Annotated in this window: 48 protein-coding genes and 1 tRNA gene (2 of these 49 only partly in view); 30 read left to right on the top strand and 19 right to left on the bottom strand. The window is 59.8% G+C overall.

Translation table 11 applies throughout. The annotated features are described in order from the left end of the window. A protein-coding gene (locus ACVDG9_RS08065; RefSeq protein ID WP_447237702.1) for a DUF930 domain-containing protein crosses the window boundary here: on the bottom strand, window positions 1-207 show its 5' portion. 573 nt of this gene lie to the left of the window's left edge; only the first 207 of its 780 coding nucleotides appear in the window; its start codon is at window positions 205-207; its stop codon lies beyond the left edge, outside the window. Window positions 208-369: 162 nt separating this feature from the next. Further along, window positions 370-1,164 carry a DUF1796 family putative cysteine peptidase gene (locus ACVDG9_RS08070; RefSeq protein WP_447237703.1) on the bottom strand — a complete coding sequence of 265 codons (795 nt, stop codon included), beginning with the start codon at window positions 1,162-1,164 and terminating at the stop codon, window positions 370-372. A 338-nt stretch (window positions 1,165-1,502) separates the two neighbouring features. Between ACVDG9_RS08070 and ACVDG9_RS08075 the strand changes: the two genes are divergently transcribed. From ACVDG9_RS08075 to ACVDG9_RS08110, 8 genes are all read left to right on the top strand, one after another. After that, window positions 1,503-1,592 (top strand) — tRNA-Ser (locus ACVDG9_RS08075). A 420-nt stretch (window positions 1,593-2,012) separates the two neighbouring features. Next, complete coding sequence (locus ACVDG9_RS08080) at window positions 2,013-4,295, top strand: multiheme c-type cytochrome (RefSeq protein ID WP_447237704.1); 2,283 nt, start codon at window positions 2,013-2,015, stop codon at window positions 4,293-4,295. A 116-nt stretch (window positions 4,296-4,411) separates the two neighbouring features. Continuing rightward, window positions 4,412-5,809: a hypothetical protein gene (locus tag ACVDG9_RS08085; protein ID WP_447237705.1), complete on the top strand. Its 1,398-nt coding sequence runs from the start codon at window positions 4,412-4,414 to the stop codon at window positions 5,807-5,809. A gap of 43 nt (window positions 5,810-5,852) precedes the next feature. Continuing rightward, window positions 5,853-7,127 (top strand): 2Fe-2S iron-sulfur cluster-binding protein, encoded by a 1,275-nt coding sequence (locus tag ACVDG9_RS08090; RefSeq protein ID WP_447237706.1) that lies wholly within the window; start codon window positions 5,853-5,855, stop codon window positions 7,125-7,127. Window positions 7,128-7,179: 52 nt separating this feature from the next. Further along, window positions 7,180-8,199 carry a cytochrome c family protein gene (locus tag ACVDG9_RS08095; RefSeq protein ID WP_447237707.1) on the top strand — a complete coding sequence of 340 codons (1,020 nt, stop codon included), beginning with the start codon at window positions 7,180-7,182 and terminating at the stop codon, window positions 8,197-8,199. 12 nt (window positions 8,200-8,211) lie between these two features. Then, window positions 8,212-9,921 (top strand): 4Fe-4S dicluster domain-containing protein, encoded by a 1,710-nt coding sequence (locus ACVDG9_RS08100; RefSeq protein WP_447237708.1) that lies wholly within the window; start codon window positions 8,212-8,214, stop codon window positions 9,919-9,921. Further along, on the top strand, window positions 9,918-10,745 hold the full coding sequence (locus tag ACVDG9_RS08105; RefSeq protein WP_447237709.1) for a hypothetical protein: 828 nt from the start codon (window positions 9,918-9,920) through the stop codon (window positions 10,743-10,745). Before ACVDG9_RS08100 ends, ACVDG9_RS08105 begins: the two co-directional genes overlap by 4 nt. Window positions 10,746-11,005: 260 nt before the next feature. Continuing rightward, window positions 11,006-13,390: a cytochrome c3 family protein gene (locus tag ACVDG9_RS08110; protein ID WP_447237710.1), complete on the top strand. Its 2,385-nt coding sequence runs from the start codon at window positions 11,006-11,008 to the stop codon at window positions 13,388-13,390. A gap of 44 nt (window positions 13,391-13,434) precedes the next feature. Here ACVDG9_RS08110 and ACVDG9_RS08115 read toward each other — a convergent pair whose 3' ends face one another. The 9 genes from ACVDG9_RS08115 to ACVDG9_RS08155 all read right to left on the bottom strand — a co-directional run bounded on the left by ACVDG9_RS08115 (window position 13,435) and on the right by ACVDG9_RS08155 (window position 23,132). Next, a complete protein-coding gene (locus ACVDG9_RS08115) occupies window positions 13,435-14,766 on the bottom strand; it encodes a tetratricopeptide repeat protein (RefSeq protein ID WP_447237711.1) in 1,332 nt (443 codons plus the stop codon). A gap of 115 nt (window positions 14,767-14,881) precedes the next feature. Then, window positions 14,882-15,544 carry a phosphoglycolate phosphatase gene (gph, locus tag ACVDG9_RS08120; RefSeq protein WP_447237712.1) on the bottom strand — a complete coding sequence of 221 codons (663 nt, stop codon included), beginning with the start codon at window positions 15,542-15,544 and terminating at the stop codon, window positions 14,882-14,884. Beyond that, window positions 15,541-16,095, bottom strand: coding sequence for a thioredoxin family protein (locus tag ACVDG9_RS08125; protein WP_075281999.1), 555 nt, complete (start codon window positions 16,093-16,095; stop codon window positions 15,541-15,543). Before ACVDG9_RS08125 ends, gph begins: the two co-directional genes overlap by 4 nt. Window positions 16,096-16,362: 267 nt before the next feature. Continuing rightward, window positions 16,363-17,166 carry an ATP-binding cassette domain-containing protein gene (locus ACVDG9_RS08130; protein WP_055659058.1) on the bottom strand — a complete coding sequence of 268 codons (804 nt, stop codon included), beginning with the start codon at window positions 17,164-17,166 and terminating at the stop codon, window positions 16,363-16,365. After that, a complete protein-coding gene (locus ACVDG9_RS08135; RefSeq protein ID WP_022997714.1) occupies window positions 17,163-18,041 on the bottom strand; it encodes an ABC transporter ATP-binding protein in 879 nt (292 codons plus the stop codon). The genes ACVDG9_RS08130 and ACVDG9_RS08135 overlap by 4 nt, the downstream gene beginning before the upstream one ends. Beyond that, window positions 18,038-18,889, bottom strand: coding sequence for an ABC transporter permease (locus ACVDG9_RS08140; RefSeq protein WP_447237713.1), 852 nt, complete (start codon window positions 18,887-18,889; stop codon window positions 18,038-18,040). The genes ACVDG9_RS08135 and ACVDG9_RS08140 overlap by 4 nt, the downstream gene beginning before the upstream one ends. Beyond that, window positions 18,882-19,892, bottom strand: coding sequence for an ABC transporter permease (locus tag ACVDG9_RS08145; protein ID WP_022997712.1), 1,011 nt, complete (start codon window positions 19,890-19,892; stop codon window positions 18,882-18,884). Before ACVDG9_RS08145 ends, ACVDG9_RS08140 begins: the two co-directional genes overlap by 8 nt. Window positions 19,893-19,992: 100 nt before the next feature. After that, window positions 19,993-21,522: an ABC transporter substrate-binding protein gene (locus ACVDG9_RS08150; protein ID WP_055659066.1), complete on the bottom strand. Its 1,530-nt coding sequence runs from the start codon at window positions 21,520-21,522 to the stop codon at window positions 19,993-19,995. Between the two features lie 50 nt (window positions 21,523-21,572). Continuing rightward, window positions 21,573-23,132, bottom strand: coding sequence for a phytoene desaturase family protein (locus tag ACVDG9_RS08155; RefSeq protein ID WP_447238296.1), 1,560 nt, complete (start codon window positions 23,130-23,132; stop codon window positions 21,573-21,575). Between the two features lie 120 nt (window positions 23,133-23,252). On the opposite strand from ACVDG9_RS08155, the gene ACVDG9_RS08160 reads away from it, so the two are divergent. From ACVDG9_RS08160 to ACVDG9_RS08180, 5 genes are read left to right on the top strand one after another with little or no spacing between them, the layout of a single operon-like run. Continuing rightward, window positions 23,253-24,044: a cyclase family protein gene (locus tag ACVDG9_RS08160; RefSeq protein WP_447237714.1), complete on the top strand. Its 792-nt coding sequence runs from the start codon at window positions 23,253-23,255 to the stop codon at window positions 24,042-24,044. A 10-nt stretch (window positions 24,045-24,054) separates the two neighbouring features. Continuing rightward, a complete protein-coding gene (locus tag ACVDG9_RS08165; RefSeq protein ID WP_055659068.1) occupies window positions 24,055-25,611 on the top strand; it encodes a phytoene desaturase family protein in 1,557 nt (518 codons plus the stop codon). Then, window positions 25,608-26,102, top strand: a complete 495-nt coding sequence (locus tag ACVDG9_RS08170) for a MarR family winged helix-turn-helix transcriptional regulator (RefSeq protein WP_022997707.1) — start codon at window positions 25,608-25,610, stop codon at window positions 26,100-26,102. Before ACVDG9_RS08165 ends, ACVDG9_RS08170 begins: the two co-directional genes overlap by 4 nt. 23 nt (window positions 26,103-26,125) lie before the next feature. Then, on the top strand, window positions 26,126-28,276 hold the full coding sequence (locus tag ACVDG9_RS08175; RefSeq protein ID WP_447237715.1) for a thiamine pyrophosphate-dependent enzyme: 2,151 nt from the start codon (window positions 26,126-26,128) through the stop codon (window positions 28,274-28,276). Beyond that, on the top strand, window positions 28,276-29,826 hold the full coding sequence (locus ACVDG9_RS08180; protein WP_447237716.1) for an indolepyruvate oxidoreductase subunit beta family protein: 1,551 nt from the start codon (window positions 28,276-28,278) through the stop codon (window positions 29,824-29,826). The genes ACVDG9_RS08175 and ACVDG9_RS08180 overlap by 1 nt, the downstream gene beginning before the upstream one ends. 303 nt (window positions 29,827-30,129) lie before the next feature. Here the strand turns inward: ACVDG9_RS08180 and ACVDG9_RS08185 are convergent, their stop codons facing one another. Next, window positions 30,130-31,263 (bottom strand): aminotransferase class V-fold PLP-dependent enzyme, encoded by a 1,134-nt coding sequence (locus ACVDG9_RS08185; RefSeq protein WP_447237717.1) that lies wholly within the window; start codon window positions 31,261-31,263, stop codon window positions 30,130-30,132. Between the two features lie 243 nt (window positions 31,264-31,506). Here ACVDG9_RS08185 and ACVDG9_RS08190 point away from each other — a divergent pair, with 243 nt between their 5' ends. From ACVDG9_RS08190 to ACVDG9_RS08220, 7 genes are all read left to right on the top strand, one after another. After that, window positions 31,507-32,214: a GntR family transcriptional regulator gene (locus ACVDG9_RS08190; RefSeq protein ID WP_035909717.1), complete on the top strand. Its 708-nt coding sequence runs from the start codon at window positions 31,507-31,509 to the stop codon at window positions 32,212-32,214. Between the two features lie 30 nt (window positions 32,215-32,244). Then, a complete protein-coding gene (locus ACVDG9_RS08195) occupies window positions 32,245-33,333 on the top strand; it encodes a cupin domain-containing protein (protein ID WP_022997702.1) in 1,089 nt (362 codons plus the stop codon). Window positions 33,334-33,407: 74 nt separating this feature from the next. Beyond that, the gene (locus ACVDG9_RS08200; protein WP_022997701.1) at window positions 33,408-34,610 is read left to right on the top strand and encodes an ABC transporter substrate-binding protein; all 1,203 of its coding nucleotides are present in this window, start codon (window positions 33,408-33,410) and stop codon (window positions 34,608-34,610) included. Window positions 34,611-34,627: 17 nt separating this feature from the next. Next, complete coding sequence (locus ACVDG9_RS08205) at window positions 34,628-35,401, top strand: ABC transporter ATP-binding protein (RefSeq protein ID WP_022997700.1); 774 nt, start codon at window positions 34,628-34,630, stop codon at window positions 35,399-35,401. After that, the gene (locus ACVDG9_RS08210) at window positions 35,398-36,117 is read left to right on the top strand and encodes an ABC transporter ATP-binding protein (RefSeq protein WP_447237718.1); all 720 of its coding nucleotides are present in this window, start codon (window positions 35,398-35,400) and stop codon (window positions 36,115-36,117) included. The genes ACVDG9_RS08205 and ACVDG9_RS08210 overlap by 4 nt, the downstream gene beginning before the upstream one ends. Continuing rightward, window positions 36,114-37,004, top strand: coding sequence for a branched-chain amino acid ABC transporter permease (locus tag ACVDG9_RS08215; protein ID WP_022997698.1), 891 nt, complete (start codon window positions 36,114-36,116; stop codon window positions 37,002-37,004). The genes ACVDG9_RS08210 and ACVDG9_RS08215 overlap by 4 nt, the downstream gene beginning before the upstream one ends. Next, a complete protein-coding gene (locus ACVDG9_RS08220) occupies window positions 37,004-37,954 on the top strand; it encodes a branched-chain amino acid ABC transporter permease (protein ID WP_022997697.1) in 951 nt (316 codons plus the stop codon). The genes ACVDG9_RS08215 and ACVDG9_RS08220 overlap by 1 nt, the downstream gene beginning before the upstream one ends. A 16-nt stretch (window positions 37,955-37,970) precedes the next feature. Here ACVDG9_RS08220 and ACVDG9_RS08225 read toward each other — a convergent pair whose 3' ends face one another. Then, on the bottom strand, window positions 37,971-38,429 hold the full coding sequence (locus tag ACVDG9_RS08225) for an Lrp/AsnC family transcriptional regulator (protein WP_447237719.1): 459 nt from the start codon (window positions 38,427-38,429) through the stop codon (window positions 37,971-37,973). A 113-nt stretch (window positions 38,430-38,542) separates the two neighbouring features. On the opposite strand from ACVDG9_RS08225, the gene ACVDG9_RS08230 reads away from it, so the two are divergent. Further along, the gene (locus ACVDG9_RS08230) at window positions 38,543-39,745 is read left to right on the top strand and encodes a methionine gamma-lyase (RefSeq protein WP_296599730.1); all 1,203 of its coding nucleotides are present in this window, start codon (window positions 38,543-38,545) and stop codon (window positions 39,743-39,745) included. A 206-nt stretch (window positions 39,746-39,951) separates the two neighbouring features. Here ACVDG9_RS08230 and ACVDG9_RS08235 read toward each other — a convergent pair whose 3' ends face one another. Then, window positions 39,952-40,434, bottom strand: coding sequence for an Lrp/AsnC family transcriptional regulator (locus ACVDG9_RS08235; RefSeq protein ID WP_022997694.1), 483 nt, complete (start codon window positions 40,432-40,434; stop codon window positions 39,952-39,954). A gap of 110 nt (window positions 40,435-40,544) precedes the next feature. Here ACVDG9_RS08235 and ACVDG9_RS08240 point away from each other — a divergent pair, with 110 nt between their 5' ends. Then, on the top strand, window positions 40,545-42,902 hold the full coding sequence (locus ACVDG9_RS08240; protein ID WP_447237720.1) for a thiamine pyrophosphate-binding protein: 2,358 nt from the start codon (window positions 40,545-40,547) through the stop codon (window positions 42,900-42,902). Between the two features lie 50 nt (window positions 42,903-42,952). On the opposite strand, the gene ACVDG9_RS08245 is transcribed toward ACVDG9_RS08240, so the two are convergent. The 3 genes from ACVDG9_RS08245 to ACVDG9_RS08255 form a co-directional block, all read right to left on the bottom strand. Then, entirely contained in the window at window positions 42,953-43,384 is a 432-nt protein-coding gene (locus ACVDG9_RS08245; RefSeq protein WP_447237721.1) for an RbsD/FucU family protein, read from the bottom strand. Continuing rightward, a complete protein-coding gene (locus tag ACVDG9_RS08250) occupies window positions 43,374-44,426 on the bottom strand; it encodes an aldo/keto reductase (protein WP_152507089.1) in 1,053 nt (350 codons plus the stop codon). Before ACVDG9_RS08250 ends, ACVDG9_RS08245 begins: the two co-directional genes overlap by 11 nt. Before the next feature lie 81 nt (window positions 44,427-44,507). Next, the gene (locus tag ACVDG9_RS08255; RefSeq protein WP_022997690.1) at window positions 44,508-45,221 is read right to left on the bottom strand and encodes a GntR family transcriptional regulator; all 714 of its coding nucleotides are present in this window, start codon (window positions 45,219-45,221) and stop codon (window positions 44,508-44,510) included. A 205-nt stretch (window positions 45,222-45,426) separates the two neighbouring features. Between ACVDG9_RS08255 and ACVDG9_RS08260 the strand changes: the two genes are divergently transcribed. From ACVDG9_RS08260 to ACVDG9_RS08285, 6 genes are all read left to right on the top strand, one after another. After that, a complete protein-coding gene (locus ACVDG9_RS08260) occupies window positions 45,427-46,953 on the top strand; it encodes a D-arabinonate dehydratase (RefSeq protein WP_055659559.1) in 1,527 nt (508 codons plus the stop codon). Between the two features lie 45 nt (window positions 46,954-46,998). Beyond that, window positions 46,999-47,754 (top strand): SDR family oxidoreductase, encoded by a 756-nt coding sequence (locus tag ACVDG9_RS08265; RefSeq protein WP_208984592.1) that lies wholly within the window; start codon window positions 46,999-47,001, stop codon window positions 47,752-47,754. A gap of 36 nt (window positions 47,755-47,790) precedes the next feature. After that, on the top strand, window positions 47,791-49,317 hold the full coding sequence (locus ACVDG9_RS08270; RefSeq protein ID WP_447237722.1) for a sugar ABC transporter ATP-binding protein: 1,527 nt from the start codon (window positions 47,791-47,793) through the stop codon (window positions 49,315-49,317). Beyond that, entirely contained in the window at window positions 49,314-50,318 is a 1,005-nt protein-coding gene (locus tag ACVDG9_RS08275; protein WP_152511352.1) for an ABC transporter permease, read from the top strand. The genes ACVDG9_RS08270 and ACVDG9_RS08275 overlap by 4 nt, the downstream gene beginning before the upstream one ends. A 75-nt stretch (window positions 50,319-50,393) precedes the next feature. Next, complete coding sequence (locus ACVDG9_RS08280; protein ID WP_022997686.1) at window positions 50,394-51,338, top strand: ABC transporter substrate-binding protein; 945 nt, start codon at window positions 50,394-50,396, stop codon at window positions 51,336-51,338. A 77-nt stretch (window positions 51,339-51,415) separates the two neighbouring features. Then, window positions 51,416-52,270, top strand: a complete 855-nt coding sequence (locus ACVDG9_RS08285) for a fumarylacetoacetate hydrolase family protein (protein WP_289806886.1) — start codon at window positions 51,416-51,418, stop codon at window positions 52,268-52,270. 279 nt (window positions 52,271-52,549) lie between these two features. Here ACVDG9_RS08285 and ACVDG9_RS08290 read toward each other — a convergent pair whose 3' ends face one another. Beyond that, window positions 52,550-53,299 carry an SDR family NAD(P)-dependent oxidoreductase gene (locus ACVDG9_RS08290; protein ID WP_055659098.1) on the bottom strand — a complete coding sequence of 250 codons (750 nt, stop codon included), beginning with the start codon at window positions 53,297-53,299 and terminating at the stop codon, window positions 52,550-52,552. 159 nt (window positions 53,300-53,458) lie between these two features. On the opposite strand from ACVDG9_RS08290, the gene aptA reads away from it, so the two are divergent. After that, the gene (aptA, locus tag ACVDG9_RS08295; RefSeq protein ID WP_447237723.1) at window positions 53,459-54,802 is read left to right on the top strand and encodes an omega-aminotransferase AptA; all 1,344 of its coding nucleotides are present in this window, start codon (window positions 53,459-53,461) and stop codon (window positions 54,800-54,802) included. A 40-nt stretch (window positions 54,803-54,842) separates the two neighbouring features. On the opposite strand, the gene pdxR is transcribed toward aptA, so the two are convergent. Next, entirely contained in the window at window positions 54,843-56,324 is a 1,482-nt protein-coding gene (pdxR, locus tag ACVDG9_RS08300) for a MocR-like pyridoxine biosynthesis transcription factor PdxR (RefSeq protein WP_447237724.1), read from the bottom strand. Window positions 56,325-56,585: 261 nt separating this feature from the next. On the opposite strand from pdxR, the gene ACVDG9_RS08305 reads away from it, so the two are divergent. After that, window positions 56,586-57,671: the 5' portion of an ABC transporter substrate-binding protein gene (locus ACVDG9_RS08305; protein WP_447237725.1), read on the top strand. It continues 54 nt past the right edge of the window; the window shows 1,086 of its 1,140 coding nt (coding positions 1-1,086); it begins with the start codon at window positions 56,586-56,588; the stop codon falls past the right edge of the window.

The raw sequence follows: 57,671 nt of genomic DNA on the forward strand, positions 1-57,671 counted from the left end.
CGGCAGGTATTCGGGAATGATCTCGACGGAGACAGGCTCGGGCGGTTCTGGCAGTATCGTCCGCCAAAGGGCGGCATCGCTCAATAACGCATAGAGCGCAAGGTGCAGCCAGAGCGCACAGATCCACGGAAACCTTTCCGCAACAAACCGTGTCAGATGCGTCGGAGGGGCGAGCTCGGCTATGGCATTTCTCCGATACCCGGCCAAGTTGAAGAATGTCCATCGCACCAGAGGACTGCGGCTGAATTATGAAGGGGAAGACGGGAACTGGATCTGTTCCTGCGGACGGCGGCAGGCCAGTCAATCATCATACGAGAAGGGTTTGAGACTTTCTGGTAGCGCGATGAACCACCTCAGGAAAAACGTTCCCTAACCCAACAGCCTGGCAGAAGCCCGAGGCAGAAGCCTGGTCAGTTTCTTGCGGGTGCGAATTTTCCGTTTCGACATCTTTCCGCGCATTATGTCCAGTGGCGAAACAGCCTTGGCTCGTCTGAGCGCAGCAGTCCACTCGTCTGTCCAGGCATTGAACTGTTCCGGGTAGCGATCGTCACGCATCGGGACAATTTCGAATGTCGTTCTTGCAGACCGGTTGCACGAGCAGGCGCGCCGCAAATTTTCCCTGAGGGCGTGATTGTCAAAATAGGTCGCGGGTATTGCAAGGAGACTGACCAGAGAAAATGTTTTGTCTGGATGCAGACGCGCCATCATCTCTTCAAAAAGGGTTGTTTCGCTTTTCAGATGCGAAACTTCTGCATGAAAGTCGTTTATCGAATTTTCTTCCGCCACTGCCGCGTTGCGATAGTAAATGAAGGTCGTTTTTTTGCCGGTGTCTTTGATGAGTTTCCTGAACCTGTCAATCCGAACCTTGTACTCGGCCAATACGTCACTGTTGTCGTGTGGATTGGAGTGCAGATGCGCGATTTTCGGGTAGTTCTTGAAAATGAGGAACTTCTCAACCGGATCTATTTGATGCGAGGCGTAAGTATAGTCGTGCTTGCTGGTAAGGCCCTTGAAGTCTGTCGCGATGATTTTCGAGACGTAGTCCAGGCCCGCATCAAGGTTCCAGAGCCAGTCGAAGGGGTATTGCTCATGCCTCAGGCCCAGCTTCTTGAGGTTTGTCGCAGCGTCACACCCGCCACCCAGCGAAACAAAAACGTTTTTCAAGTATCACCCAAAGCCAAATTCATTGATGAAAGAGGGTCGTTTTGCCGGTGGCGCGCCAAAAGTCAACTCCAAGATGTGACGGTGGCCGGGTGGTGAGGAAAAAAAGCGAAACCTGGCGAGCGAATTGCCAACCCGACTTGCGACGGGTGGAAAGAGGCGGTTCATTTTCAAACGAACCAAGCGTCTGGTTCCGCGATTTGTGAAGACGATGTCGGATTTCAGCGTTCGATGCCTGTCTTCACCTTCCAGAAGTTGCGAGGCCAAGCGCGGTGGAAAAAGTGACAAGGCGTAAAAAACGCCTTGAACTGTGAGGCTTTTATTCGTACACGGGCGTTACCGGAGAGGTGGCCGAGTGGTCGAAGGCGCTCCCCTGCTAAGGGAGTAGACGGGCAACCGTCTCGAGGGTTCGAATCCCTTCCTCTCCGCCACTTTCCTTCTTCCCACCTTCATAGTCCTATTTCGCTGCGCTGCAGGTAATCCAGTCTGTGTGCTGGTGTGACGCAAACATTGTTTTGCGAGAATGTGTTGTTGCGAGCGGAAACACAGCGGCAGCAACTTTGTGACCTTCCGGGCGAATGCTGCCGGCAACGCAATTGATTCACGCCATTGCCCGAAATTTGAAGGCACCGGTTAGCGACGCGACAGTGCGTTGCTCGGTTTGTTCCTGCGGTTAGCCGCGAGTTTACCAAGGCGAAAATGCGGCTAATTTGTGAACAGTTTTCTTTTGATGTTGTCCTGAGGTTTCCGTAGTGTGATTTTGAGTTGGGGGATCGGTGTAAGCGATGGCCTGAGAACATGTTTTGTGTGGATCTGGAATGTCGCGTTTATCGGAATTTTTTCGACCGTTTTTGAAGCCTCTTTTCGGAATACTCATCCTTTCCGGCGCCGGCAGTGTTGATCGCGCAGCCGCTTTTTCAGACGAATTTCGGCAGTATCACCAGCAACTTATCCAATCTGGCGATGTGCGGGCGCTGGTCGATTTCGTATCCCAACTCGAAAACGGCAGGAGCGCCGGCGATCGCCTGATCCTGGCGCAAGCCGATCAGAATGATGACTTGCTGACGCCCGCCGAAGACGCGGTTTCGGATGAGGCGATTCTGACGGACAGCAGTGACGACCTGCTGCCTTCCGATGACGGAAGCGATGATCTGCTGACCGCAGAGGAACCCGGTGCCGCCTCTGTTTCCGATGGTGACGATCTGCTGGCAGGTGATGATCCCAAGGCTGATGGAGATGATCTTCTGGCTGGCGATGACTTGCTTGCCGGGGACGATTTGCTTGAAGGTGATGATCTGCTTGCGGGCGACGGGGCCGATGTTTCCGGCGACGACCTTCTGGCCGGAGACGACGATCTTCTCTCCGATGATGACCTTCTGACAGTTGGCGATGATGACGACCTGCTGAGCGGCGGCGGAACCGGGCTGACTGAAACCGTTGAAGGCAAGAAAAAAGAAGAAACGATCCGGCGAACAGCCAATGCGGAGCATGAAAAGCTCTTCCTGGAAAGCAAGTATCCCTCTGCAAACACCTGTGCGACCTGCCACCCTGGCCAGTATGAGCAATGGTCCGTTTCTCAGCATGCTTATGCGCAGCTGAGCCCGATCTACATGGCGATGCAGACCACCATCAACATGAAGACCAGCGCGACCAACGGCGACTTTTGCATTCGCTGTCACAACCCGGTCGGCATGAACATTGGCGAGTCGCTCTATGTCTCAAACCTGAAGCGCAACCCGACCTCACGGGAGGGCATCACCTGCGTTGCCTGCCACCGCGTCAGCCGAAACTACGGCAAGATCAGTGGCCGGTTCGCGCTGGAAGAGGGGGATGTATTCTCGCCGGTCTATGGCCCGAAGGGCGGCGAGGAGCTGAAGCGCGTTCTGAACACGCCCGAGGAATACCGGGTTTCCCAAAGCAAGGATGATCCGGGACGCAGCATCCATACCGAGGCCAAGCCTTTCTTCGCGCTCACCAAACCAGGCTTTTGCGGCACCTGTCATGATGTGACGCTGTTCAACGGCTTCAAGCTGGAAGAGGCTTTTGCCGAATACAAGCGCTCGCCGGCCGCCAAGAGAGGCGAGACCTGCCAGGACTGCCATATGGGCAAGGTTCAGGGCGTTGCCTCCGGCTATGACTACGGCCCCGCCGCAATTGTGGGCGATGTCCCGACCCGGAACCGCAAACTGACCAACCACATGTTTGCAGGCCCTGATTACTCGATCATTCATCCGGGCATTTTCCCGCACAACGTCGAGGCGGCGGAGTTCAAGACGCTGGCTGAATGGCTGCAGTTCAATGTCGGCGCCGGTTGGGGAACGGACAAGTTCGAGGACAACGTCAAGGATGGCTACAAGTTTCCCGAAGCCTGGTCGTCCATCGATGATCGTTATGATGGCCGCGAGATCCTGGATACCCAGTTCGAGCGGCTGGAAAAGGCGCGTCAGGCACGGCTTCAGGTGCTGCGCAACGGCTTCAAGCTGAGCGACATCACCATTGTCGACAACACCAGCCGGGCTCTCAAGTTCTCCGTCGATGTCAGCAGCGGCACGGACGGTCACGGTGTGCCGACCGGGTTTGACGCCGAACGGCTGATATTCCTTCAGGTGACGGTCAAGGACAGCAAGGGCAACACGGTTTATGTGTCCGGTGACCGGGACCCCAATGGCGACGTTCGCGATGCCCACTCGCTTTACGTTCACAATGGCGAGCTGAAGCTCGACAAGGACCTGTTCAGCCTGCAATCCAAGTTCGTGGTCCGCCTGCTGCGTGGCGGTGAACGCGAACAGGTGCTGGCGGTGAACACTTCGACGGACGTTCTGCCGCTCGTTCGGCCGGAACGCCGGGCAACCACCATCTACGGCCGGCCGCGCGGGGCCAGAAAGCACAAGCAGAACCTGGAACCGGGAGCGAGCCGCACCGCGACCTATGCCGTTCCCGCCGAAAACCTGAAGCCGGGTGAACGCTATTCCATCTCGGTGAAGCTGATTTCCCAGATGGTGCCGGTCAACCTGATCGCGGCCATTCAGGGAGCGGGCTTCGACTACGGCATGAGCCCGGCCGGTATCGCGCGCAAGGTGGTGCAGGGCAGCTCCGTGCTGTGGACGCGCAAGGCGAGTGTCGTGCTCAAATGAGGTATCAGGCAAGCAGAACTCGGGGACGGCGGTTCAGTGCGTGGGCAATCACAACGGTGGCTTCGGCTGCGCTTCTTCTGCAGGCCGGCGGGCAGGTATGGGCAGCGGGCAGTGCCTTGAGCGACGACCCCATTCCCATGGTCACGGAAGCGGAAGTCCGCAAGCATCAGGAAGAAAACAGCGGTCCTGCCCCCCTGATTGCCGGTGACCACCATTCAAGCGAATTGAGCACCGATGCAGTTCCGATCATAGCGGAAGATGAGGAGCCCGAACCGACGCCACCGATCTTCCAGCGCGGCGAGAAATTCCTCGCCAGCGGAAATCTTGCGCCCGGTATCGAATTGCCGACCGGGGCAATCTGGCAACCGGCGCTTTGGGTGTTCGGCGACGCGCGCACCGCAATTGGCCACTATGCCAACGGCCTTGAAGATCCGCGCCAGTTCTGGGCGAGCCGGATCGACATCTTTGCCAATCTGAAACTGACACCCACCGAGCGGATCCTCATCGGGTTTTCGCCTTTGACGGAAAAACGCCGGAACACGGGCGTTCTCTATACGGATGAAGGCGGCGTTGAATATGTCAACGGGCTCAATCCCTATGTGACGACACTTTTCTTCGAAGGTGAGTTCGGCGAGATTTTCCCGAACCTCGATCCGGACGACAACCGCAATTTCGACTTCGGATTTTCCATCGGTCGTCAGCCCCTGTTCTTTCAGGAAGGCATGATGATCAACGACAGTGTCGACGCGCTCGGCATCACGCGCGACACGATCGTCATTCCCGGCCTGACGCCGGATCTGAGGGCAACCGGCGTTTTCGGCTGGAACAATATCCGCCGCGGCGACAATGAACTCGACGACAGTGCCTTCCTTCTCGGCCTGTTCACCGAGGCCGATTTCCGCAAGAGCACGGCCAATCTGGATCTTGCCTATGTCATCAGCGATGAGGACGAGGGGGGAGACGGCTTCTATTTCGGGGCGTCCGCCGTACAGCGGTTCGGGCTTTACAATACGGCGTTCCGGATCAACACCTCGACCGCGATCGAAAAGCGCGGCCCGGCTGTCGACAACGGCGTGCTGATGTTTTCGGAAGTTTCGCGCACCGTGACGGCGTCCGAAAACGTCGTCTATGCCAATGCCTTCTGGGCTATCGGCAACTACACCTCCGCTGCCCGCGACAGCCTCACGGGTGGTCCTCTGGGTCAGGTTGGCATCCTGTTTGCCGCTCCGGCTGTTGGTCTGGGCGGGTCTGCACTTTCCAACCGGGCAGACAGCGTCTTCGGTGGATCTATCGGCCATCAGATGTTCTTCAACGAGGACAAGACACAGCTTGTTATGGAACTCGGTGGTCGCAAGGATACCGACGGCAGCGACGCCGGTGTGGTCGCATTCGGCGGCCAACTCTTGCATGCCCTCAACAACAGGAGCAGCATTCAGGTCGACGGGTTTGTTTCCGCCGGACAGGACCGGAAGGCGGGAACGGGACTGCGAATGGAACTGAGAACGAGGTTCTGATGAGAAACATCGGCTCATTTCTGGTCGGAAAGGCGGCCTGCTCATGATCCTGGCACTGCAAATCGGCGGTGGTACGATTGTTGCGCTCGCCCTGTTTCAGCTCTGCCTCGGGGTTTATTCATCTGTGGCGGCCGTCTTTCGCGAAAGACGTCTGGACGCCAGGCACCTGCAGCATTTCAACGATCTGGCACAGGCTGCCCTGCGCAATGCGGAAGTCGACAGGCTCAAGTCCGGAACGACCTGGGCCGGCAAACGCAAGTTCCGGATTGTCGAAAAGCGTGTCGAAAACAAATGCGGCGATATCTGCTCGTTCTATCTTCAGCCGCATGACGGAGGCGAGCTTCCACCGTTTCTGCCGGGCCAGTTCCTGACGTTCGAACTGCCGATTTCAGATCAGCCCGCACCTGTTATCCGGTGCTATTCCCTGTCCGACAGTCCCTCCCGTCTCGACCGGTACCGGGTCACGATCAAGAGACTGTCACCACCGCCGGATGCCGGTGAAACCGTACCCGGCGGGCTATCCTCGACCTATTTCCATGCCAGCCTCAAGGAAGGCGATGTCGTTGATGTGCAAGCGCCCAAGGGCGGTTTCGTATTGGACCTGCAATCGGAACGGCCGGTTGTCCTGATTGGTGGTGGTGTCGGCCTGACACCGGTGCTGTCCATGCTGAAAGCGCTTGACGATGCCGGCAGCCACCGCGAAGTGCATTTCTTCCACGCCGCGCGTAGCGGCGATGACATTGTGCTGTGCGACGAAATCCGGGAGATTGCCGAGCGGCGGAACAACGTCCATTACCGCGTGCTCTACAGCGCACCGACCGATGCTTGCGTTGAGGGACGGGATTACGATTGCCCGGGCTTCCTGACAGTTGATGTGCTGAAGCGGTATCTGACGTCTTCCAACTACGAGTTCTATGTTTGCGGCCCTCCGCAGATGATGTCTTCGTTGACGGAGCAGCTGCGCGATTGGGGCGTACCGGACAGCGATATCCACTTCGAGGCATTCGGGCCTGCGTCCGTCAAAACCGTCAAGTCGCCGACAAGTTCACGGGAGGCGGCTGAAAGCGTGCAGGTGGAATTTTCGCGCTCCGGCAAGAAGGTTTCCTGGCACGAGCAGGACGGAACGCTGCTGGATCTGGCCGAACGCAACGGCATCCGGGTCGCTTCCGGCTGCCGGGCGGGCAACTGCGGAACCTGCGCAACAGCGCTCAAGGAAGGCGACGTGACCTATGTCACGCGACCCGCCAGCAGCCCGGCGCAAGGGTCGGTGCTCATGTGTATCGCTTGCCCGGGAGGCAATGTCATTCTGGACGCCTGACGACGCGAGAGGGTGTTCAACATTTTTGGATCAAAGGATTGAGGGATTGGATATGGCTGGATTACTGAAGGGCTTGCGCCAGGCGGCGTCCTGCCTTGCCGTGTGCGCTGTCGGATATCTCGTGCTGGCCGGACTTGCCCCGGCTCAGGCTGACCCGAGCATGATTGTCGGACCGAACGAATGTGCGGAATGCCACAAGAAGGAAACCTCGATCTGGCAGAACACGCATCACTTCAGCACCTTCAGGGATCTGCCCAAGAGCGAGGATGCCGAAAAGATCGCCGCCAACATGGGCGTGAAGCGACTTAAGGCGGAAAGCCTCTGCACCAACTGTCACTTCACCATGCAGATGGTGGACGGCAAGGAAAAGGCGATTGCCGGCAATTCCTGCGAGTCCTGCCATGGTCCTGCCAAGGAATGGTACAAGGTGCATTCGGATTTCAGCGGCAAGAAGGAAGGTCAGGAAACCGAGGCGGAAATTGCCGCACGCTGGGAAAAGGCCGAGGCAGCCGGCATGATCCGGCCCAAGATGACCTACGCATTGGCGAAAAACTGTTTCAGCTGTCACCTGGTGCCGAACGAGGAACTGGTGAATGTCGGCGGTCACACGCCCGGCAGTGCCTTTGAACTGGTTAGCTGGAGCCAGGGCGAGGTGCGTCACAACACCTGGTACAACAAGGGCAAGTCCAACCCGGAAGCATCCATCGAACGCAAGCGGATGCTGTTCCTCGTCGGGCGTATCGTCGAGCTGGAAACGGCACTGATCGGCGTTAGCAAGGCGACCGAGAAGAAAGACTACGCCGTGAAGATGGCCAAACGGGCAAGTAATGCCACGAAGGTCATGGCAAGTCTTGCCAAGCTGTTGCCCGAGGCGCCCGAACTGGGTGAGATCCAGGATATCGCAAGCGGTGCCAAGCTCAAGCTGAACAACCAGGATGAGCTGACCGATGCCGCGGCAAAGATCTCCGTGCTCGGCCTCAAGTTTGCCGACACCTACGACGGGACGACGTTCGCCGCGGTCGACAAGTACATTCCGGGAGCCGACAAGTTCAAGGGACCCGTGACGCAGTAGGGAGCCGGACTGTTGGATCAGGAGCTTCGCGACGAGCGAAACCGGCGCTGGGACGAGCCATTCGGCAAGGAACCGCTGGACCGGGAGACGGTGGACCGTGTCCTGGCCCTGCCGGCGTTTGCCGACGTCAATCCGGCCGACTTTCCCTCGTGGCTGCCGGTTGCAAGCGTCATTGCGAATGATGGCCGGATCAGGACCTTTCAAAAGGGCGAAACTGTCCTGCGCAAGGGGGACTATGGAAGTTCGCTGTTCATCATTCTGTCCGGATCCGTGTTCGGCCTGACTGCGTCTGCGCCGACCGCCGGCTTGGGCCGCAAGCAACAGAAATCCTGGCGCCGGTCGCTTGCGCAACTGTTCGCGCGCAAGCGTCCGCCAGAGTACCGCCCTGCGCGGCGGCGGTCTCGCAGACCTTCGTCCGCGGCCGCTTCAATCAATGAAGGCACACGAGCAAATACGGTGGAAGCTGCCCTGCGTGTCGACGCGGACGAGCTGATCGCGAAGCATGAGACTTTTCTGCTGGAAGCCCCGCAGATGTTCGGCGAGCTGGCCGCCCTGACCCGAAGCCCAAGGCGCGCGACCATCTATGCCCTTGAGGACGACACTGTCCTGTTCGAGCTGCGCTGGCAGGGGCTGCGCGAAATTCGAGACTGGTCGGATGGCTTCCGCAAGCAGATCGACCAGCTTTACCATGAACGCGGTTTGCTGACCCGTTTGCAGGAATGCCCGGTCTTTGCCCATGTCGACAGCACAGCGCTGGCGGAAATCGCAGAAGAGGCCCTGTTCGAAACCTATGGCAATTTCAACTGGACCCACCGGTTCAAGACTGAAATTTCCAAGGAAGACGGTGCGCAGCACATCATCCAGCAGGAGCCGGTGATTTGTGAACAGGGCAGTCATGTCGACGGTTTGTTGCTGATCAATAGTGGCTTTGCCCGGGTCAGCGAACGGATCGATCACGGCGACAGGACCATTGGCCATCTGTCGAAAAACGACGTTTTCGGACTGGATGCGATTGCGGCGTTTGCGCGGGACAAGGTTTCTCCGGTTCTGGATACGAGCCTGCGCGCCATCGGCTATGTCGACGTCATCCGCATTCCGACGCATCTGGTCCAGAAACATGTATTGCCGGGGCTAGATCCTTCCTTCCTGCGGCAGGGCAGACCGGATGATCGTGACGGCACGCGCGGGGAACTGCGCCAGGGCATGATGGACTTCCTCGTCGATCACCGTTTCATCAACGGTGAGGAAGCCATGCTGATCAACCTGGAGCGCTGTGTCGGCTGTGACGATTGCGTGCGCGCCTGCGCGACCGCCCACGACAACAACCCCCGCTTCCTTCGGCAGGGGAGCCGGTTCGAGAACGCGATGATCGCGAGCGCCTGCATGCATTGCACCGATCCGGTTTGCCTGATCGGCTGTCCAACCGGCGCCATTCACAGGGCCGAGGACAGCGGGACTGTCGTCATTGACGACAACACCTGCATCGGCTGTGCGACCTGCGCCAATTCCTGTCCATACAGCAATATCCGGATGGTCGAGATCCGTGACGAGAACGGACAGTTCGTGACGGATCGCGAAGGGCAGCCCATCAGCCGGGCGACCAAATGCGATCTGTGCGCCGATCAGCTGACGGGCCCAGCCTGTGTCCAGTCCTGTCCGCATGACGCGCTTGCGCGCGTCAACATGCGCGACACCGAAAGACTGCTGGAGTGGCTGAAATGAGCTGGCTCCTCAATCGCAATATCCTGTTGAAGCTTGGTGCGGCCGCTGTTTTGCTCGCGGTTTTCATGACCGTAAACCAGGCTTACCGGATCTCGTTGCGCGATAGCCAGTTCCTCAACGGTTGGGTTCTGGTGGCGGTCATGGCCGGCATGCTTCTGCTGACGTTTCGCAAGCAGTTGAGCACGTTGCCGCTCGGGCGCGTACGCCACTGGCTGCAGGTGCATTATTACCTCGGGTTCCTGACCATCGGCGTCTTTCTGGTGCATACGCATCTGCGGTTTCCGAATGCGCCGCTGGAATGGCTCTTGTGGATCCTGTTCGTGCTGGTTTCGGCAAGTGGCTGTGTCGGCGGTTTTCTGGCCCGGATCGTTCCCGTGCGCCTGGAAGGCAGAGGTGACCGGGTCCTGTTCGAGCGCATTCCCGTGTTGCGCGCGCAAATAGCGGATGAGGCGGAAACTCTGGCGCTGGCCTCGTTGGAAGACGGCAGTTCCGTAAGCCTTGCCAATGTCTACCAGCGGGAGCTCGGCCGGTTCTTTGCGCGGCCGCGGTATGTGTTCGCGCATCTGCGCCAGTCGAGCCTGCCGATTTCGCGGATCATGGGCGAGTTGCAATCGATCGAGCGGTATCTGGACGGCAATGGCAAGGAGCGTCTGGAACGGATGCGCCAGCTGGTGCGCGCCAAGAACGACCTTGATTTCCAGTATGCCAACGGCGGACTGCTGAAACTCTGGTTGTTTGTGCATGTACCGCCGACTTATGCCCTGATCCTGGCAATCCTGGCGCATGTCGTTGTTGCCTATGCCTTTTCGAGCGGAATTGCCTGACGATGAGCCTGCTACGCAGAATTGGCGTTCAGGAACGCCGCTATGAACGGCCGCAGGACGACTGGGTCTGCGGACATCTTGCCGACGGGTGTCCGTGTCGTCTGGGACCGGACCGGAAAGGAAACTGCAGGGCGGGGCCTGCCTGCCAGCCTGTACAGGACGGTGACCGCTGGATTTGCCGGCGCTCGAGCCAGGAAGGCGGACCTTGCGAACATGGTCCGCTGCCGGACGGAAGTTGCTGTCTGAACCAGGAACCCTGCGTGCCGAAGCCGAGCCTGCGCAAGCGCAGGCGGCGGGCAGCTGTCTGGCTCACGGCGCTGACTGCCGGGCTCGTGGCGATCATCCTCTCCGGCGGGGTGGCAAAGAACTATCTGATGCCGGGCCGGCTTGCAGCCCAGCACGCCAACCTGACAGATTGCCAGTCGTGCCACGCCGACGCACGTCCGCAAGGCCTTGGCTGGCTTCATGGCCTTGCCGCGACAGCTGCAGGACCGAAACAGACAGCAGCGCTTTGCACCACCTGTCACGACGTTGGTTCGCAGCCGTTCACGGCACACACGACGCCGGTTGAACAGCTTCGGCAGATGACACTTGCCCGCACGGCGGAAGTCGGCACCGGGCGTGATCAGAGCTGGACAAACCGCATCAAGTTCTCACTGCCGATGGCAGGGCAGACGCAAGGTAGCGCAGATGCCGGGTCGCAGAACGTCTATTGTGCCACCTGTCACCAGGAGCACCAGGGAAGCCTGGGCAAACTGACTGAAGTTTCCAATGACAGGTGCCAGACCTGCCATGTCGAGAAGTTCGGGCGTTTCGAGGACAGTCATCCGCAATTCGCAGGCTATCCCTTTTACCAGCGCACCAGCATCATCTTTGATCACAAGTCGCATTTCGGAAAGCACTTCCCGGATACCGCCGAGAAGCCCGATGGTGCCGGCAAGGTTCCGGCCATGTGCGAGACCTGCCATGAAGCGGGGAACGACGGCCGCTACATGGCGGTGCGAGATTTCGAAGGCATGTGCGCTACCTGTCACAGTGGCGACATTCTCGGCCAGACCATTGTGAGCGGACCGAAAGGCACGAATTTCCTCTCTGTTCCGGGTCTGGACGTCGAAACGCTTGTGGAACGGGGGATCGACATCGGGTCCTGGCCGGAAAGGTCCGAGGCCGGAATTACGCCCTTCATGCGAGCGCTTCTGGCGCTGGTGCTGGACGGCCGGGATATCGTGGGAGAAGTGTCGGACCTGGACCTTCTGGATCTGCGGGAGGCTGATGAGGACGCTCTGGCAAAGGTTCAAACGCTGGCCTGGGCGGTGAAACGGTTGCTCGCGAATATCGAGCGTGATGGCCTTCCTGCGGCAATGGGCGCCGGGGCGGCGGACAGTGAAACCATGACGGACCACCGGCAAATGGCGCTGATGGTCGGCGTGATGCCACACGACGTGATTGCCGCCGCCAACCGGGAATGGTTGCCGGATCTCGCCGAGGACCTTGCCCGGCACGCCGACGGAACGCCAACCAACGCGTTCGAGGAAGCTAGGCAAGCGCTAGAAGAGAACGAAGCGGTACAAGCCGAAGTGGCCGCGCCGGACAACCTTTCCGGGGTGGACGACAGCGATATTCTGGCCGGGACAGACGATGCTGCCAGCGAAGACAGTGGTGCGGAAAGCCTCATCCTTGGCGGCGGAGCGGATGGTGGCGCAGATCTGGCTTCCGAAGACCTGTTGCTGGCGCCTGCTGGAACCGATGACGCATTGGCCGGCAAGACAGATGCCGACGATGACATTCTTGCAGACGAAGGCTCGTTGGTTGAAGACGATCTTGCCATAGCGGATGACGCAGGCGCCAACGTGTCGGACGGCTTGGACATCCTGGCGGAGGACGACGCTTCGAGCAGTTCCGAGGGGGACGCTCTCCTCGGCCAGCCTGCGGGCGGAGAGGAAATACTTGCCGGTGACGATATTCTTGCCGGTGAGGACATCCTTGCGGCAGACGAAGGCGGAACGGGCCTGTTGAGCGATGCGGCCGAACCTGTCGACACATCGACTTCACCTGACGACCCCTCTGCGCAAACCCGGGAGGAACCCTTCGATCCGGAAAACTGGGCTCTTTACGGCGGCTGGTACCGGCAGGACCATACAATCCGGTATCGTCCGACGGGACATGAAGACCCCTTCCTGAAAACATGGCTCGATTATTCGAGCCATGCGGCAACGGATCAGGAAAAGGCCCTGCGGGATCCCGTGTTTGCCTCGCTCAGTGATCCGGGTGCAGTGGGCCGTTGCACCAAGTGCCACAGCGTCGACACCGCTGGCGTTGAAAAGGCCGTGCGCTGGCACCCCTTCGATCCCGCTCAGGTGACGACACGTTTCACACGCTTTTCTCACGACCCGCACATCAGCGCAGTCGGAACAGAAGGATGCGTGACGTGCCACGCGCTCACCACGGGGGCGGACACCTATCTGAAGAGCTACGAGCAAGGTGACCCTGCCATCCACGCACCGAACTTCACCCCGATTGACAAGGCCACTTGCGCGACCTGCCACACGGAACGTGCGGCTGGAGAAGAATGTACGCTTTGCCACCAGTATCACACGGGCGGGTTCAGCCTGCCGCTGGTCAAAACCGAGGTGCCGAAGGAATAGCGGGTTGCAGGGTTGCTCCGCAGGCAATCGTCAAGTCGCAGTTGTCAGTCGAAAGCAATGGCGTATTTGCCGCGCCCCAGGCCGGCGTCGAGTGAGACGGACTTCAGGTAGTCTTCTTTGGCCTGGTCGCGTTGACCCAGTTGCAGCCTCAGGTTCGCACGGCTGTAGTAGGCCTTGGCAAATCCGTCGCTGTGGGCGATTGCGGAGTTGAAGTCGTCTTCCGCCTTGTTCAGATGGCCTGCGGCAAGATGAGCCTTGCCGCGGTTGTAAAGGGCAAGGGGGTGGTTGGCGACAAGCTTCAGGACCACGTCGTAATCGGCAATCGCCGCGGCGTAATCTTGAAGTTGAGCCTGGGCGAAACCACGGTTGAAACGCGCAGCGGCGTAATTGGTATTGATCGCCAGGGCCTTGTCGTAGTCGGCTATCGCTTCCCGGTATTGGTCAAGCTTGCGCTTGGCGTATCCACGGTTGTTGTAGGCTGCGGCATATCCGGGTCGCATCTTAAGAGCGACATCATAATTGGCGATGGCAGCGCCATAATCGCCCATCATGCGGTAGACCAGCCCTCTGTTGTTGTAGGCTTCCGGAAACTCGGGGCGAAGCCGGATGGCAACAGTGTAGCGAAGCAGCGCGGCTGAATAATCTTTCGACTTCGCCAGTGCCAGTCCCCGGTTGTAGTAGGTATTGGCAAGTCGGCGTTGCAATGGCGCTTCGATCAGGCGAAAGTCCTGACAAGCCGTCTGAAAATCCTGCGTCTGGTCCAGGGTAAAGTCGACGTCCGGCCCTTTGCCCTGTTTCCAGTCCGATGCCTTGTGCCCGGTGATTGAATAAACGTAATTGCGGGTTTCATCAGGAAGGCGCCCGCGCCCACGGAGCCAGTTGTCGACACGGTCTTCCCCCGCATTATAGGCCGCGGCCGCCAGCCCAAGGTTGCCGTAACCTTTAAAAAGATATCCCAGCAAGCGGGAAGAAGCTTCAATGGCTTCCACTGGCTCGAATGAGTTTTCAAGGCCCCAGTTGGCGGCGGTGTAAGGCATGAACTGGGCAATGCCTTCCGCACCGGCGGGGCTGATCGCGTTGGGGTCGAAACGGCTTTCCTTCCAGATCAACTTGGCGAAGAAACCCGGTGGCAGGCCCTGTTTATTCGCAGCCGTCTCGATGGTGCTGCACATCTGCTGCAGGAAGGCAGCCTCGTCCCGGACCGTGTAAAAAGGTCCATGTTCCTTGCGCACTGTCTCGGCTGCCGCCTGGGCGGCAAGAACAGGCGCCATGATGACCGTTTCCGCAGGCTCCGCTGCGTAGGAAGACCCGAAACCGGAAAGGCACGCCGTGCCGGCAATCGCAAGGAGGAGAAACTGTCGAAGTGCCTTGGTCAACGCAGGTCCGTCAATTGGGTGAAAGGCGCACGCCATGTGCGGTGGCAATCATAGCTTCCCCGGCAGGACAGCTCAATGTCTGCGCTGAAGGCTGCTAACTTGTCGAAAGCCTGTGTCAGGCAGGGGCTGACAACAGGTTCTGCGCAAGTGCCGGAAGGTCCTTGAAGCTCGAAAAGGACACAGCATGCGGAATCTCGGAAATGGGACGTTTGCGGTAGCCTTCGGTGAAGAGTGCAAAGGGCATGCCTGCATTGACCGCCGTTTCCGCATCGACCTCGCTGTCGCCGACATAAACGACCGGACCGCCGCCGAGGGACGATTGCAGGTAATGCAGCCCGGCCGGGTCCGGTTTGCGCTCCGTCAGGCTGTCTCCGCCGACCAGGCCCTGGAAGTAACGCGACAAACCCAGGTCCTCGATAATCTTCTCGGCAGGCCGCTGCGGTTTGTTGGTGCAGATCGCCAACATGTGTCCAGACTGCAGCAAGTGGTTGAGCGTGGCTTCGACGTCAGGGTAGGGGGCTGTCAGATCGGTCGCATGCGCCTGGTAATCCTCCAGGAAGCTCGAAATGAGACGTGTGCGGTCCCTCGTCTGCAGACCGGTGGCATCGATGATACGGTCAACCAGTGTCGGAATACCGTTGCCGATGAAGGAGCGGATGGTTTCAAGCGGCAGCGCCGACAGGCCTTCGCCTTCCAGAAGGCGGCATGCCGCTGCATGAAGATCCTGGGCGCTGTCGATCAGCGTGCCATCGAGGTCGAAAATCAGAATCGGATTCATGCAGCCTTCCATTTGATGGAGCATCCCATGGACGGGATCTGGTCTTCCGGTCCCTTGCCCGTTTCTGCAACCTGTCGCATCGCTTCGAACAGATCACGCCGAAGGTCTGCTGGTCCCGTCTCCCTGCGGGAGGCATCAAGTCGCCCACGGTACTGAAGTTCCAGCGCTGAATTGAAGCCGAAGAAATCCGGTGTGCAGACCGCGTCATAGGCGCGGGCGACAGACTGGTTTTCGTCAAAGAGGTAAGGGAAAGGGAAGTTTTCCCGCTGTGCAAGTTCTGTCATTTTCTCAAAACTGTCTTCGGGATAGCTCTCGACGTCGTTGGCACTGATTGCAGCAACGCCGATGCCAATCGCCTGCAGGTCACGGGCATCGCGCAGGATCCTGTCCCGAACGGCAACCACATAGGGACAATGGTTGCAGATGAACATGATCAACGTGCCCTTGGGGCCGGCAATGTCTGAAAGCTTGTAGGTCTTGCCGTCGGTCGCGGGCAATTCGAAATCGGGTGCTTTCCAGCCAAAATCGCAAACAGGCGGAATGGCGGCCATCGTGTCGTCTCCCCTCGGAATGATGCGCTTTGTCAAAAGGATAGAGTAGGTCACCCCATGGAAGAAATGAAGTGACCGGATGGAGGAAATTCGCCAACAGCAAATGTCCGGAGCGCCAGCATCCGGCAAGATGGCAAGCGGTGAAAGAGATAATCAATGACCGGTAAAGCGCACTGGCTCGACCCCAGGCAAACGAAGACGCATTCCACGGGCCGACCGGACTTGTGGCATCGGCCCGGCAATCCGGACCGGTGCCGGGCTGTTGTTTCAGAGCCAGGCCTGTTTCGGATCAGGCAGCGGAATTGCGTCGAGCAGAGTGCGTGTGTAGTCCGCTTTCGGATTGGCGAAGAGTTCCGCCGTTTCGGAGTTTTCGACAATCTCGCCCTTGTAGAGCACCAGGATGCGGGTACACAGCCGCCGGATCACTGAGAGATCATGACTGATGAAGGCCAGGGTGAGACCGAGGTCCTTGACGAGGCTCTCAAGCAGGTTGAGCACCTGGGCCTGGGAGGACACATCGAGCCCGGACACGATCTCGTCGGCCAGGATGAAGTCGGGTTTCAGGGCGATTGCCCTTGCTATCCCGACGCGCTGGCGTTGACCGCCGGACAACTCGTGTGGATAACGGGTCGCGAAATGCCGGGGCAGGCCAACCATGTCGAGTGCTTCGTCGACCCGGCCCTTGATGTTGTCGAGCCCCTGAAGGCGCAGTGGCCCGGCAATGATACCGCCGACCCGCCGGCGAGGATTGAGTGAAGACATTGGGTCTTGAAAGATCATCTGGAAGCGCCGGCGCAGGGGGCGCAGGCTGTCCTCATGAAGATGGGTGATGTCGGTGCCTTCAAACCGGATCGCACCACTGTCCGGTTCGATCAGGCGGATCAGTGCCCTGCCGAGTGTGGATTTGCCCGATCCGGAGCCTCCGACAATGCCGAGGACTTCGCCCTTGGGAATATCGAAGGATAGCCCTTTCAGTACGTCGATCCGCGGTGCCGCTCCCAGAAGCGGTTTGCGGGACATGTCCGGAAAGGAGACGTGCAGGTCTTTCAGCTCGTAGATGATATCGCTCATGGCCGGGCTCCTGCCTTCAATTGTGCGTCGAAGGCAGCCACTTCAGCTTCCACCGCTTTCGTCACGCCTTCCGGTACAGGTGTCAGTGAGCCTTGCGGGTCTGTGTATTTCGGCGTTGCCGCGAGCAGGGCCTTCGAATAGGCGTGCGAAGGCGCGGCAAAGAAGTTCTCGACGGAGGTTTCTTCAATCACCTTGCCTGCATAGAGCACCGTCAGCGACTGGGCTATCTTCGAGACGACACCCAGATCGTGGGTGACGAACAGCAGAGCGGTGCCGTGGCGCTGCTGCATTTCGCGGATCAGCTTGAGGATCTGCTTTTGAACGGTCACGTCGAGCGCTGTCGTCGGCTCGTCGGCGATGATCAGCTTCGGTTCGGCGGCAAAGGCGGACGCAATCAGGATACGCTGGCGCATGCCGCCGGACAGTTCGTGCGGATAGGCCTTCATCACCCGTTCCGGTGACTGGATGTGGACTTCTTCCAACAGCTCCAACGCCCGTTTCTCGGCATCCGGGCGTTTCCAGCCGAGAATATCCACCAGCCTGTCCGTGATCTGCGGCCCGACACGGCGGGATGGATTGAGCGCGGTGAGCGGGTCCTGTGGTATCAGGGCCGCGCGGGCGCCAATCCGCTGGCGTCTTGCCTTTTGGGAAAGCGTCTGCAGGTCTTCCCCGTCGAGCAGGATCTTGCCCCCGGTCAACCTTGCGGCCTTCGGCAGAATGCCGAGAACAGCCTTGCCGATCATGCTCTTGCCTGCGCCACTTTCCCCGACAAGTGCACGCACCTCGCCAGGCTCCACATCAAGCGAGACATGCCGGAGCAGCGGCATGCCGTTCTTCAGCTGGACCGTCAGGTCCTGAATGGACAGAAAGCTCATCGCAGCACCGGATCGAAATGGTCCTTCAGGCCTTCGCCAAGCTGGGAAAAGCTCAGCACCGTCAGGAAAAGCGCGAACAAGGGAAACACGAGAACCCACCAGGCCTGATAGATGGAGGTACGGCCTTCGGCAATCATGCCGCCCCATGTCGGTTGGTCCGTTGAAATGGACAGGTTCACGAAGGACAGGATCGCCTCGACGATCACCGCGATACCCATTTCCAGCGTCAAGAGGGCGACGATGGTCGGCAGGACGTTCGGCAGGATCTCGGTCAGGGCGGTGCCGAAACGGGTGCGGCCGGCAACCTGCGCCGACGCCACATAGTCCATCGCTCCCTGGCTCATCGCTTCAGCCCGGACAACACGCGCAAAGCGGGTCCAGTCAATGACGACGATGGCGATGATGACGGACATCAGTCCGGTTCCCAGAACCGCAATCAGGAGGATTGCAAAAAGAACCGGCGGAAAAGCCATCCAGATGTCGATGAAGCGCGAGATCACCAGATCCGCCCAGCCCCGGTAGTACCCTGCGATCAGGCCAAGTGTTGCCCCGATAAGGCAGGTAAGCGTCCCGGCAACCAGCGCCACGATCAGCGCAAGTCTTGCGCCATAGAGCATGCGGCTGAGCACGTCCCGGCCGAGGCTGTCGGTTCCCAGCAAATAGGCCGGGTCGGCACCTTGTTCGAAGAAGGGCGGCAGACGTCCGGCGAAAAGATCCTGTGCCAGCGGGTCATGTGGGCTGATCAGGGGAGCGAAGACGGCTGCCAGCAACAGGAAGGTGAGCCAGCCGCCACTGAGCCAGAGCCGAAGGCCGGGCAGGCGACGGATATGTCCACGGGCGTCACGCATGGCGCAGCCTCGGGTTCAGGGCGGCATAGGCCATGTCCACCACCAGATTGACCATCGTGAAGAGCAGGGCAAAAATCAGGACGATGCCCTGGATCAATGGCAGGTCACGGTTGATTACCGCGTCGATCGCCATGTTGCCGAGACCTTCGTAGGAAAACAGGCGTTCGATGATGACCGTGCCACCTATGAGAAATGTGAATTGGACGCCGATCAGCGTCAGTGTGGGAAGGATCGCGTTCGGCAGGGCATCGCGCAGGATGATCGAGCTTTCCGAATAGCCCTTGGTGCGAGCCAGGGTGATGTAATCGTCGTGCATGCATTCCTTCAGGGATTGCTTGAGGAGCTGCAGGATAATGGCCGCCAGCGGGATTGCCAGTGCGAGCGCCGGCATGAGCATGTGCCCCATGAGGTCCAGAACCACATCGAACCGGAACCGGGCGAGCGCTTCGAAGAGATAGAAGTTGGAGCTGAACTCGAACCCGAGCGAAGGCGATATCCGGCCGGAAATGTGAAACAGCGGCCACAGCACACCGAAGAGCAGGATCAGCGCCAGGCCCCAAAGGAAATCCGGCAGGGACAGCGCGATGCCGCCGGCAACGTCGATCCCGCCTTCCACCTTGGAACCGCGGTAGAGCGTTGCCGTGAGAGCAGCAGCACCTCCGATGATGACGGCGATCAGCAAGGCCATGACCGAGAGTTCCAGCGTGGCCGGCAAACGGCCTATCACCAGGTCGTAGACCGGCTGGCGCAGGGTGATGGACGTGCCGAAATCACCCTGGATCACGTTGGAGATCCAGATCACGAATTGTTCGAAGATGCTCTTGTCGAGCCCGTAAAGCGCTTTCAGCCGGTCGATGTCGGCATCTGTCGCCCCGGGTGGCAGCATCATGGCGATGGGGTTGCCAGGGACGACCCGGATGACCACGAACACGATGATCGCGGCCCCAAGCAGGGTGATAAGCGTTGTGATGAGGCGCGTCAGCAGCGCGCGCACGATTTGCATGACGGTATTTGGCCCAAAAATCGGAAAAAGTCGCCGCAACACCCCGGGAGCAAGCTTTAGAGGGTGTTGCGGCGAAGGCGGGTTCGAAAATTCCGGATTTTTAGGAACGCGTCATCAACGCAGGCAGCAGCGCGCCGGAAGCGTGCGGCGTGACCTTGACCTTGTCGCTGTGCAGGATCGGCTGGACATACTGCAGGAGCGGAATGACCAGTGCATTTTCTGCAATGTGGCGATCGACTTCCTTCCAGCCTTCGATGCGCTTGTCCTCGTCAGCCTCGCCCCAAAGCGGCAGGATCTTCTGCATCAGCTCTTCGCCATCCCAGACGGAGTGAGGCGAAGGGCCGAACATGGCAAAGCCGGTCGAAGTGGTCGGGTCGCCAATGGCATTGCCCCAGTTGTAGAAGGCTGCCGGGGCCAGCGTATCGGCCGCGCGCAATTCGTAATGCTTCGCGATTTCGTAGACTTCGATTTCCGCCTCGATGCCGATCTTGCGCCACAAGCCGACGATGGCCTGAATGATCTCGTAGTCCTTCGGCTTGAAGCCGCGGGTTGTCTGGATCTTGAACTTGACCGGATTGTCCGGACCGAAGCCGGATGCCGCCAGCAGTTCCTTCGCCTTGTCCGGGTCGTAGGGAACGGTGATCGAGGCATCATAAGCGGAATAGTCAGGTGTCTGCAGCGTGTCGATGGGCACGCCGTATCCGGACAGGAGACGTTCGATGATGGTCTTCTTGTCGATGGAATAGGCCATCGCCTTGCGCACGTTTTCGTCCAGCATCGGATCGACATCGTTGATGAAGATCATGCCGATGTCGGAGATCGGGGCTGCGGTGCCGACGATGCCGTCGTTTTCCTTCAGCCGGTCGAATTCCTCGTAAGGCATTTCCAGCGTGACATGCGCATTGCCCGACATAACCTCGAAGGTGCGGCTGGACGCATCGGTGACGAACTTGATCGTGACCGTCTTGAATTCCGGTGCGCCGCCCCAGTAGTTCTCGTTGGCTTTCAGCCGGACGAAGGCGTTGCGCTCGAACTTGTCGACCATGTAAGGCCCGGTGCCGATCGGCTTGGCCTCGAAGCCGTCTGCGCCGACTTCCTCATAGTATTTCTTCGGCATCACATAGCCGGTCAGGAAGCTCATCCACTTGAAGATGGTCGGCTCGTATTCCTTGACGTCGGCGGTGATCTTGTTGCCGTCGATCTGGAAGTTGCCGACCTTGCCCCAGATGAACTGGATCGGATTGCCCGTGTCAGGGTTACCGGCGCGTTCCAGAGACCAGACGATGTCTTCCGGTGTCAGAGGATCGCCGTTGTGCCAGGTGACGCCTTCGCGCACATCCATCCAGATCTTCGACTTGTCGTCGTTCCAGCCCCAGGCGGTGATGATGCCCGGTGCAAAGCTGAGGTCCGTGTTCTGATGAATGAACATGTCGAACACGGACTGGTAGATGCCCTGGATGGTCGGGTTGACCGCGGACGGGCCGACAGTCGGATCCCAGCTCGGCAGGTTGACGTTATAGGCGATCACCAGTTCTTCGATGTCGCTGGCGAATGCTACCGGTGTTCCGACGGCTGTCAGCAATCCGCTGGCGGCCGCACTTTTAAGCAGTGTGCGTCTTGAAACTCTCATGGTTACTGTTCCCCATTTTACCTCTGGTGCCGGTGCGTTTGTTTTTGTCGCTATCCGGCAAGTTTTTGTGCAAGCAGATATCCGGGCCCTGCGCCGGTTCCCGCACCGGGCCAGACGGCCGCGCCGGTGTGGTAAAGGTTTCCAACCGGCGTCGTTCCGTCGGCAAAGCCGCGTACGGGCCTGAACATGAAATGCTGGGTCAGATGATGGCTTCCGCAGACCTGGTCTCCTCCGACTAGGTTGGGATTGTCCGCCTCCAGCAGGGCGGGCGATACGATATGGCGGCCGAGGATCTTGGCCCTCGTGCCGGGGGCATAACGCTCCAGAATATCGAGTGCGCGTTCGGCGAATGGTTCCGCAGCTTCAGCCCAGTCGGTGGCCGTGATCTTGCCGGCGGCATCCCCCTTGATGGTGCCGGGTGCCATGCGGACCTGAAGCCAGAGAACATGCTTGCCCTCCGGTGCCCGGCTCGGGTCGACGACGGTTGGCTGACCGCAGACAATCACCGGTTCTTCCGGCAGAAGGCCGGCCTGGGCCTGTGCATAGGTTCGTGCCATCTGATCGAGGTCCGGAGCCATATGCACATAGGCGAATTTTTTAAGCTCTTCGCCTGCGGTCCAGTCTGGCAGGGCGTCCATGGCAAGATGAATCATCATCGTGCCCGGCGCATGTGCTGATTTCTTCAGGCCGAGGTCATACCGCGCGTTGCCGGTTTCGCCCGCAAGTTTCAGCAAGGCGGATGGGGCGACGTTGGCGATCACCGCCTTGCGGGCCATGATCTGCCGACCGTCCTTGAGCTGGATGCCGCGTGCCTGTCCATTCTCGACAATCACGCGTGTGACTTCTGCATTGCAGGTCACCGATCCGCCCGAAGCCTCGATCTGCGAAACCATGGCCTTGACGATCGTATCCGCGCCGCCCTGACCCAGGACCATGCCGAAGGCCTGATTGACCATGCCTTCCAGGTAGGGGAACAGCGCGCCGCCTGAAATGTCGGGTGCAAAATCCAGATGCATCCCCCAGGCCGCAAGAAGGGCACGCACCTTCGGCGATGTGAAGGTTGTGTTCAGCCAGTCGCGCGGCGAGGATAGCAGAAAGCGGGCAAGGTCCAGCACGCCGTCCGAACCGCTTTTTCGCCACTCCTTGAACAATATATATGCAAATGCACGTTTTTTTGCCGGACTGCCCAGAAGCGCGAACAAGGTCTCTGCGCGTCCCGGGAATTCCGACGTCAGCGCCCGCCAGACACGTGCGTCTTCCGGGCAGATCTTTTCGATTCGCGAAGCCGTGATTTCCAGGTCGTTGCTGACGCCAAGCCAGGTGCCGTCCGGAAAAACGGAAGAGAAACAATCGGATGCTGGTGCGAAAGCCAGGCCGTGGCTGCCCAGTTCCTCGGAGTATTGCTTGAAGAAGGCGGAACCTGCAAACAGGGAAAGGTTCATGGCCGCCCAGTCGTGGCGGTAGCCGGGTAGCGTGTACTCGCCCGATTTGACCGCACCGCCAGGTTCCCCCGCGCGCTCGAAGACACCGACTTTCCAGCCTTGAGCTGCAAGATGAACAGCGCAGGCAAGGCTGTTATGCCCGCTGCCGATAATGACGCCGTCCAACACCTCGGTCACGATCAATCCCCTCCGTCGTTCGCAGAAGATAATTGCAAATACAAATAAATCTGTCTAGCATTGAATTGTGATAACGAGCCGACAGGCCACAGAGGTACAGAGGGAACGATTATGTCTGCACAGAGCGCGCTCAGCGGGCTTGGAGCTAAACTCCTGTCCGGAGAAGTGGAAGTGGTGGATTGCACGGGCGTTCTGGGTCCGAATACGCCGATCCTGCAACTTCCGCCTGATTTTGCAAAGAATACGCCGAAGGTCGAGATCCACAAGATCAGTGAATATGACGCCGACGGTCCTTTCTTCGCCTGGAACTGGATGGTTCTGGGGGAACACTCCGGAACGCATTTCGATGCGCCGCATCACTGGATTACCGGGAAGGACTACAGCGACGGCTTTACGGACACGCTGGATGTGCAGCGTCTGATTGCGCCGGTCAATGTGATCGACTGTTCCAAGGAAAGCGCTGCTGATCCTGATTTTCTGCTGACTGCGGATTTGATCAAGGCCTGGGAAGCCGAGCACGGCGAGATCGGTGCCGGTGAGTGGGTCGTGATGCGCACCGACTGGGACAAGCGCGCCGGCGATGAAGCCGCGTTCCTCAATGCCGACGAAGCGGGCCCGCACAGCCCCGGACCGACACCCGATGCCATTGAATACCTGCTGTCGAAGAAGATCGTAGGCTGGGGCAGCCAGTGCATCGGCACTGATGCCGGTCAGGCCGGTGGCATGGAGCCGCCGTTCCCGGCACATAACCTGTTGCACAGGGACAATTGCTTCGGTCTGGCATCGCTTGCCAATCTCGACAAGCTGCCGGCGAAGGGGGCGATCCTGATTGCCGCTCCGCTGAAAATCGAACGCGGTACTGGTAGCCCTATCCGGGCACTGGCTCTGGTTCCGAAAGCCTGAGGCGTTCGAAATGGCCGCTCCGCACGTAATCGTCGGCTCCGGTATAAATGCCCTCGTCGCGGCAGCAATGCTGTCGCGCAGAGGGGAGCCGGTTCTGCTTCTGGAACGCTCAGACGTCCTTGGCGGCTGTATGCGGACAGAGGAAATCACGCTGCCCGGATTCCGGCACGATGTGATGGCGGCCACCTTCGTTCTTTTCATAACCTCACCTGCCTATGCGGAGTTGGCGGAAGATCTTGGCCGGCATGGTCTTGAATTCTGCCACACGCCGCATCCGACCGCCGTTTTACGGCCGGGAGGGGAGGCGCTGAAGCTGACGATGGACCGCGCGGCCAACATTGCCGCCTTCGAAGCCCTAGCGGCAGGTGACGGCAAGCAGCATGCGGCCGACGTCGGCGGTATCGAGGCCGACGCGGAGTTTCTGTTTGCCTTGCTGGGCAGCCCGCTCTGGTCCGGCAAGATGGCGCGCCTGATGCTCGCCCAAGCCTGGAAACGTGGTCTTGGCGGATTGAAGGCGTGGCTCGGTGCCTGCCTGCAGCCGGCTCGTGGCTGGCTGGAAGGGAACTATCATTGCGAAACCCTGCAGGCGCTTTGGGCGCCCTGGGTCCTGCACACTGGCTTGACGCCGGAAAGTACCTATTCGGGTCAGATGGGCCGGGTGATTGCTTTTGCGCTGGAAGCTGCCGGGGCACCAGTGGCCAAGGGCGGCTCCGGCTCCGTGCCGGAGGCGTTCCGAAAATTGATTGAGGCCAAGGGTGGCAAGATCCGCACCGGTGTCGATGTCGAACGTGTCCTGGTGAAGGACGGCAAGGCAGTCGGCGTCGAAGCGGCAGGCGGTGAAACCATCAAGGCGCGGTCGGTGATTGCCTCCGTCACGCCAACGCAGCTCTATCAGCGGCTTTTGAAGCAGGAAGCACTCCCGGAAGCCACGCAGAAATACCGCTACGGCCGCGGCAATTTCCAGCTTCACTATGCTCTGGACGGTGATCCGGACTGGATCGTCGAAGGGCTTGAGGATGTTGCGCTGATCCATCTTGCGGACGGCATCGACAGTGTTTCCAAGTCCGCCAACGAGGCCGAGCGGGGTCTTCTGCCTGAAGTTCCCACGATATGTGTTGGCCAGCCGCATCGTCTGGACCCCTCAAGGGCGCCGGAAGGCAAGGGGGTCCTGTGGCTTCAGGTCCCTGACGCTCCGCGCAGGATCAAGGGCGACGCTGCGGGCAAGATAGAGACCGGTCCGGAATGGACCGAAGCAACCCGGGAGGCCTTTGCCGACCGGCTTGAAGAAATCCTGAAGCGGCATATCCGCAACTTCGATCAGATCAAGCTTGCACGGCGGGCTTATTCGCCAGCGGATCTGAACGACATCAATATCAATCTGGTCGGTGGTGATCCCTATGGCGGGGCCTGCAGCATCGATCAGTTTTTCATCTGGCGCCCCTTTGCTCATTCCGTTAATAGCGCCACCCAAATCCGGAACCTGCACATGATCGGCGCTTCGACCCATCCGGGGCCGGGGCTCGGTGGCGGGTCCGGCTACAATCTGGCGAAATGGATGGGTGCATGAGCAACGAGGATCGGACGGACGTCATCACGGAAGAAGCACGTGTGCAGCGGCTTGGCGAAATTGGGCTGGAGAATTTCCCGCCCTATCTGATGAACCGTATCATGGGCCGCTACAACGCGGCGCTGCGTGACGAAATGGCCAATCTGGGCCTGACGACACCCAAGATGCGTACCCTTGCCGTCTTGTCCGTGATCGACGGCCTGCTGATCCGGGAACTTGCCATTTATGCGGTCGTCGAAGTGTCGACGCTCAGCCGGGCGTTGGACGCACTGGAACGGGACGGGCTTGTCCGGCGCGTTGCCGACAAGGACGACAGCCGTGCCGTCCGCATTCATCTGACGCCCAAGGGGCGCGACACGCATGAGCAGCTCTGGCCGCATCTGGCTGGTGCATACCGGCAGATGTTCAAGGGCATCAGCGACGCGGACCAGCGGGCCTTCGTCGCCACGCTGCAGGCAATTTTGAAGAACGTGCGCAAGCACCCGATATGAGTTGATCGCGTAAGGAGGGGCCGATGGCCGAAAGGTCGTTCAAGGCTGAGGTAGAGCATCTTCGCAAGGGAACAGGAGACACCTTCACGGGTGAGGGTATTCTGGCCATCACCAAGGCACTCCTGGAAAACGGTGTCGGCTATGTCGGCGGCTATCAGGGGGCGCCGATCTCCCATCTGATGGATGTGCTGGCCGATGCGGAGGATCTTCTGGGCGAACTCGGCATCCGTTTCGAGGCCAATGCCTCGGAAGCTGCTGCCGCCGCCATGCTGGCTGCCTCCGTGCATTATCCCATTCGTGGTGCCGTCACCTTCAAGGGCTCTGTCGGCGTCAATGTCGCTTCCGATGCGCTCGCCAACCTGGCCTCGTCCGGCGTCAACGGCGGTGCGCTTGTCATCGTCGGCGAGGATTACGGCGAAGGCAGTTCCATCATGCAGGAGCGTTCCTACGCCTTTGCCATGAAATCCCAGTTCTGGCTGCTCGACCCGCGCCCGAACCTGGCATCCATCGTCAAATCCGTTGGCGACGGCTTTGCCCTGTCGGAAGCCAGCAATTCGCCTGTCATGCTGATGGTGCGCATCCGCTCCTGCCATGTCACTGGCCGGTTCGAAACCCGGGACAACGTTCCGCCGCCGCTGTCCGTGCGCGACGCGCTTTCCAGTCCGATGCGCGATTTCAAGCGCGTTGTCCTGCCGCCGATGTCCTATGCGCATGAGCATGACAAGATCGACAACCGCTGGCCTGCTGCTGAAAAGTTCATTCTGGAAAATCGTCTGAACGAGCATTTCGGCCCGGAAGAGGGCAAGGTCGGGATCGTCTGTCTCGGCGGTATCTACAACAGCGTTATCCGCGCGCTGCAACGGTTGGGACTTGCCGATATCAGCGGGAACACATCCATCCCGCTTCATGTGCTCAACGTCACCTATCCTCTGGTGAAATCCGAACTGCTTGAATTCTGCGCCGGCAAGGAAGCCGTGCTGATGGTCGAGGAAGGCCAGCCGGAGTTTATCGAGCAGCAGCTCGGGGCGATGCTCTACAAGGAAGGCCGGACGACGAAGCTGGAAGGCAAGGGTATTTTCCCGCGTGCGGGTGAATACACCGGCCAGATCATGCTCGACGGTCTGGATACCTTCGTTCGCCATTACGCGCCCGAGCTTCTGCCGGGCAAGGTGCTGGCACCAAACGCGCCCAAGCCGGAACTGCCGGATCTTTCCAAGACCGTGCCGATCCGTCCGCCGGGTTTTTGCACCGGGTGTCCGGAACGTCCGATCTTTGCCTCGTTGAAGATGGTGGAGCAGGAAGTCGGCCAGCATCAGATCACCGGTGATATTGGCTGCCATTTGTTTGCCTGCCTGCCGCCCTTCGAAATTGGCGGCTCCACCATGGGCTACGGCCTCGGGCCGGCCTCGAACGCGGCCTTTGACGGCGGCGGCGAGAGGCGTGCAATTTCGATCATCGGCGATGGCGGCTTCTGGCATAACGGCCTCAGCACTTCCATCGGCAACATGGTGTTCAACAAGTCCGACAGCGTCGCGATCATCGTCGACAACTATTATTCGGCGGCAACCGGGGGGCAGGACATTCCCTCCAGCCGGGCGAAGAACAAGACCAAGTCGACAAACAACCCGATCACCAAGGCGTTGCAAGGAGCGGGGGTCAAGTGGATCCGGCAGATCGACCGGACCTATGATGTCACCCGGATGCGCGAAACCATTCGCGAGGCACTGACCACCGAGTATGATGGTCCGAAGGTGATCGTCGCGTCCTCCGAATGCATGCTCAACCGCCAGCGCCGGGAAAAGCCCCAGCGCAACAAGGCGATTGCAGGTGGCGAGCGGGTCGAGGTGCCGCGGTTCGGCGTCGATCAGGACGTCTGCACTGGCGATCACGCCTGCATCCGTCTGTCCGGATGTCCGTCACTTTCGCTGAAGAAACTGGATGACCCGCTGCGGGATGATCCGGTGGCACATATCGACCAGTCCTGCGTGGGCTGTGGCAACTGCGGTGAAGTCGCCGACGCGGCCATCCTGTGTCCGTCCTTCTATGAGGCGAAAGTGGTTCACAACCCGACAGGCTTTGAAGCCTGGTATGCGGGGCTTCGCACAAGGATCATTTCCTGGCTGCAGACACGGCGGGCCGGCTCCCGTCTGACCTTTACCGGGGAGGGCGTGTGATGTCGCTTTCATTGCCACTGGAAGCCAGACCGGCAGATCCGGCACTCGAAGGGATCATCAAACTCGCCATCCTGGCCGTTGGCGGTCAGGGCGGCGGCGTTCTGACCAACTGGATCGAGGGCCTGGCCAGGTCGCAAGGCTATCATTGCCAGGCAACGAGCGTGGCCGGTGTCGCCCAGAGAACCGGTGCGACCATCTACTACATGGAGATGGCGCCGGGCGATGTCGCGGCCCCCGTCTTTTCGCTCGCGCCATCTGCTGGCGATGTCGACATTATCATTGCCGCGGAAATGATGGAGGCCGGGCGTGCGATCATTCGCGGTTTCGTGACCCCCGATCGCACCACGCTGATCGCTTCGACCCACCGCATGCTTGCGGTCTCCGAGAAAACCGTGCCGGGCGACGGCATGGCGTCCTCGGAGGAGGTAAAAGCGGCAGCAGAACTGGCAGCACAGAAGCTTGTTCTGGCTGATATGGATACGGCTGCCCTGAAAGTCGGATCCGTGATTTCCGCTTCGCTTTTTGGCGCACTGGCTGGCTCCGGCGCTTTGCCCTTCGAACGGGCGGCTTTTGAAGAGGCCATTCGCGCTGGCGGCAAGGGCGTTGAGGCAAGCCTCAGGGCTTTCGCCGCAGGCTACGATCTTGCGAAAAATGGCGAAGAGCCGAAGGTTGAAGCCGCAAAACCCGCCAGGCAGGAAATTGTCAGACCGGCCGGGCCGGATATGGCGCAGAAGGCCTGGGCATCTCTGGAAGCAAAGGTCGCGGCTCTGCCGGAGCCTGTTCGCGAGATGGCGCGGGCGGGGCTGCAGAAAGTCGTCGATTTCCAGGATACCGACTATGGGGCGGAGTATCTCGGCAGGCTGGAAAGTCTCGTCAGCCGGGATAGCGAGGAGAAGGATTACGAACTCTCCCGCGAGGCTGCCAAGTACATCGCCAACGCAATGGCCTATGACGATGTCATTCGGGTTGCTGACCTGAAGACGCGGTCGCAGCGTTTCGACCGGATTGAAACGGAAATGCAGGTGAAGGACGGCAAGCTGATGCATCTGACCGACTATCTTCACCCGCGTGCGGAAGAAATCGTCGGTCTGCTGCCGGAAAAGATGGGCCGGAAGATGGAGAACGATCCGGTCTGGATGAACCGCATCGACCGCTGGTTCAACCGTGGCCGCCGTATCCGCACCGACAGCCTGCGCGGCTTTGCAATGCTCTATTTCCTTGGTGGTTTGCGCGGCTGGCGCCGCAAGACCTTGCGCCACCGGATGGAGCAGGATCATCTGGAAAGCTGGCTGAAGATGGTCTCCGGTTACCTGCCGGACCGCTATGCCATGGCCGTGGAAACCCTGCGCTGCCGCAGGCTTATCAAGGGCTATTCCGACACCCATGCACGAGGCCTGTCGAAATTCGACAAGGTTCTGGCCGGCGCAAGGATGGTGGAAAACCGGAACGATGGTCCTGAATGGGTTGCCCGCCTGCGTGAAGCTGCCCTCAAGGATGAAAAAGGCACGGATCTCGATGGGGCGCTGAAGACAGTCGAGAGCTTCGTTTGAGGGAAGGGTGTCCCGGAACTCAATGACGGGACATACCCTTCGATTATCCCCCTGGCGAGCATAGCGGGACCCGGGGGCCTGTCCATTTCCAGAGTAACTGGGCTTCAAGACCGGTTCTCGTGAGATTGATGACGAAGCAGGCGGGGCGATACTTCGGGCGTTTTCGGGTCGGGCGGACTGTGCAGCCCATCCGTCGAGACAACGTTCCGCGCTGCTACACCCACACCCTCATCCTGAGGAGGCCGTCAGGCCGTCTCGAAGGATGGGCCGCTTGTGCTGGCTCCGGCGAAACGGCCTCCCGGCTCATCCTGCCAGTGCCTTCCCCAGTTCCACCACGACTTCGCGTGTGGCCTCTTCGCTCGTCTGGATGCCGGGGGAGAGCCGGAGGGTTGCGCCGCGGGTATCTGCGGAAAATCCGGCAACACGCAGATGGTTCAGCACCTGCACGGCTTGTTCTGGCGAAGCAAGTCCGAACATGAGACTGCCGCCACGATCTTCTTCTGATCTCGGTGTGAGCAGCTTCAGTCCAAGGTCATCCGCGCCATCGATCAGGATGCCGCAAAGGTGCCGGTTGCTGCGCAGGATGGACTCCCTGTCGGCGCTGGCATGCCACTTCAGGGCGGGCACAGAGGCGGCCGCAGGCATGATCGACGGGGTGCCGTTGTCGAAGCGGCGGATGTCAGAGGCATATTCGAAGGCGTCGATATCCCAGTTGAACGGGTTGTCCTGGCTGAACCAGCCGCACAGCTCCGGCCTGCAATCCCGGATCAGGTCCGGGTGGACATACAAGATGCCGGCTCCTGGCGTGCCACACATCCATTTGAGACTGGTCGAAACCACAAAATCCACGTTCGGTGCCTCAACCGAATAGGGCAGGAGTCCTGCGGCCTGGGTGATGTCCACGCCAATGATGCTGCCCATCGAGCGGCCATGGTCAACGAGGGGTTCCAGATCCGAGCGTCTTGAGGTTGTGGAGCTGACCCAGGTGATCAGGCACAGCGCGACATCGCGGTCCCACTCGGCGATCATGTCTTCGTCAGCGACGAAATTTGCGCCCTGACGGGCCCGCACGGTTACCAGCTCGAAGCCGAGCCGTTCCTGCAGGCGGGTGAGAAGAAAGTGGTTGGAAGGGAAACAGTCTGCGGCCACCAGCACCTTGCGGCCACGCAGCAGGCCGTCCGGCAGCGCCCGCATGACCATGTCGACGCCCTGGGTCACGTTCTCGCAGGTCGTGGCGGACCCGGCGGGTGCATCGATGATCGCGCGCCAGTAATCGATGAACTCTCCGCGCTTGCCGAGCAGATAGGGCCACTGCTGATCGTTCGGAGCACTCCAGACGGCGGCCAGCTCCGCCATCGCGGCGCTCAATCCGGCTTCCTTGCCGGGATACTGGCCGATGGAATGATAGAGGAAGTAGCCGTCTTCCCTGGTCGTCATGCGGTCCCCCGAAATGTCGTTTCCTTCGGTCAATCGGAGTGTTGAAACAGATCCGTTTCCGTCTCAAACACGCTATTGACCCTCACCGGAATATTCGTATACAGTTTTTGAGATAGTTCAAGCTTAAAGGACTTTTCAAATGCCTGAAAATGGGTTGAATAGGCTGAGTGTCTGTTTGGGCTTGAATTGTTCTGTATACGGATTTGCCGTGGTGACGCGGTTCTTGACAAGGGAGGCTTGCCGGTGACAGCAGGAAAATCAACCGCCTCCACTTCGGGTGCACAAAGTACCAGCGGACAGATCCACGACCTGCTCATGGGGCGCATCCAGCGCGGGGAACTTGGTCAGGATATCCGCCTTGTCGACACCGCCGTGGCGGCCGAATTCGGCGTTTCCCGCATGCCGGCCCGTGATGCCCTGATGCGTCTTGCCCATGAAGGCTATCTGGAGCCGACAACGCGGGGCTTTGTGCTTCCGCGTCTCGACCACCGGGAAATTCTGGAAATTTTCGATCTGCGACGTCTTCTTGAGCCGCGGGCAGCCGCCATGGCAGCGCTCAGCCTGTCGCAAGACGAGTTGAAGGGACTGGACGACATCCTCAAGGATGCGGGTTCGGCTATGGCGGCGGGGGATACCGAGCATTTGCATCGGGCCTGCGAGATTTTCCGCAACAGCTGGATTGCCGCCGTGCCGAATGTTTCGTTGCGCAAGGCGCTGCAGCGCTACATGACCCAGGTGCAGGCCGTGCGCCTGATGACCTTTGCCCATCAGGCGAACCATCCGTTGATCGTTGCCGGTAACACCCAGCTTTACCAGGCTTTCTGCCGCCGGGACGCGGTTGCCGCAAGCGACCGGATCCTGCGGTTCGTTTTTGAAGGGGAGGCGGCCTACCTCGCAGCACATGAGGATGCCGGCAATCAGAACACAACATCCTCTGCACAGGCAGGCTGAAGCGGGGGTAAAGGGAGCGATGGACAGGACATGACGGAAACCCGCGCGGAAGTCAGACTACCGACCCAGGACCTTGCCAAGGACCTGCCGTTCTTCACCAAGAAGCTGAACATGCGGCTGGACATGATCTATCCGGCCGACAGCCCGGAAATTGCGGTGTTCTCCGGTCACGGCTTGCGCGTGCGGGTGGAAAAGGGTGCAAGCGAAGCACCAGGCACGCTGCGAATTCTGACGGAAAATCCGGATGAATTTGCAGATGGCGAGCGCCTGCTGGTCTCCCCGAGCGGGACACGTGTCGAAATCGATGAACTCAATCCACCGCTGGTGATGCCTGAAACAGAGCACGCCTTCGTGGTGCGCCGTCTGGCAGACCAGGCCCCATGGGTGATCGGCCGGGCGGGCATGTCCTATCGGGATCTTGTGCCGACACGGCTCGGCGGCGCCATGATCGCCTCGCATATCCGGGTTCCGGACGGACCGGTTCCGGACATGGTTCACTTCCACAAGGTCGGGTTTCAGCTGATCTTTTGTGTCCACGGGTGGGTCGATGTTCTTTATGAAGATCAGGGCGGCATGCGCCGTCTGAGGGCTGGTGACTGTTTCATCCAGCCGCCGGAAATCCGTCACCGCGTGATGCACGCAGCCGAAGGAATCGAGGTGATCGAGATCGGCGTCCCAGCCGAGCACATTACCGAGATCGACCACGAGATGACCCTGCCGACGCCCCATGAGCGGCCGGATCGGGAGTGGCAAGGACAGAAATTCGTGCACAGCCTGGCACAGGACGGCGTTTTTGAACCGTTCCGCATTCCGGGTTTTGAGGCACGCGACACCACCATCTGTGACAATACCCGAGGCGTGGCATCTGTTATGGTGGCTCGTCCGGTCGGGGAGGCCTCTCCCTGGACGCGTCATGACTGCGATATTCTATTCAACTTTGTGCTGGCAGGCGAAATGACCCTGGAGGGCGAAGGCAAAGATCCTTACCGCCTGTCTGCCGGAGACGCCTTCGTGATCCCGCCGAACATGGCGACGCGATACGCGGAAGCAACTGCCGACCTGGAACTGCTGGAAGTCAGCCTGCCGGGCCGGTTCGAAACGGAGGTCCTGCGCGACTGAAAAGACAAAGCCTGTCGAGGAGGAAAGAACAGGCTGTGCAGGAGTTCAAGGTCAAGCCATGAGGGGATGACAGCATGAGAAAATTGACGACAATTGTGGCCGCAGCAGCGTTGCTGGGCACGGGCACCGCCGCACTGGCGGACGACACCAAGATCGGTATCCTGATGGACATCACGGGGCCGATCGCCAATTTCATTCCGCCGCTTCAAAATGCAGCCGATCTCGCGGTCAAGCAGGTGAACGAGCAGGGCGGTCTGCTGGGTGGCACGGCAGTTGCCGTCTACGGTGACACCACCGGCACCGCCCAGGGCGCGGTCGACGCTGCCCAGAAGCTGGTGAACGTGGAAAACGTGCCGATCATCATGGGGTCGCTCATGTCTGGCACCACCATTGCCGCTGCCGAAGCTGCAATCATTCCGGCGGGCGTGCCGCAGATCTCGCCGACCGCGACCTCTCCGGCCATGACCTTCCTGGAAGACAACGGACTGGTGTTCCGCATTGTGCCTTCAGACAACTATCAGGGTGAGATCCTCGCCAAGATGGTGATGGACGAAGGTATCAAGAAAGTCGCGCTCACCTTCGTCAACAATGACTATGGCGTCGGTATCGGCGAAACATTCATCGATGCCTACACTGAAGCCGGTGGTGAAATCGTCGCCGAGGCGAAGCACGAAGAAAAGAAGGATTCCTACCGTTCGGAACTTGCAAGCCTGGCCAAGGGTGATGCCGAGGCGCTGGTTGTGATCGCCTATGCCGGCGACAGCGGTGGCAAGATCGTCCGTCAGGCCATTGAAGGTGGCCTCTTCACCAAATTCATCGGCACGGATGGTCTTCGTGACGAACTGCTGATCCAGAACGTTGGCGCAGATGCCCTGAAGACCTCGTTCTTTTCCTCACCGACGTCTCCGGCTGAAAATCCGGCCCAGCAGTCACTGCATGATGCCTTCAACGCCGAATTTGGCGAAGGTGCCGACAAGGCTTTTGTCGACCAGACCTATGACGCAACTTTCCTGGCCCTGCTGGCTGTTGAAAAGGCCGGTTCGACTGACCGCGCAAAGATTGCCGAAGCCCTGAAGGAAGTTGCGATGGCTCCGGGCGAGAAAGTCGGCCCGGGTGAATGGGCAAAGGCGATTGCGTTGATCAAGGAAGGCAAGGACATCGATTACGACGGTGCCAGCGGCTCCGCGGAGTTCGATGAAAACGGCGATGTCGGTGGCTACATCGGCAAGTTCGTCGTGGACGGCGACGGCTACAAGCAAGTCGAAATCGTCGAATAAGCCGACCAGGCGACAGCGTGATTGAGCTGGACAAAATCTGCGTCGATTTTGGTGGTTTGCGGGCTATTGACCATGCAAGCTTCAAGATCGGCGCAGGCCGCATCACCGGCCTGATCGGGCCGAACGGTGCGGGAAAAACAACCGCCTTCAACGTCATTGCAGGTGCAATCCGGCCCAGTGCCGGCCGGGTGCTCCTGGACGGGAAGGACATAACTGCGCTCAAACCCCATCAACGGGCCAAGGCAGGCCTCGCGCGCACCTTCCAGATACCTCACGAATTCGGGCATCTCTCGGTTCTCGAAAACCTGATGGCGTCTGCCTCGGCGCCGGAAGGCGAGAATGTCTTCAACGTGATCTTCCGCCGCGGCCATTACCAGGCCGAGGAGCAGGAAATCTATGAGACCGCGCGGGACACTGTCCGCCTGCTTGAACTGGACCATGTCATCGACGAGAAGGCAGGCAATCTTTCCGGTGGTCAGAAGAAGCTGGTCGAACTCGGCCGCGCCCTGATGCGCAACCCGAAGATCATCCTGCTGGACGAGATCGGGGCCGGCATCAACCGCACGCTTCTGTCCAAGCTGGCGGACAAGATCCTGATGCTGAACCGGGAACGGGGCCTGACCTTCTGCCTCATCGAGCACGACCTCGACTACGTTTCCAAGCTGTGCGACCACGTGCTGGTCATGGCGCAGGGCACGCTCCTGACAGAAGGTTCGGTCGAAGACGTGCGTAACGACGAACGTGTAATCGAGGCCTATTTTGGCGGCGGAAAATACGAGGCGCAGCTATGACCGAGCGACTTTCCGTCACAAACGTCAGCGCCGGCTATGGCGGTCCGCCCATCATCGAAGAGGTCTCGCTGACCGTTGAGCCTGGCGAGATCGCGGTCATTCTCGGGCCGAACGGCGCCGGCAAGTCGACCTTGCTCAAAACCATCTTCGCACTGACCACCGTCTCCGCCGGGTCGATCAAACTTGGCTCGAAGGAACTGGCGGGTTGCAAGACGTCAGCTCTTGTTCCGCTCGGTGTATCGGCAGTGCCTCAGACGAAAAACGTCTTTGCGACCATGTCCGTAGACGAGAACCTTGATGTCGGAACCTATGCAGCTCCACCAAAGGATAAAGCGGCGACGCGCGAACGTGTGCTCTCCCTGTTTCCCGACCTGCGGGACAAGTTGAAACAGCCTGCTGGCGAGCTTTCGGGTGGACAGCGGCAGATGGTTGCCATGGGCCGCGCGTTGATGAGCGACCCGAAGCTGGTGCTGCTGGACGAGCCGACAGCCGGTCTGTCGCCTGCCTATCTGGAGCGGATCTTCGATCTGCTTCTCGACATCCGAAAAACCGGGATCACTATATTGATGGTGGAACAGAATGCCCGCCAGGCTCTGCAGATTGCCGATCACGGCCATATCCTGGTGAACGGGCGAAACTATGCCAGCGGAACCGGCAAGGAGCTGCTGGCGGATGAAGACGTGCGTCGCCTCTTCCTCGGGGGAGCGGCTGCATGATCGAGTTCGTGAATTTCTATCTGTTCCCGGCGCTGGCCATCGGCAGCATCTACGCGCTTGGCGCTGTCGGGATTTCCATGATCTTCGGCATCCTGCGCTTTGCCCATTTTGCACACGGCGATCTGATGACCCTGGGCACTTACGGTGTGCTGGCCATGGCTGCCATCGTCCCGGTCAATCCGCTTCTGCTGATACCCTTCGGCATGGCACTCACGATTGTCTCGGCGCTGCTGGTCGACCGCTATTTCTACAAGCCACTGCGCGAGCTGCCGACCATTTACACGGTGATCTCGTCCTTCGGCATTGCGCTGGTCTTCCGTTCGATCGTTCAGTTGGTCTGGGGTTCTCAAAACCAGGTGTTTTCGACAGGCGTTAAACCGCCGCTGGTCCTGTTCGATACCTTTCGGGTGTCGGTGCTGCATCTGCAGGCGGTGATCTCGACTGCGATAATTGCCGTGCTTCTGCACTACTTCCTGACCGTCACAAGAACCGGCCGGTCCATGCGGGCAGTTGCCGACGATCCGGAACTGGCCGAAGTTTCCGGTCTGGATACCGCCAAGGTCATTCGCTGGACGTGGATCATCGGCGCGGCTCTGGCGGCGATCGCCGGAACCTTTGCCGCTTTGAACACCAGTGCTCACCCCAATCTGGGCTGGAACCTGCTGATGCCTATGTTTGCCGCCGCCATTCTGGGTGGGATCGGCAAGCCGATGGGGGCCATGGCAGGTGGTTTCATCATCGGCCTGGCCGAGGAACTGTCCTCCTATCACTGGATCGGTGACGATGCGCTCATCTCCCCGTCCTACAAAACGGCGGTTGCCTTCGTCCTGATGATCGGCCTGCTCATCTTCCGGCCTCAGGGTCTCTTCAAGGGGAGGTTGCTCTGATGGAACTCACCGGTCTCTTCTTCTATGCGGTCAGTCTTCTGATCCTGGGCGGTATCTACGCAATCCTGTGCCTTGCCCTGAATGTACAATGGGGCATGGGCGGCCTCTTCAACGCCGGTATCGCCGGTTTCTACGGTGTTGGGGCCTATACCTCGGCGATCCTGACAACCGCGGCCTCGTCCAAGCATCTCGGAGGCTTTGGCCTGCCTGTGCCGATTGGATTGATCGGGGCTGCGATACTCGCCGGGCTTGCCGGCTGGGCGGTGGCCAAGATCTGCGTACGTCTCAAGAGCGACTATCTGGCGATGGCCTCCATCGGGATCGCCGAGATCCTGCGGCTCGTCATCGTCAACGAAAGCTGGCTCACCAACGGCAGTCTGGGCCTGTCCCGCATTCCAAGGCCTTTGGCGGACCTCACCACCGGGCGCATGGGGGACATTGTGTTTCTCGGCTTTGTCTGGTTCGTGGTGCTGCTGGTCTATCTGGCAGCCTCGCGCCTGCACGACAGCCCGTGGGGGCGCAGCCTGCGTGCGATCCGCGACAACGAGGCTTCTGCGGCGGCCGTCGGCAAGAACGTCGAGAAATTCAGGATCCAGACCTTCGTTATCGGTTGCGCCATCATGGGGATCGCTGGTGGCCTCTCAGCGCATTATTTCCGCTTCCTGTCGCCCACGGCCACCGATCCGCTATTGGTGACCTTCCTTGTCTGGGTGATGCTGATGGCCGGTGGTTCCGGCAACAACAGGGGGGCCATCCTTGGTGCCTTGACCATCTGGACGCTTTGGTCCGTGACGGAAATCTTCACCAATCGCCTGCCGCCGGAATGGGCGACCCGCAGTTCGTTCATCCGCATGCTGCTGGTGGGTCTGCTTCTGCAGGTGGTGCTGCAGCGATTCCGGTCCGGACTGTTGCCGGAGAAATCGCCGCCAGTGAAATTCCGGCAGGAATAGCAACATTGTTGGCAGGTCAGGCGAGCGGTGGAAACACCGCCGTCTTCTTCACGGTGCCATAAACGAAACTGGTATCGATCGACGCAATGCCGCCGATCGGATGAATGCGGTTGCGGATGAAGGTCTCATAGGCTTCAAGATCCGACACCACCACGCGCAGCTGATAATCCATCGCGCCGGTCAGCACGTGGCATTCCAGAACCTCCTCGATGGTCTGCATCCGACTTTCGAACCGGCGCACATCCTCCTCGTTGTGCCGCTCCAGCCGGATGCGGACGAAGACGGTGATCGGCAGGCCGTAGGCGGCAGCATCCACATCCACCGAAAACCCCTTGATTGTCCCGGAGGCTTCCAGGTTCCGGAGCCGGCGCAAGCAGGGTGAGGGCGACAGGTTGACCGCTTCCGCCAGGTCCTGGTTGGTCATGCGGCCATCCCGCTGCAGCGCACGGATGATCTGTCTGTCTTTCTTGTCCATTTGAAGCTCGATTGGCAGATTATGCTAATAAGAAGGCTATCACTGACACATTTTGAAATCTATCACCCTCATGATTGGATCATATTGCTCAGGCTGAAATCAGGGAGACAGCCATGAGTGCCTACAAGGGTTTTGCCAGCCGTGCGATCCACCTCGCTTACAATCCGCTTGAAAACGAGGGATCTCTGACGCCACCGCTGCATCTGACCTCCACTTTCGTGTTCGAGACGGCGGAAGCCGGCGGCGAGATGTTCGCGGGCGAGCGGGCAGGGCATATCTACAGCCGCATTTCCAATCCGACGCTGGATCTTCTGGAACGCCGCATTGCGGATCTGGAAGGAGCGGAAGCCGGTCTCGCGCTTTCTTCCGGCATGGGCGCGATCACCGCGACCCTTTGGACGCTCGTGGCACCGGGGGACGAGATCATCGTCGACGAAACCCTTTACGGCTGCACCTTTGCCTTTATGCGCCATGGCCTGACCAAGTTCGGCATCAAGATCACCCATGTGGACCTGACCGATCCCGAAAACCTGCGTACCGTCATTTCCGACAAGACCCGGGTTGTCTATTTCGAGACCCCGGCCAACCCGAACATGCGCCTTGTCGACATCAGCCACGTTTCGGAAATCGCCCATGAGGCCGGCGCGACGGTAATCGTCGACAACACCTATGCCACGCCTTATCTCACCCGCCCGATCGAACTAGGCGCCGACCTCGTTCTGCATTCGGCCACCAAGTATCTGGGTGGTCATGGTGACGTCGTGGCCGGTCTGGTTGCCGGACGGGCCGACCAGATCCAGGAGATCCGTCTCGTCGGCATGAAGGACATGACCGGTGCGGTGATGGCCCCGTTCAGTGCCATGCTGATCCTGCGCGGTTTGAAGACGCTTGCCCTGCGCATGGACAGGCACTGTGCGTCCGCGCAGAAAGTCGCCGAATGGCTGCAAGACCATCCGGCGGTCTCAAAGGTCTACTTCCCGGGACTTGAAAGCTTCGAACAGCACGAACTGGCGAACAGGCAGATGAGCCAGCCGGGCGGCATGATTGCCTTTGAACTGAAGGGTGGACTGGAAGCTGGTATTTCCATGATGAATGGCCTGAAGATGATCCAGCGGGCCGTATCCCTGGGCGATGCCGAGACGCTGATCCAGCACCCTGCGTCCATGACCCATTCCACCTACACCCCGGAAGAGCGCGCCGCCCACGGCATCAGCGACGGCCTCGTGCGCCTGTCCGTGGGCCTGGAAGACCTAGATGACATCCTGGAAGACTTGGCGCAGGCCATGCCGCAAGTGCCTGTTGCGGCGGCAGCCTGAGCTCAGTCAACGCCCAGGTTTTTCCAAAGACCACCAGATCCTCTCCTCCTCTCAACCTCATCCTGAGGAAGCGCGAAGCGCTGTCTCGAAGGATGGGCCCCACATTCCGGAGCAAGTGGCCCATCCTTCGAGACGCGCGTGAACGCGCTCCTCAGGATGAGGGAGCGGTGGAAGTGAGAGCCGGGGAACGTGGCGGACAGCCCAAATCAGGGCGTCCGTGCGACACCGGATTTCACGCGCCGTAGCGGAATGGAACTTTCGATGTTGGCGACACCGGGCACCTTGGTCAGCTTTCCGGTCAGGAAGGTTTCGAAGGCGGCGAGCCCGGTGGTTGCCACGCGCAGGAGATAGTCCCGGTTGCCGGTCATCAACCAGCAGTCGACGACTTCCGGAAACGCCTGAATGGCGGCTTCGAACTGGTCCAGGGTGACGTCGATCTGCTTGTCGAGCTGAACGGACACGAAGACCGAAACCTCGTAGCCGAGCTTCACCTCGTCGATCAGCGCGCAATATCCTGTCACGATGCCGCGGTCTTCCAGGTGCCTCAGGCGGCGGGCTGCCGGTGTCGCACTCAGGCCGATGCGTTCGGAAAGATCCTGAATTGAAATTCTGCCGTTCTGGCGTAGCTCTCGCAGGATCTGAATATCAAATGTGTCGAGCGTGTCGGAAATCGCCAAGGAAGGCCTCATTCTTGGTGAAACTCTCCAAGACTTAGCCGAAAAGATTAGGAAATAGCAAGAAACCGGTTCTTGCCCGAAGCTAGAGTAACGGCAAGTACGCACTTAACGGGAACGCCTCCATGAGCACCGAACACCTGAAGACCATCGAACAACGGCTGTTGTGGCTGTCGCACTGGATGATCCATCACGCCAACCACGTGCGTCCGAAGGTGGATGGCATCAAGATCGGCGGGCATCAGGCAAGTTCGGCTTCCATGGTTTCGATCATGACGGCGCTCTACTTCTCTGTTCTCCGGCCGGAAGACCGGGTGGCGGTCAAGCCGCATGCCTCGCCGATCTTCCATGCGATCCAGTACCTGATGGGCAATCAGACGCGCGAAAAGATGGAAAACTTTCGCGGTTACGGAGGCGTTCAGTCCTATCCTTCGCGTACAAAGGATATCGATGATGTCGATTTCTCCACCGGTTCGGTTGGGCTCGGTGTCGCGATTACCTCCTTCGCGTCGCTGGTACAGGACTATATCGCGGCCAAGAGCTGGTCGGGCGACAAGCCGCTCGGCCGCATGATCGCTCTGGTCGGCGATGCTGAACTCGACGAAGGCAATGTGTATGAAGCCCTTCAGGAGGGCTGGAAGAACGATCTCAGGAACTGCTGGTGGATCATCGATTATAACCGCCAGTCGCTCGACGGGATCGTTCGTGAGGGGCTCTTTGATCGGGTCGAGAAAATCTTCGATGCCTTCGGCTGGCAGGTGGTCCGGGTCAAATACGGGGTCTTGCAGCGCGCGGCCTTTGCCGAACCCGGCGGCGACAAGCTGCGCCAGTGGATCGACGATTGCTCCAACCAGGATTATTCCGCGCTCACCTTCATGGGTGGAGCTGTCTGGCGCAAACGCCTGATGGACGACCTGGGTGATCAGGGCGATGTCACCGCGCTGATCGACCGCCGCTCGGATGATGAATTGGCGGATCTCATGGAAAATCTCGGCGGCAATTGCACCGAGACCATGGCGGAAGCCTTCGCCGCCATCGATCACGACAAGCCGACCTGCTTCCTTGCCTATACCATCAAGGGGTGGGGCACGCCGATTGCCGGCCACAAGGACAATCACGGCGGCCTGATGAACAAGACCCAGATGGCCGAGTGGCAGCAACACATGGGCGTTGCGGAAGGCGAGGAATGGGAGCCCTTCGCGACAGTGCCGGACGTTGGAGCGCTGAAGGCGTTCCTGGATCAGGTGCCGTTCTTTGCCAAAGGCACCCGCCGTTTCTCTGACGACAAGATCGCCGTACCTGCCATCGAGCTTGCCTCCGACCGGGATATTTCCACCCAGATGGCCTTCGGCAAGGTTCTGGATGATCTCTCCAAGGGCGACAGCAAACTGGCCGAGCGTATCGTTACGACCTCACCGGATGTCACTGGCACCACCAACCTTGGTCCCTGGGTCAACCGGCGCAAGCTCTTCGCCCGCAAGGCCATGGCGGATGCCTTCATCGAGCACAGGATTCCCTCGACTGCAAAGTGGGAGTTCACGCCGGAAGGCCAGCATATCGAACTCGGCATCGCCGAGATGAACCTGTTCCTGCTGTTGGGCGCTGCCGGTCTTTCTCATTCGCTTTTTGGCGAAAGGTTGATCCCCATCGGCACAGTCTATGATCCCTTTGTCTGCCGGGGGCTCGATGCGCTCAACTATGCCTGCTATCAGGATGCCCGCTTCATGATTGTCGGTACGCCATCCGGTGTGACCCTGTCCCCGGAAGGCGGTGCGCACCAGTCCATCGGCACACCGCTGATCGGCATGAGCCAGGACGGACTGGCCGCTTTCGAACCCGCCTTTGCCGACGAACTGGCCGTGATCATGGAATGGGCCTTCGATTACCTGCAACGCGACGGCGAGGGTGATCCGGACGAACGCACCTGGCTGCGCGACGAGACCGGCGGCTCCGTCTATCTGCGCCTGTCGACCAACCCGATCGAACAGCCCGTCAAACGGGCCGACGACGCCTTCCGCCAGGGCGCCATTGACGGTGCCTACTGGCTTCGCAAACCCGGCCCCAACTGCGAAGTTGTGATCGCCTATCAGGGCGTCGTTGCGCCCGAAGCCATCAAGGCGGCGGGAGAACTCGCCGGTAACCGGCGGGATGTCGGTGTTCTTGCCGTCACGTCCGCCGACCGCCTCAACGCGGGCTGGACGGCGGCGCAAAGAGCAAGGTCTCGTGGCAACGCGGCCGCCAGGTCCCATATCGAGCAACTGCTGGGCGATCTGCCCGGTCATTGCAAACTGATCACCGTGATTGACGGCCACCCGGCAACGCTCGCCTGGCTTGGCGGTGTTGCCGGCCACCAGACCATCCCGCTCGGTGTCGAACATTTCGGCCAGACCGGTACGATTGGCGATCTCTACCGCCATTTCGGTATCGACGCCGCGTCGATCATCGAGAAGGTGAATGGATTGACGCCGGGGCGGCGAGTCTAAGTGCGCCTGAAGCTAAAGGAAGGGGCTGGATGGCACGTGATGTCTGCAGGTCATGGCTCGATAATGCCCTTGGTCAGAATGATGTTGCCGTAGAGGCGGGTCTCGCCTGTCTGGACCACGGCAAAGGCATGGCTGGCCGCTTCATAAAAGGCATGGCGTTCCAGCGTTGAAATCCTGGCCGGCTTGTCGGCGGTGTCATCGATGATGGTCTGGAACTCGGCGACAATCTCCGGCACCGCGTCCGGATCACCGACCACCTGCATCGTCCGGGCGGGGGCGGCGACGAACGTGTCGAGCGGCATAACCGACAGGATCGCCTTCAGCGTGTCTGTTGCCAATATGCCATCGAGACGAACACAATCGGGACCGGAGCTTTCCGCCGGGAAATTGGCGTCGACAATGGCGATCTCGTCGCCGTGCCCCATGGCTCTGAGGGCATAAAGCAGCGCGGGGCTCAGGATGGGGGGAAGGTTACGCAACATGGGAAGTCTCGCTCGGCAAGGGGGCATCGGGGCGGATCAGGCCAGCAGACCTGAGGTCTGACCAGAGTGCGGCAGGGATATCGGTCTTCAAGAGAGCAATATTGGCTTCAACCTCGGCCGCGTTCACTGCACCGGGGATGACGGTCTTCACACTTGGGTGTCCAAGCACGAACTGCAGCGCGGCCGCGATCAGCGGCACTGAATGGCTGCGGCAGACATCTTCGATCTTGCGCACGCGCTCAAGGATCTCCGGCGGTGCATCGGCGTAGTTGTATTTCGCACCGGGAACGGCTCCGGTTGCCAGAATGCCGGAATTATAGGGCCCGCCCAGAATGATGCCGACGTCCCGTTGCTCGCAAAGCGGCAGGAAGCTCTCAAGGGCGTCCTGTTCCAGAAGCGTGTAGCGGCCGGCAAGCAGGAAACAGTCGAAATCGGCAAGGCCGAGCAGCTTTTGGCAAACCTGCCACTCGTTTACCCCTGCGCCGATGGCCGCAACGTCCCCGGCCTCTTTCAACTCGGTAAGCGCCTTGTAGCCGCCAAGATCGAAAAGCTCGCGGACGCGGGCATCGCTGGCTTCCTGAGAGCCTTGCGAAAAGGCGCAGACGTCATGCACGAAAAGGATGTCCGCGTTGGCGACCTCCAGTCGCTGACGGCTTGCCTCGTAGCTGCGCATGACGCCGTCATAGCTGTAGTCGAAGACGATCCGCTTTTGCGGCACATCGACAAAGGCTTCCGGGGTCACCTCGTGCGGCTCGCAATCCAGCAGCAGGCGGCCGATCTTGGTCGAAAGCTGAATGTTCTCGCGGCCAAAACGCTTGATGGCAGTGGCAAAGCGCATTTCCGATCGGCCCAGGCCGTATTGCGGCGCCGTGTCAAAGTAGCGGATGCCGTTGTCATAGGCCGCCTGAAGGGCAGCCTGGGCATCTTCTTCCGAAACCTTGCGGTAGAGATTGCCGAGCGGCGCGCCGCCGAAACCCATCTCCGTCAGGTCGATGGGTCTTGCGGTTCTGTCGTTCAGCCGCTGTGTTTTCAAGGCGGTCATGTGTTTCCTCTGGATGTTTCCTCAGGATCAGTTTGAACGCCGCATGATCTGCGGTCTGGTGTCGGGCCACGGGCCAGGTTTTCAGTCGAACAGGTCCGGCCTGGTCTCGGCGAGCGGTTCCAGGCGCGTGACAAGTTCGCTCAGGTGCTTTTGCATTGCCTGGCGTGCCCGTTCCGGATCGCGGTCGCGGATTGCTTCCACGATGACCCGGTGCTCGTCATAGGCCTCAAAGGCTCTGCCGCGCATGGGCAACAGCAATTGCCGTGCCCGGTTGACCTGCATCCACCCGGTGGCAGACAGGCTGTGGAGCTTCGGGTAGCCGGTGAAGGAGAAGATAAGCTCGTGCATGCGCTCGTCTTCCCGGTAGAAGCCGGTTTCGTCGTGGTCTTCCAGGCAAAGAGCCTGCAGACGCAAATTGCGGTTCAACTCCGTCAACTGCTCTTCGGTGCGCTCCGCCGCCACCTTGGAAACCGCCGCCAGTTCGATGGCTTCCCGCAGGAAGGCGCCCTCGCGGATTTCCGACATGGAGAACTTGGTCACGCGGGAGCCGGACTGGGGAATGACTTCGACAAGGCCTTCGCCTGCTAGCCGGGTGATCGCTTCCGTCACCGGCGAGCGGGAGACACCAAGCTGTTCGCAGATGACTTGTTTCCTGAGAAGGGTCCCCGGCGGCAGGTCCATCGCCAGGATGGACGAGCGCAGCGCCTCATAGACACGCTGTGCCAGCGAGCCGGACAGTTTGCCAATGTCGGGCAGGGTGATCTCGGGAAAATCTTGTTCGTTGGTCAGGGACATTGTCAACTCGATTGAATGCTAACATGTTAGTTGACACAGTTACCCTGTCAAGCTAATCGTGAAGAAAGACCGGCCGTGCCGATGCTCCATGGAGAGAGCTCGGAGAAGAGTGAAAAGCTGATTGATGTCAGCGGGTTGAGAAGGGTCTTGTCATCTTGAAATGACAAGGCGAACCAACCGTAGCGGCCGTAGAGGGGAGAGAGACGTGTTGCAGCCTCATGCCAATTCGATCCTTCTGAATGCCGATGACAATGTGGTCATCGCCCTTCAGGATATTGCGGCCGGCGCAAGCGTTGCCCATGTTGACTGTCCGCTATCCGGGCAGGTCATGCGTGGCCACAAGATTGCCCGCAAGCCGATCTCCGCTGGCGAAAACGTCATTCGGTACGGTCAAATCATCGGACAGGCGAAGGCAGACATCAAGCCGGGGGAGCATGTCCATGTTCATAACCTCGGCATGGGCGATCACAGCCAGGACTATCAGCACGCCGAAGCCTCGATCCCGCTTGAGCCCGCAACGCAAGAGCGCACCTTTCTCGGCTACCGCCGGCAAACGGGGCGAGCAGGAACGCGCAATTACATCGGCATTCTGACCTCGGTGAACTGCTCGGGGTCTGTTGCAAAATTCATCGCGGAAGCTGCCGAGAAGTCCGGTCTGCTGGACGAGTTTCCGAATGTCGACGGCATCGTGCCAATCGTTCACGGAACCGGCTGCGGCATGTCTGGCAAGGACGAAGGTTACGCAACGCTGTTCCGGACCCTGTCCGGTTATGCCCAGCATCCGAATTTCGCAGCTATCCTGCTGATCGGTCTTGGCTGCGAGGTCATGCAGATTGCCGATCTCGTCGGTGACCGCAAGATCCGCCCTGACGGCGATTTGCGCTACATGACCATTCAGCAGACCGGCGGCACGCGCAAGACCATTGAAGCCGGGCTGAAAGAGTTGCGGGCGCTTGCCGAACTTGCCAACAAGGCCGAGCGCACGCCGGTGCCGATTTCCGAAATCACCGTCGGAATGCAGTGCGGCGGCTCGGACGGATATTCCGGCATCACTGCCAATCCGGCACTCGGGATTGCCTCCGATCTTCTGGTCCGTCATGGCGGTACCACGATCCTGTCCGAAACGTCGGAGATCTACGGCGCGGAGCACCTTCTGACCCGCCGGGCGGTTTCCGTCGATGTCGGCAAGAAGCTGATCGAGCGTGTGCGCTGGTGGGAAGACTACACAGCCCGCAATGGCGGCGAGATGGACAACAATCCGTCGCCCGGCAACAAGCGCGGCGGATTGACCACAATCCTGGAAAAGTCTCTTGGTGCAGCGGCCAAGGGAGGCTCAGCCCCCCTTGTGGACGTCTACAAGTTTGGCGAACCCGTCGACAAGAAGGGTTTCGTCTTCATGGACAGCCCAGGCTTTGACCCATGTTCGGTGACCGGTCAGATCGCCTCAGGTGCCAATATCATCGTCTTCACCACGGGGCGCGGCTCCGTGTCCGGTTACATGCCGACCCCTTGCATCAAGCTCGCCACCAACAGCGAGATGTATGGCCGGATGTCGGAAGACATGGACATCAATTGCGGTGACGTGATCTCCGACAATGTCAGTCTGGAAGCCAAGGGCGAGGAGATCTTCGAAATGATCATCGCCGTTGCCTCCGGAAAACAATCCAAAAGCGAGGAACTCGGCTTCGGCGGAGTGGAGTTCGTGCCGTGGCAGATCGGTGCGGTGATGTAGCCGCATCCGGCGGAACGTTGTGACGATGCGCGGACTTTCGGGAGGATTTCAGTGCGCTTGAAAGATAAAACAATATTGGTGACGGCAGCCGGGCAGGGTATCGGCCGTGCAAGCGCGATTGCCTGCGCCAGGGAAGGCGCAAAGGTCTACGCTGCGGACATCAACGAGGAAACGCTGTCGACGCTCCCGGGCGAATGCCCCGGTATCGAGATCCACAAACTGGATGTCTGTGATCGCTCAGCCGTTGACGATCTGGCAAAAAAACTGCCGGCGCTCGATGGGCTCTTCAACTGTGCGGGCTTCGTTCACAACGGCTCTGTCCTCGATATCACCGAAGACGACTGGGCCTTCAGCTTCGAGCTGAACGTCACCTCCATGTACCGGATGACGCAAGCTTTCCTTCCGGGCATGCGCGAACGCGCCAAGGCGACCGGCACGGCATCGATCCTGAACATGTCGTCGATGGCATCGTCCATCAAAGGCTTTCCGATGCGCACGGCCTACGGCGCCACCAAGGCAGCAGTGATTGGCCTCACAAAGGGCGTCGCAGCGGATTTCGTCAAGGAAGGCATCCGCTGCAACGCGCTATGCCCGGGCACTGTCGATACTCCGTCCTTGCGCGGCCGCATTGCTTCTGCACCGGATCCGGTGGAAGCGGAAAAGAATTTCATCGCCCGGCAGCCCATGGGCCGTCTGGCAACCGTCGACGATATGACGCCGATGATCGTCTACCTGTTGTCCGACGAAAGCCGGTTCGTTTCCGGGCAGGCACTTCTGGTCGATGGAGGTGTCACCATCTGACGGTGGCTCCTTTGTCGCGGTTTGGGAGGATCGCGCATGACAAATCTGGTGAGGATGACGGGGATCGAAAAACGCTTCCCCGGTGTGCACGCCCTCAAGAATGTCAGCTTTGACCTGAACAGCGGCGAAGTGCATGCCCTGATGGGCGAAAACGGCGCTGGCAAGTCGACGCTGATGAAGATCCTGTCCGGCATTTACCCCAGGGATGGCGGCGAGCTGCTGGTTAACGGTCAGGCCGTGGAGATCGATGGTCCGCGGGCCGCCCAGGCACTGGGCATCGGTATCATTCATCAGGAACTCAGCCTGATGAATGATCTGACGGTCGCGCAAAACATCTTTATCGGCCGGGAACCGCGCAAGCGTTTCGGCCGTCTGGATGAGACGGCGCTCAACGCCCGGGCGCTCGAGATCTTCAAGTCGATGAACCTGAAGATGAACCCGAAGACGATCGTCGGTGAACTCACCATCGCCCGTCAGCAAATGGTCGAGATCGCCAAGGCACTGTCCTACCGGTCACGCGTCCTCATCATGGACGAGCCGACCGCCGCCCTGAATGATGCGGAAATCGCCGAACTCTTCACCATCATCCGCCGGCTGAAGGCCGATGGCGTGGGCATCATCTACATCAGCCACAAGATGGACGAACTCAAGCAGATCGCCGACCGGGTGACCGTCATGCGTGACGGCTCCTATGTCGGCACCGTTGATGCAGCGCAGACGCCTGTTACCAAGATCATCTCCATGATGGTGGGCCGGGAGCTGACCAGCGAGGCCATCGTCATCCCCGATCTGTCCGACGCCGAGACGGTGCTGGACATACGCGGGTTGAGCAGGGGGCGCGAGATCCGCGACGTCAGCTTTTCCGTCAAGAAAGGCGAGATCCTCGGCTTTGCCGGCTTGATGGGAGCCGGGCGGACGGAAGTGGCACGGGCGATTTTCGGAGCTGATCCACGCGACAGCGGCGAGATCCGGGTTCACGGCAAGTCCTGTTCGATATCGAAACCTTCCGACGCCGTGAAGGCGGGGATCGGTTACCTTTCGGAAGATCGCAAGCATTTCGGTCTGGCCACCGGCATGGATGTTCGGACCAACGTGGCGCTGGCCAGCCTCGATCGCTTTTCCAGCCGGTTTGGCGTCCTGAATGACGATGCCATGCGCAAGACGGCGCAGGACTATATCGCCAAACTGGAAATCCGCACGCCGTCCGACCGGCAGGAAGTCCGCCTGCTTTCTGGTGGCAACCAGCAGAAGGTCGTCATAGCCAAGTGGCTCTACCGGGATTGCGACATCCTGATCTTCGATGAGCCGACCCGCGGCATCGATGTCGGTGCCAAGTCGGAAATCTACAAACTGCTGAAGGCACTGGCCAACGAGGGCAGGGCGATCATCGTCATCTCCTCGGAATTGCCGGAGATCATGCGTCTCAGCCATCGCATCGCCGTCATGTGTGAAGGCCGTCTCACCGGCATCCTGCCGGGCGGTGAAGCCACCACGCAGGAAGACATCATGCATCTGGCGACGCTTCGAGCGCCATCCATGCAGCCAGAAGGATACCAGCAATGACCGCCGTCAACCCGTCCTCCTCGCCGTCGCTCGTTGCACGTCTGATCGAGACAGGGGCGCACCAGAAGCTGCTGGCCTTCGCCAGCCTGGTTTTATTGCTGATCGGTTTCTCGATCGCTTCACCCAACTTCATGCAAACCTCCAACATGATCGCGATCCTGCAGGCGACCTCGGTCAATGGCGTCTTGGCTGTTGCGGCAACCCTGGTGATCATCACCGGCGGGATCGATCTTTCCGTCGGAACCTTGATGACGTTCTGCGCGGTCATCGCAGGCGTCGTTCTGACCAATCTCGGCATGCCGCTGCCGCTCGGTGTGATTGCCGCCATCGCGACCGGTGCGCTGTGCGGCCTGTGTTCGGGCACCTTCATCGCCAAGATGAAAATCCCGCCCTTCATCGCGACCCTCGGCATGATGCTGATCCTGAAAGGCCTGTCGCTGGTGATTTCCGGAACCCGGCCGATCTATTTCAACGACACGCCCGGCTTCGACCTGATTTCCCGTGGCTCGCTCATAGGCGACATTTTCCCGGCTCTGCCGATCCCGAACGGGGTTCTGATCCTGTTCCTTGTGGCCGGGGCTGCGTCCTACATTCTCGGCCGTACGGTGCTTGGCCGTTATACTTTCGCGCTGGGCTCCAACGAAGAAGCGGTCCGCCTGTCCGGCGTCAACACCGATTTCTGGAAGATGTCGGTCTATGCGCTGGCCGGTGCGATCTGCGGCATTGCCGGGATCCTGATCGCCTCGCGCCTGAACTCCGCCCAGCCGGCGCTGGGGCTCGGCTACGAGCTGGAAGCCATCGCGGCCGTCGTAATCGGTGGCACGTCGCTTTCCGGTGGGCGGGGCACGGTTCTCGGGACCCTGATCGGCGCCCTGATCATGGCTGTTCTGACGAACGGTTTGCGGGTCCTGTCCGTCGCCCAGGAGTGGCAGACGGTGGTGACCGGCGCAATCATCATCCTGGCCGTTTACGCGGACATGGTGCGCAGGCGCAAAGCCTGAGTTTCATCAACACACAAGAGGGTGGTCACACCCCGGTACCGGACCTTCCGTCCAACCCAACCACAGGAGAGGAATATGCTGAACAGACGTACTCTTATCGGAGCTGCAAGTGCCGCTGCCCTGATGCTTTCCGGGAACTTTGCCTTCGCCCAGGAAACCTACATTCCGCTCATCTCCAAGGGTTTCCAGCACCAGTTCTGGCAGGCCGTGAAGGCTGGAGCCGATCAGGCCGCCTCGGAGCTGGGCGTCACCATCACCTTTGAAGGCCCGGACAACGAGACCATGGTCGACCGCCAGATCGACATGCTGGCCGCTGCCCTTGCCAAGAACCCGACGGCAATCGGCTTTGCCGCTCTCGACAGTCAGGCCGCCATTCCGCTTCTGAAGCAGGCTCAGGAAAAGGGCATCCCGGTCATCGCGTTCGACAGTGGTGTCGACAGCGATATTCCGGTGTCGACAGCGTCGACCGACAACATTGCAGCAGCAGCACTGGCTGCCGACAAGATGGCAGAGCTGATCGGCGGAGCTGGCCAGGTTGCCGTGGTGGCACATGACCAGACCAGCCGGACCGGCATTGACCGTGTCGACGGTTTCGTCAACCAGATGAAGGCAAATCATCCGGATATCGAGGTCGTCACCGTTCAATATGGCGGCGGTGATCATCTGAAGTCGACAGAACTCACCAAGGCCATCCTGACAGCCAATCCGGATCTGAAGGGCATCTTCGGTGCCAACGAAGGGTCTGCCCTTGGTGTGGTCAACGGTGTCTCTGAAATGGGCAAGTCCGATGTGGTCATCATCGGCTACGACAGTGGCAAGGCCCAGAAGGATGCGATCCGCAACGGCGTCATGGCCGGTGCGATCACCCAGAACCCGGTCGGTATCGGCTACGAGACCGTGAAAGCAGCCCTCGAAGCATCGCAGGGCAAGGAAGTTCCGGCGCATATCGACACCGGCTTCTACTACTACGACAAATCCAACATTGACGATCCGAAGATCGCTGCTGTCTTGTACGACTGATCGATTTTGTCGTAACCAACCCCATCGAGCCCGGTTGCACGCGCAACCGGGCTCCAACCACTCAAGGACGATCCTTTATGAAATTGCTGAGATTTGGCGCTCCGGGACAGGAAAAACCCGGTGTTCTCGATGCCGACAACCGCGTTCGTGATCTTTCTTCCGTTGTCGCGGATATCGCCGGCGATGCTCTCCTGCCTGAAAGCATTCAACGCCTGCAGGGGCTCGACGTCGCTTCGCTGCCACTGGTGGAGGGCGCTCCACAGCAGGATCTGCGCGTCGGACCTTGCGTCGGCAATATCGGCAAGTTCATCTGTATCGGCCTCAACTATGCCGACCACGCTGCCGAATCCGGCATGGATGTGCCGCCGGAACCGGTGGTCTTCAACAAGTGGACCTCGGCCATTGTCGGTCCGGACGACGACGTCAAGATCCCGCGCGGCTCGCAGAAAACCGACTGGGAAGTCGAACTCGGCGTCGTGATCGGCAAGGGCGGTGCCTATATCGAGGAAGCCGACGCGATGAGCCATGTCGCCGGTTTCTGCGTGATCAACGATGTCTCCGAACGCGAATTCCAGATCGAACGGTCCGGCACCTGGGACAAGGGCAAGGGTTGCGATACCTTCGGCCCGATCGGCCCCTGGCTGGTAACGCCGGATGAAGTCGGCGACTTCGACGATCTCGGCATGTGGCTGGAAGTGGACGGCAAGCGCTACCAGAACGGCTCCACCAAGACGATGGTCTACCGGGTACCGTTCCTGATCTCCTATCTCAGCCGCTTCATGAGCCTGCAGCCTGGCGACGTCATCTCCACCGGCACGCCCCCGGGTGTTGGCATGGGGCAGAAGCCGCCGGTCTACCTGAAGGGCGGCGAGGTCATGACGCTTGGCATCGACAAGCTGGGCAGCCAGACCCAGAAGGTGATCAAGGCCTGATCGTTCGGGATCTTGCCTGCACAATGACGGCCGGACGCGGAGACGCGTTCGGCCGTTGACGTTTTTGAAGAAGGGACGCGCGGCATCTCCTGCTTGTCGTCCCGGTTTGTCGCGTCAGCGTCTAGACCGGGATCCAGTATCCTATGTGGCTGGTGAAGGGCAGAGGCGACTTCATGCGATTACTGGATCCCTGCCTTCGCAGGGACGACAAGGCGCATGTGGACAGATTGACAGAAATCCGCTTTGTCCGTGGGCGAACTGCGCCGCCACAGGTTCACCTCAGCCCTCTCTGGCGATCTGCCAGCCGGCCCAGGACTGGCTGACGGGCATCAGTTCCAGCGAGTTGATGTTGAGATGCGGGGGCTGTGTCGCGACCCAATAGACCGTGCTGGCGATATCTTCCGGCTGGATCGCGTTGGCGCCGCCATATAGAGCATCGTAGCTTTCCTGGTTGCCACCGGTACGCACCAGCGTGAATTCGCTTTCGCATAGGCCCGGTTCGATGGAGGTAACCCGAACCCCCTTGCCGTGAAGATCCGACCGCAGGCCAAGCGAGAACTGGCGCAGGAACGCCTTGGTACCCGCATAGACGTTTCCGCCCGGATAGGGCCAGTTGGCAGCAATGGAGGAGATGTTCACGACCATGCCCTTGCGCTCGATCAGCTTCGGCAGAAGCTGGTCGGTGATGGTGACGAGACCGGTGATGTTGGTATCGATCATGGTCTTCCAGTCGGAGAGTTTCGTCGCCGGTGCCGAAGCCGTACCGAGGGCAAGGCCGGCATTGTTGACGAGGATGTCGATCTCCTGAAAGTCCTCCGGCAGGCTGGCGAGGGCCGCTGTTGTTGCAGCTTCGTCCATGATGTCGAAGACAAGCGCGTGAAATGCCTCACCGAGATCCGTCTTCAGCTTTTCCAGCCGATCCGCGCGCCGGCCGGTACCGATAACCTTCCATCCGTTTTGCACGAACAGCCGGGCCATCGCCTGACCGAAGCCGGAGGTCGTTCCGGTAATGAGGATTGTGCCGCTCATGAGCCTGCCTTTCCGAAGTATCTGAAACAGTCGCTTGACCGGACCATAGGCAGCTGCCCCGCCAGCACAACGCCAAAAGCAGGCTTTGGGCCTCTGGCTCCTATGAATTCAAGCGCTGGCTCTACGGCGGGTTTGCGACTGGTCCTAGGAGTGATGGGAATGCTCCGATCTGAAGGACCCTGCGCCATGACCCAGATGCCGATCAACATGGATCACCACTGGCTTCCGTTCACCAACAACCGTCTCTTTCACAAGGAACCGCAGATGTTCGCGCGGGCGGAGGGCGTGCGGTATTGGACGCCTGAGGGGCGGGAAATCCTGGACGGATCTTCAGGCCTGTTCACCTGTGCAGCGGGGCATGGCCGCAAGGAGATTGCCGAAGCCGTCTACAAGCAGCTTCAGGTTCTGGATTATTCCCCGCACTTCCAGCGCGCGGCACCGATCTCCTTCGAACTTGCCGAAGCGCTCAGTGGAATTCTGCCGGAAGGTCTCGACCGCATCTTTTTCGGGTCTTCCGGGTCTGAAGCCGTCGATTCCGCCATCAAGATCTGCCTTGCCTATCACAAGGCCAAAGGCGAGCCTCAGCGCACCCGTTTTGTTTCGCGGGCCTGGGCCTATCACGGGGTCAACCTCGGCGGCACATCGCTGGCGGGCATGGTCAACAACCGGCGGGACTTTTCCGGGGTTACCTGCGACGTCGTTCACATGCGCCACACCTGGAACGAGGATCAGCGTTTCACGAGAGGGCAACCGCAAGACGGAGCGTGGATTGCCGAAGACCTGGAAGAGATCTGCAAGACCTATGGCGGCGAGACCATTGCCGCGGTCTTCGTCGAGCCGATTGCGGGTTCTATCGGCACTATCGTGCCTCCCGTCGGGTACTTGCAGAAGCTGCGCGAGATTGCCGATAAATACGGCATTCTGCTCGTGTTTGATGAAGTCATCACCGGTTTTGGCCGGACGGGCTCGGCCTTCGCGGCCCAGGAATTCGGCGTCACACCGGATGTCATGACGATGGCGAAGGCGATTACCAACGGCGCGATCCCCATGAGCGCTGTCGCGGTGAAGACGGAAATCCAGAAAGCCGTTATTGATTCCATCACCGCGGATCGGCCGGAACTGATGCACGGTTATACTTACTCCGCCCATCCGGTTGCCTGCGCCGCGGCGCTGGCAACACTTGGCATCTACAGGACCGAAGGTCTTTTCGAGCGGGCGGCAAGCCTCTCGTCAACATTCCTCGATGGCGTTTTCAGTCTTCGCAATCTGCCTCATGTCCACGACTTGCGTGGTCATGGCATGATGTCCGGTATTCAGCTGACACCGGGCAAAACGCCCGGAGCCAAGGGATCTCTGGTGCAGCGGAAGCTGTTCGACGAAGGCCTGCATGTGAAAGCAACCGGCGATGCGCTGATCTTCGCCCCGGCACTCACTACATCGGAAGAAGATCTCTCGATGATGATCGATGTCCTCCAGAAGGTCTTGGGCAAGGCAGAGCTGTAAGCTGCCAGTCACGGGGTATCCCGGCTTTGAGCCGGGATCGCTACCTGCTGTCCGCCAGAAGTTGTCCGAGCAGCTTGATGCCCGGCTCCATCTTTTCTTCAGCAATTGCACCGAAGCCCAGGCGGATCCGGTTTCGAGGACTATTCGGGGAGAAATACCGGTCATCTCCTGCCTCGATCAGCAGACCTTGCCGCGCGGCTCTCGATTGCAGTTCCGCAGCGCGGATACTCTCCGGTAGCCTGATCCACACGCCTGACCCACCCGTCGTGACCGTTGCCTGACAGGTCGGCAGATGCGTTTCGATGAGCCTGAAGATCTTCTTCCATTTCTGCGACAGCACCTTTCGCTGACGTCGGATATGGGAATCATAATGGCCCTCGGACAGAAAGATCGCCATCGCCCGCTGGTCGAGTGCTGAGGGGTGCCGATACATCAAGCGTCTGAGTGCCCGAAGTTCTCTGATAATGCGCCTGTCCGCAGCGATGAAACCGAGCCGCAATCCCGGAAACAGGGCCTTGGAAAGACTGGCTACGTGGATGACACGTCCGGTACGGTCGAAACTGCGCAAGGACGGTTTCTGTGCGCCGATGAAATTCAGCTCATGCTCATAGTCGTCTTCCAGGACGATGAAATCATGCGTTTCGGCATGGGCCAGCAGCCGCAGACGCCGCTCTATCGACATGGTGACGTTGGTTGGGGACTGATGGCCAGGTGTCACGTAAACAAGTCGTGCCCCCTTCAACTCGTCTCCAACCCGCATGCCGTTTGAATCAACCGGGTGATACTTCAGCTCTGCCCCAAAGGATTGGAAGATGTTGCGGGTGTCCACATAGCCGGGTTCTTCCATGTCCGTCCTGACCCCGGGCCGGCAAAAGAGCTGTGCCACCAGGAAGAGGGCATTCTGGGCGCCGACGGTTACCAGAATCTCGTCCGGCTCTGCCCGGAAGCCCCGTTGCGGCAGCATCCGGCGGATGATCTGGTTGACCAGCATCGGGTCGTCCTGATCGACCAGATCACCGATCCAGGTCGGGGCGTGCTGGGCAGTGCCTGCCAACCGGACACAATCGCGCCAGCGCGCGACGGATGTCTTGTCCGGAGCAAGCTGGCCATAGATGAAAGGATAGGGATAGGACTGCCAGTCGGCCGGTTTTGAAATGTTTTCCTGGGCCGCGTAGCTGTAGGTCAGAAAGGCTTGCGGATTGAACGGGTGCTCCGCAGTGGGCAGGATGTCCTTGGCGTGATCATCCACCCGGATGTTGAGCTGTTCACGGATGTGCCGTTCGTTGATGAAATACCCGCGCCGGCTGACAGACTTCAGATAACCGTCCTCAACCAGTCTCTCATAGACGATGGCGACCGTGTTTCTGGACACCTTTATCTCGCTGGAAAAGACACGGGTTGCCGGCAGCGGTTCGTGCAGGGGCCACACGCCGTCCAGAATGGCCTCGATAAGCCGTTCCTGAATCTGGTGCTGCAATCGTCTGCCCGGATCGAAGGGCGTGTCGAAATAGGTCGCAAGCATTTGAACTTTTTGGTCGTCCCTGAATTCGGTTGGCCCGAAGGCGGCAGTTTGAAGCTGTTTCCCGAACCTGCAAAGCCCGGCAATTCCTCTGGCTCCATAGTTTTCACTCTCTGGCTCTAAGGGTGAATATTGCACCGCAATATCCTTTCTTGCAACGCGGCGCAGGATCGTCCGGGCAATGCGACCCTTTCCAAAAAAATGCGGCCTGTAACGCGCCAGAACGAGGAACAGTTTGGTGAGACCAACAGTGAAGGGGAAGTCATGATCAGTTTTAAAAAGGGAGCATCCGCAACGCGGCGCGATTTCCTGAAAACCGCAGCCGCGGCAGGCGCAGGGCTGTCCATGCCGGCAATCGTCAGCTCCAGAGTGCTGGCCTCGTCCGGTGAAATCAACATCATGATGTGGTCGGACTATCTGCCGGAAAGCTTCGTCAACGGCTTCACGGACAAGACCGGCATCAAGATCAACTTCACCGGCATCGGCTCCAATGAAGAGATCATCAACAAGCTGAAGGCCACCAACGGCGAAGGCTTCGACATCGTTTCACCGACTGTGAACCGCAACCTGCTGTGGGCAGAACTTGGCCTGTTGCAGCCGTTCGACATGTCGAAGGTCGCGCTCGACAAGGTCAACCCCTCAATGGCGCTTGGCGAAACCCATTGGAACTTCGACGGCAAAGGCGTCTTCTGGCTGCCGCATATCTGGGGCACGGAAGGCATTGCCTGGCGGACGGACGCGTTCGTTCCGGGCGGCGAATTCCCGAGCTATTACGATGTCTGGGACGAAGCCAATGCCGGCAAGACAATGGGCCGTGGACATTCCATGCTGCTTGGCCTCGGTCTCGGCCTTGAAGGTCGCGGCGAACTGGAGCCGGGTTCCATGTGGGCTGCTTACGAGAGCCCGGAAAAGATGGACGAGGTCTGGACCAAGGTCGTTGAGGCCGCCATCGCCAAGAAGCCGAACATCAAGCTGATCTGGAACGATGCGGATACCCAGAAGAACGGTCTCTTGAACGAAGGCGTGATCGTCGGCCAGACCTGGGACGGACCTCCGCTTGCCCTGAAAACGGCTGGTGAGCCGGTCATGTACCGGGCGCCGAAGGAAGGTGCGATGGCCTGGGTTGATGGGCTAGCCATGCCGACCGGTGCGAAGAACATCGACCAGATCTACGCCTTCATCGAGACGGCTTATGACGCCAAGCTCGCCGGCGAAGCCATCAAGACCCACGGCTACAATTCACCGGTAATCGGCGCGGCCGAATTTGGTGGCGAAATCTATGCCAAGAACTTTGCCGATGCTTATCCGGGTGAAGCGCTGGACAACCTGAACGCCTGGCCGGCGGAAGCC

The sequence above is a fragment of the Roseibium sp. RP-7 genome (genome assembly GCF_053005225.1).

Coding starts and splice junctions, on each gene's coding strand:
- ACVDG9_RS08145 (WP_022997712.1), bottom strand. CDS start 19,892: ATGCAAATCGTGCGCGCGCTGCTGACGCGCCTCATCACAACGCTTATC.
- ACVDG9_RS08135 (WP_022997714.1), bottom strand. CDS start 18,041: ATGAGCTTTCTGTCCATTCAGGACCTGACGGTCCAGCTGAAGAACGGC.
- ACVDG9_RS08195 (WP_022997702.1), top strand. CDS start 32,245: ATGACGGAAACCCGCGCGGAAGTCAGACTACCGACCCAGGACCTTGCC.
- ACVDG9_RS08270 (WP_447237722.1), top strand. CDS start 47,791: ATGACAAATCTGGTGAGGATGACGGGGATCGAAAAACGCTTCCCCGGT.
- ACVDG9_RS08165 (WP_055659068.1), top strand. CDS start 24,055: ATGGCCGCTCCGCACGTAATCGTCGGCTCCGGTATAAATGCCCTCGTC.
- ACVDG9_RS08240 (WP_447237720.1), top strand. CDS start 40,545: ATGAGCACCGAACACCTGAAGACCATCGAACAACGGCTGTTGTGGCTG.
- ACVDG9_RS08185 (WP_447237717.1), bottom strand. CDS start 31,263: ATGACGACCAGGGAAGACGGCTACTTCCTCTATCATTCCATCGGCCAG.
- ACVDG9_RS08290 (WP_055659098.1), bottom strand. CDS start 53,299: ATGAGCGGCACAATCCTCATTACCGGAACGACCTCCGGCTTCGGTCAG.
- gph (WP_447237712.1), bottom strand. CDS start 15,544: ATGAATCCGATTCTGATTTTCGACCTCGATGGCACGCTGATCGACAGC.
- ACVDG9_RS08130 (WP_055659058.1), bottom strand. CDS start 17,166: ATGAGCGATATCATCTACGAGCTGAAAGACCTGCACGTCTCCTTTCCG.
- ACVDG9_RS08200 (WP_022997701.1), top strand. CDS start 33,408: ATGAGAAAATTGACGACAATTGTGGCCGCAGCAGCGTTGCTGGGCACG.
- ACVDG9_RS08105 (WP_447237709.1), top strand. CDS start 9,918: ATGAGCTGGCTCCTCAATCGCAATATCCTGTTGAAGCTTGGTGCGGCC.
- ACVDG9_RS08280 (WP_022997686.1), top strand. CDS start 50,394: ATGCTGAACAGACGTACTCTTATCGGAGCTGCAAGTGCCGCTGCCCTG.
- ACVDG9_RS08125 (WP_075281999.1), bottom strand. CDS start 16,095: ATGGCCGCCATTCCGCCTGTTTGCGATTTTGGCTGGAAAGCACCCGAT.
- ACVDG9_RS08250 (WP_152507089.1), bottom strand. CDS start 44,426: ATGACCGCCTTGAAAACACAGCGGCTGAACGACAGAACCGCAAGACCC.
- ACVDG9_RS08140 (WP_447237713.1), bottom strand. CDS start 18,889: ATGCGTGACGCCCGTGGACATATCCGTCGCCTGCCCGGCCTTCGGCTC.
- ACVDG9_RS08230 (WP_296599730.1), top strand. CDS start 38,543: ATGAGTGCCTACAAGGGTTTTGCCAGCCGTGCGATCCACCTCGCTTAC.
- ACVDG9_RS08160 (WP_447237714.1), top strand. CDS start 23,253: ATGTCTGCACAGAGCGCGCTCAGCGGGCTTGGAGCTAAACTCCTGTCC.
- ACVDG9_RS08150 (WP_055659066.1), bottom strand. CDS start 21,522: ATGAGAGTTTCAAGACGCACACTGCTTAAAAGTGCGGCCGCCAGCGGA.
- ACVDG9_RS08245 (WP_447237721.1), bottom strand. CDS start 43,384: ATGTTGCGTAACCTTCCCCCCATCCTGAGCCCCGCGCTGCTTTATGCC.
- ACVDG9_RS08175 (WP_447237715.1), top strand. CDS start 26,126: ATGGCCGAAAGGTCGTTCAAGGCTGAGGTAGAGCATCTTCGCAAGGGA.
- ACVDG9_RS08095 (WP_447237707.1), top strand. CDS start 7,180: ATGGCTGGATTACTGAAGGGCTTGCGCCAGGCGGCGTCCTGCCTTGCC.
- ACVDG9_RS08090 (WP_447237706.1), top strand. CDS start 5,853: ATGATCCTGGCACTGCAAATCGGCGGTGGTACGATTGTTGCGCTCGCC.
- ACVDG9_RS08210 (WP_447237718.1), top strand. CDS start 35,398: ATGACCGAGCGACTTTCCGTCACAAACGTCAGCGCCGGCTATGGCGGT.
- ACVDG9_RS08255 (WP_022997690.1), bottom strand. CDS start 45,221: ATGTCCCTGACCAACGAACAAGATTTTCCCGAGATCACCCTGCCCGAC.
- ACVDG9_RS08285 (WP_289806886.1), top strand. CDS start 51,416: ATGAAATTGCTGAGATTTGGCGCTCCGGGACAGGAAAAACCCGGTGTT.
- pdxR (WP_447237724.1), bottom strand. CDS start 56,324: ATGCTTGCGACCTATTTCGACACGCCCTTCGATCCGGGCAGACGATTG.
- aptA (WP_447237723.1), top strand. CDS start 53,459: ATGCTCCGATCTGAAGGACCCTGCGCCATGACCCAGATGCCGATCAAC.
- ACVDG9_RS08170 (WP_022997707.1), top strand. CDS start 25,608: ATGAGCAACGAGGATCGGACGGACGTCATCACGGAAGAAGCACGTGTG.
- ACVDG9_RS08225 (WP_447237719.1), bottom strand. CDS start 38,429: ATGGACAAGAAAGACAGACAGATCATCCGTGCGCTGCAGCGGGATGGC.
- ACVDG9_RS08235 (WP_022997694.1), bottom strand. CDS start 40,434: ATGAGGCCTTCCTTGGCGATTTCCGACACGCTCGACACATTTGATATT.
- ACVDG9_RS08215 (WP_022997698.1), top strand. CDS start 36,114: ATGATCGAGTTCGTGAATTTCTATCTGTTCCCGGCGCTGGCCATCGGC.
- ACVDG9_RS08220 (WP_022997697.1), top strand. CDS start 37,004: ATGGAACTCACCGGTCTCTTCTTCTATGCGGTCAGTCTTCTGATCCTG.
- ACVDG9_RS08180 (WP_447237716.1), top strand. CDS start 28,276: ATGTCGCTTTCATTGCCACTGGAAGCCAGACCGGCAGATCCGGCACTC.
- ACVDG9_RS08275 (WP_152511352.1), top strand. CDS start 49,314: ATGACCGCCGTCAACCCGTCCTCCTCGCCGTCGCTCGTTGCACGTCTG.